A 40,472-nucleotide genomic window follows, 5' to 3' on the forward strand; every position below is an offset into this window, starting at 1 on the left:
AAGCCACAACGCAATCTATTTGGATGCCTCAACCACAGTTGATTCCAAGTCCTGAAGAAATTGAAACTTTGGCTAATTTTCTTAATAAAGGGGAACGGGTTACCATTTATGCTGGAGCTGGGTGTGAAGGTGCACACGATAGCTTAGTGGAGTTGGCAAAAAAATTACAGGCTCCTGTCGTTAATACCTCCCGCGGTAAAGATTTTATCGAGTATGACAATCCATACTCTGTGGGCATGACAGGTATATTTGGCTCTGAAGCCGGATTAGAGGCTATCAATCAATGTGATACTTTATTACTGTTAGGTGTCGATTTCGCGTGGTCTCAATACTATCCGGATAAAGCCACTATTCTCCAAATCGATCGAGATCCCACACATCTGGGGCGCCGGCACCCCATTACATTTGGTGCTGTGGGCCATATTACAGAATCCATTGAAGCCTTGCTTCCACACGTAACAGATCGTACGCAGGATAATTTCCTACAAAAAATTGCCAAAGTTCGCGAAAAATCACTAAAACGCCGGCATAAAGAGGAGCAACGTTCTTCGGGTCAACCCATTCATCCGCAATACTTAGTTAGCCTTCTTAATCAGCATGCAGATAAAGATGCGTTATTTACCGCAGATGGCGGTTCGGCGATGGTGTGGTTACTACGTCACATTGATAGCCTCGGCACGCGACGTACTCTTACCAGCTTACTCCACGGCACTATGGCTAATGCCATGCCACAATCCATAGGGCTACAGGTTGCTTTTCCAGAGCGTCAGGTTATTGCGCTATGTGGTGATGGCGGCTTAAGCATGTTACTGGGTGACTTGTTTACACTGGTACAAGAAGAGTTACCGATCAAACTCGTCGTGATTAATAATGGCTCGCTCAATTTTGTTGAATTAGAACAGAAAGTTGAGGGTTTATTGGATCATTACACCAAACTAAAAAATGATGATTTCGCTAAAGTTGCCGAAGCTATTGGTATATACAGCCAAAAAGTGATAAATCCGGACGCATTAGAAGAAGCGGTAGTAAACTTCCTTGCGCATCCGGGGCCTGCGCTACTTGATGTACACACTAATCCAAATGAATTAGTGATGCCGCCAGAAGTTACTTTTACTCAAGTCGCCGACACAGCCCTTTACGCAACTAAAGCCATTTTTCATGGGCGCATTGCGGATGTGGCAGGCTTGATTGGCAACAACCTGAGCCAAAAACTTGGTAAGTAGTGCATACTAAAATAGTATCAAACACCCAGTCAGTTGACTGTGCCTAATCCTGATATGTGTTGACACTATTTTTACTTAACGCCTGATGATGAACTTCATTGGGCGTTTTATATGTTAGCCAATTGTGCTCTGCACGTTCTTGGCGGTTAGCCCGGCACTACCAGATTTCCTGTATAACAATGGATATATGATAAACAGGTTGAAAATCCGAATACGCGCCGAATAAACAATATACCATTTGTTCTGAAATTATTATTCGGCTCCATTCAGGATGACAATAGAAATTTACTTTAGATGAAAGTTCGTTTTTTTATTTGACGAAAAGCTATTACTTTTGAGGAGATGCAACTATTTCTGTAAGAAAAATACATCTGCACAACAATAAGGATAAAGTTTAAACAACCTATTAAAAATGAAAGGAATAAAGAGTAAGCAGCAAACGCTCTATGATTGATAAGCTGATGGAAACTTAAGCATCCACCAGCAATAAAAGTGGTTATCTATCTTATTGAGTCTGTAATTCAAATAGCATCTCTATTTGATAACACCCAAATCACAGATCTTGCCTTTTATAAGGTTCGATATCCCCTTCTTTCCGCGTTTTAAGCAGTTTTAATATCCATGTATAGTGTTCAGGGTTAGGTTTAACCAATTCTTCAACTTCCTGATTCATACGGCGGGCAATATAAGCATCATCCTGCCCTTCAATATCATCCATTGGTGGGCGGATAAAAATATCCAATTGATGAGTTTGGCAGTTATAGACCGGAAATAATGGCACAACCGCAGCGCGGCAGACTTTCATTAAACGCCCGACCGCAGGCAAAGTTGCTTTGTAAGTAGCAAAGAAATCAACAAATTCACTTTGTTTTTCACCGTGGTCTTCATCAGGCAGATAATATCCCCAATAACCGTCACGTATTGAGGCAATAAAAGGCTTTATGCCTGCATCACGGGAATGCAAACGCCCACCAAAAAATTGGCGTGTTTTATTCCATAAATAATCAGCTACGGGATTGCTTTGATGATGAAACATGCCGGATATTTTATAACCACGGGCAGCCAGAAGCATGGCCGGTATGTCTATTGCCCATCCATGAGGCACCATTAAAATGACATTTTTTCCCTGTGCGTGTAAGTCGGTTAAAATTTCCTCTCCGTGCCATTGAGTGCGTTTCAATGTTGACTCTGCGCCTTTTAAGCAGAGTTCTGCCAGCATGACAAATGATTGAGGGGCACAGGCAAACATTTTATCAATTAACGCTTCGCGCTGCTGTTCGGTTAACTCAGGAAAACAATAAACTAAATTGATTTTTGCTCTGCGGCGAGCACTTTTTGCTTTTTTGCCCGCCCAAGCACCCACCTTAGCCAATAAAGGATCACGCCATTTTACCGGGACATAGGCTAAACCGGCTAACACTCCCACGCCAGCCCAAATCCCCCAATAGCGAGGATGCAAATAAGAACGATGAAATTCTGGGACATATCCTGCTTTACTATCTGCGTTTTTATCTTTATTCATGAGTTAACTCTGATAATTCCAACACTCGCTTTCAAGACGCAAGTTTTCAACAAAAAATAACACAAAAGCGGATGATATCAATCATCCGCTTTTGTGTCTGTCAATAATCTAACTCAAGAACATTCAATCCAACATTAACTGAGGTTTGATATCCCTAACCATCGCAACATATTCTGTGCGTTCTTTGCCACTCAGCCCACCAGAGCGTGGCAATTTTGCCGTGAGTGGGTTAACAGCTTGTTGGTTGATCCAGATTTCAAAGTGCAAATGAGGGCCGGTTGAGCGTCCGGTGTTGCCTGACAAAGCAATACGCTCTCCTCTTTTCACCTTCTGGCCAGGTTTCACCAGTAATTTTCTCAAATGCATGTAACGAGTGGTATATTGACGACCATGCCGGATAGCGATGAAATTACCTGCCGCACCATCAAACTTAGATACGATCACTTCTCCATCGCCCACAGCCAGAACCGGTGTGCCTACAGGCATTGCAAAATCGACACCCCGATGTGCGGTTACCCGTCCTGTAACAGGGTTTACACGGCGAGGATTAAAATGAGATGAGACCCTGAATTGTTTCGTCGTAGGATAACGCAAGAAACCGCGTTCCAGACCAGAACCGCTGCTATCGTAAAAACGGCCATCGTCAGCACGGAAAGCATAATAGTCAGTACCGCCACTTTGTAAACGAACTCCCAAAAGCTGGCTCTGTTCACTTTTGCCGTCAAGCATTTCACGTGACATCAGTACGGAGAAACGATCGCCTTTGCGTAATTTACGAAAGTCAATCTGCCATTGCAGGGCTTTTGTCACTTCTCTGGCTTCACTGCTGCTCAGCCCTGCGGTAAGGGCGCTGCCATTGAAGCTACCGTTAATCACGCCTGTGATAACGTTATTTTTCCATTCCCCTTTTTGAAACTCTTTTGATTCCTTAAATGTATCCCCTTCCCGGGTATACGTGCGAGTTTCCCGGCGTGACACACTCCATGTCAGCGTTTTTAAATTACCATTTTCATCAACCGACCAGGACAATGATTGACCAATGCCTAAATTACGCAGTGCCCTGTTTTGATTTGCCAATAAAGAAACGTCAGAAGAATCGATTCCAAATTGAGTTAAAATACTACTTAAGGTATCCCCACTGGAAACAACATATTGATGAGGAACATTTGCTGCTGCATCAGAGTTGCTTTCTTCATCCCCAATACCTTCATCAGGAAATTGCTCATTAGTATCATCCGCTACATCATCTGTTGCATCAGGAATACCATTGGGGGTACTAAGAATAATGCTGTTTGTCCGTTCTTCTCGCTCATGGTAGGAGACTGGCCGCCATACAGCGACGGCCAAAGTAACCAAAGTTAAAGATCCAAGCATGATCTTATGTGGTTTTGGTAGGTTGTTGTATACCAAAGCGATAGTTTTAGCTATCTGCTGCACTAATAAAATTCCTTATCTTACTAATTCAGGCAACTCGCGTATTGTTTTGATAACTGAGTTATAAATTTCATATAGCTATCTTTGTTCAATACAATGCCGCTCCCTAAAGGATCAAGTGTCCCGATTTTTACATCAGTACCTTTAGCTACGGCGTGAATGACGGCCGGCCTGAATTGAGGTTCAGCAAAAATGCACTTTGCTTTCCGCTCAACCAATTGTGTTCGTATATGATGTAATTTTTGTGCTCCGGGCTGTATTTCAGGATTTACCGTGAAAACCCCTAATGGAGACAATTGATAATGTTTTTCAAAATAGCCATATGCATCGTGAAAAACAAAATATCCCTGTTTTCTTACAGGATTTAAAATACTAACAATATTCTTATCAGTTTGTATGAGCTGTCCATTGAATTTACGTAGGTTTACTTCTAATTGTTGTTTTTGCTGAGGGTATTGCTCAACAAGCTTATCGTATATTGCTTGAGCTGCTTTCTCTGCAATTTTGGGAGAAAGCCAAATATGCATATTATATTCACCATGGTGGTGATGTTCGTGATCAGTTTCATGTTTATGCTGATTCGATTCACTTGAATCATGATCATCTTCGCTATTTTTCAATAACAATGGCTTGATTGTTGGTAATTCAGCCAATGCCAATTGTTTATTTTTTTCAATTTTAGCTATCGGTTTCGCTAAAAATGTTTCCATATCCGGGCCAACCCAAACAACCAAATCTGCTTGATTGAGTTTCTGTACGTCCAGAGGACGTAAAGCATAATCGTGTGGAGAGGCGCCATCCGGTAACAGAACTTGCGTATCTGTTACACCATCAGCAATAGCAGCAGCAATAAAACCCAATGGACGAATAGTAGTGACGACGTCTGCCTGCGCATACCCACTAACGCCAGCAGCCAGTGCTGTTATTAGTGTAACTTTATGAAAAAATTTATGCGCGGATTTCTGTTGTTTGTGTAACATAATACCAATATCCCATGCAGTAACTTGAAGATTGTTATATTATAACATTTCAATGGTTCTGCAAGACACTTTTAACATGTCAACTATGATTAGCCTAAAAAATATTACGGTTGAGTTTAGTAGCCGCAAAGTATTAAACAATATTTCATTCAACCTCAAACAAGGAAACATCCTTACTCTGATTGGTCCAAACGGCGCCGGAAAATCAACGCTGGTTCGCGTTGTATTAGGTTTAATTCAACCGACGTCAGGCACCATCGAACACAGCCAGCAATTAAGAATAGGTTATGTCCCACAGAAATTGAACCTTGATCCAACACTGCCCCTAACAGTCAAACGTTTCATGATGCTAAGGCCCAACGTTAAATCAACAGATATCATGCCTGTATTGGAGCGAGTCAAGGCAGCCCATTTATTGAAACAACCGATGCAAAAGCTATCAGGAGGAGAAACCCAGCGGGTTTTACTTGCCAGAGCCTTGCTTAATAACCCCCAACTTCTGGTGCTTGATGAGCCAACACAAGGCGTCGACGTCAACGGGCAACTGGCACTTTATGACTTAATCAATCAGATTAGAACTGAGCTTAATTGTGCTGTGCTTATGGTATCCCATGACCTGCACTTAGTAATGGCGAAAACAGACGAAGTTTTATGCCTTAATCAACACATTTGCTGCTCTGGTACACCAGAAGTGGTGTCAATGCATCCAGAATTCATCGCAATGTTTGGCCGCCACGGAGCCGAACAACTGGCAGTTTATCGCCATCATCACAATCATCATCATGATCTGAGAGGAAAAGTTATTTTGAAAAACGGTGGGGAATCACGTCGATGATTGAATTATTACTTCCCGGTTGGCTGGCCGGTATTTTATTGGCAATTGCCGCAGGGCCGCTCGGTTCTTTTGTCGTTTGGCGCAGAATGTCCTATTTCGGAGATACTCTGGCGCATGCTTCGTTACTTGGTGTCGCTTTTGGTTTTTTACTTAATGTAAACCCATTTTATGCCGTGATTGCGGTAACAATGATATTGGCCATTATCTTAGTTTGGTTAGAAAAACGACCACAATTAGCTGTCGATACACTGTTGGGTATTCTGGCCCATAGTGCCCTGTCTTTGGGGTTAGTTGTGGTAAGTTTTATGACTAACGTACGGGTCGATATGATGGCCTATTTATTCGGTGACTTATTATCTGTCACGTATGAAGATCTTTTACTGATTGCCGCAGGAGTTGCAATTGTTGCAGGGTTGCTGACATGGCAATGGCGTGCGTTATTATCAATGACTATCAGCCAAGATCTGGCTTTTGTCGATGGGATTAAAATTCAACGCCTGCGCGTTCTGCTGATGCTGGTAACTGCTTTGACCATCGGGCTGGCAATGAAATTCGTCGGTGCGTTAATCATCACTTCCCTGCTGATTATCCCTGCTGCAACTGCCCGCCGCTTCTCGCGCACACCTGAACAAATGGCGGCTTTTGCCATTATTATCGGGATGCTTGCTGTGACGGGCGGGTTAACATTATCGGCATTTTATAACACTCCAGCCGGGCCTTCTGTTGTGCTGTGTGCCGCTATGTTATTTGCACTGAGTTTGACCCGTAAAGCAACAAACTGATCTTTATTTTATCTTCTTTAACTAGTAATACATTTAACAGCATTCAAGTCAGGGGTTATAACAAATCAGTTATAACCCTTTCTTATTCGAGTGATTGGCCTTAATTAAAGATGTTGCCAAATTTGATTTTTGGTTTATCTGTCAACAAGCAAATTTACTCATTTTCTTTACTCAATCCAAAATGCCGATAAGCATGATTGGTTGCAATTCGGCCTCGTGGTGTCCGCTGAATAAATCCTTGCTGGATCAAGAATGGTTCCAATACATCTTCTATTGTTTCCCGCTCTTCACCAATCGCTGCCGCCAAGTTATCCAGCCCAACCGGCCCACCCATAAATTTATCTATAATGGCAAGCAACAATTTGCGGTCAAGATAATCAAACCCTGCTGAATCCACGTTCAGCATATTGAGAGCCTGGGCGGCAATATCACCGTTAACAGAACCATCGCTTTTTACCTCCGCGAAATCACGCACACGGCGCAATAAGCGGTTTGTAATACGGGGAGTTCCGCGTGAGCGCATCGCAATTTGCCTTGCACCATCGTCTGAGATATTTAATCCCATATAGTGGGCGCTGCGGGAAACGATGCTTTGCAAATCGTCGACGTTATAAAATTCGAGACGCTGTACGATGCCGAATCGGTCGCGCAATGGCGAGGTTAACGAACCCGCCCGTGTCGTCGCGCCTACTAAGGTAAAGGGAGGAAGATCAATTTTGATTGAACGGGCGGCTGGCCCTTCCCCAATCATAATGTCCAGTTGATAATCTTCCATCGCGGGATAGAGGATTTCTTCCACTACCGGCGATAAACGGTGGATTTCATCGATGAACAGCACATCGTGCGGTTCCAAGTTGGTCAGCATGGCCGCGAGATCACCCGCTTTTTCCAGCACCGGCCCCGATGTTGTCCGCAGGTTAACGCCCATTTCATTCGCAACAATATTTGCCAATGTGGTTTTACCCAATCCGGGCGGGCCGAAAATCAATAAATGATCCAGTGCATCGCCACGTTGCCGTGCTGCCTGAATAAAAATTTCCATCTGTTCACAAACGTGGGGTTGCCCGACATATTCAGACAGAAATTTGGGCCGGATAGCGCGATCAATGGCTTCATCATCTTGCAAAACTTCGGCGGAAACCAGACGGTCAGCTTCAATCATCACTTAACTCCTGCAATTATAAAGCTGCACGCAGCGCTTCACGAATCAGCGTTTCACAATCTGCACCCGGTTTCGCCACTTTGCCCACCATTCTGCTGGCTTCTTGCGGTTTATACCCCAGAGATACCAGTGCAGCCGCAGCTTCCGCTTCAATATCCGCTGTGGAATTCGTTTGTTTGGTCTTTTCAGGCAAGTTGATGTCACTGCTTTGATTAAATAGATCGCCATTCAGCCCTTTGAAGCGATCTTTCATTTCTACCACCAACCTTTCAGCCGTTTTTTTACCGACTCCCGGTAATTTGACCAGTGATGCAATCGCTTCTTGCTCAATGGCCGTCACAAATTGCTGGGCAGACATGCCTGAAAGGATAGCCAGAGCCAATTTTGGCCCCACGCCATTAACTTTAATCAGTTCCCGGAAAAGAGCCCGTTCTTGCTTATCATTAAATCCATATAATAACTGGGCATCTTCACGCACGATAAATTGTGTAAATAGAATAGCTTCTTGACCAATTTCAGGCAGTTCATAAAAACAGGTCATTGGCATATGAACCTCATAACCGACACCATTAGTTTCCAATAAAACCAATGGCGGCTGTTTTTCCAACACGGTTCCTCTCAAACGCCCTATCACTGTTTACCCCCCTGAAAATAAAAATAAATCGTTCCGCTAGCTTATAGCACAAAAAAAGCTGGACGTATATCCAGCATTCAATTATTTCAAACGCCCTCGCGTTAAATTTAATCGTACATCCCCAACCCGCAGCAAATTTTGATTGAGATGACAATGCGTGATGGCGATAGCCAGAGCATCAGCGGCATCAGCCTGTGGGCTAGCCGACAATTTCAACATCGAACGTACCATGTGCTGGATCTGGCTTTTTTCAGCCGCACCTGTGCCAACCACGGTTTGTTTCACCTGACGGGCTGCATATTCAAAGACTGGAATAGCTTGGTTCGCCGCAGCAACAATTGCAACGCCACGAGCTTGCCCCAATTTCAAGGCTGAATCTGGATTTTTTGCCATGAAAACCTGCTCTATCGCAAAGGCATCTGGCTGGAATTGCGTGATGATTTCAGTCACCCCCGCATAGATTCGCTGTAAACGGCTGGGTAAATCATCTACTTTTGTTCGAATGCAGCCGCTGCCAATATAGATAAGTTGCCGTCCTTGCTGGCGAATAACGCCATATCCCGTCACTCTGGAACCGGGATCAATGCCCAGAATAATCGCCATATCGAACTATTCACCTAGTATTTACCTAGTATTCAACTAGATATGTGCCATATGATATGGGATAAAACGTTAGAGAAAGCGCTCTTACCGCAGTTTTTCAAGTTACGGCTTTGAAACCCCAATGAGGAATAAAACCCTATGGATATACAGTAGAAGCACTTTCTCTACGCTGTGAACCCTAACTTAATTACAGCAACGCTGCAACTTCATCAGAAATTTCACCATTATGGTAAACTTCTTGAACATCGTCAGAATCTTCAAGCATGTCGATCAGACGAAGTAATTTAGGTGCAGTATCTGCATCCAATTCCGCCTTGGTCGATGGGATCATGGAAACTTCAGCAGAATCCGCCTTGAAGCCCGCAGCATCCAGCGCGTCTTTAACTTCCCCGAAAGACTCTGGAGTAGTATAGACATCAATCGCGCCATCTTCATAAGTTTCAACATCATCAGCACCTGCTTCCAGTGCCGCTTCCATGACTGAATCTTCATCCAAGCCCGGTGCGTAGGAAATCACGCCTTTTTTGGTGAACAGATAAGAAACTGAGCCATCCGTACCCAAGTTACCGCCCGTTTTGGTAAACGCATGACGAACTTCAGACACAGTACGGTTGCGGTTGTCACTCAAACATTCAACCATCACTGCTGTACCACCTGGGCCATATCCTTCATAGATGATGGTTTCCATGTTATCGGCATCATCATTACCAACACCACGGGCAATTGCGCGATTCAATGTATCGCGAGTCATGTTGTTGGACAAAGCCTTATCGACTGCTGCACGCAAACGAGGGTTAGAAGCCGGATCGCCGCCGCCCAAACGCGCTGCTGTTACCAATTCACGGATAATTTTGGTGAAAATTTTACCGCGTTTTGCATCCTGCGCAGCTTTGCGGTGTTTCGTATTGGCCCATTTACTATGACCTGCCATGAAAATATCTCCGATAAAACATTTAATAAACTAAATGACAAATTCTTCAATTGCTTGCCGATTACTCCATGACTTAGTCAATTTAGCCGCTTCATCAGCCGCCATCCATTGATAAGCCAAGTGTTCTGTCAGCAAGATTTCGCGCTCTTCGGGCAACGCCAGCGAGAACCAATGCTCTTTATTGCGCGTTACTCCCGGAGCGTATCGATGTCGTAAATGCGAGAAAATCTCGTAATAAAGACTGCGTTGGCAATCCAATAACTGGAGGTTTTCACTGACGATATCAATGCCAACTTCTTCCTGTACCTCACGCAACGCAGCTTCACACGGTTTTTCATCCTGCTCTAAGCTACCTGTTACCGATTGCCAGAATTCAGGGTCATCCCGTCGCTGTAGCATAAGCACCCTTTTGCTGTTAGCAGCATAAATCATAACCAACACAGATTCAGGGCGCTTATAAGACATTATTCGCTCTCTTTTTTAGTCACAGAGATTGCCAGTTCTTCCAGTGAGGCTGGATTTGCAGGGCTTGGTGCATCAGTCATCAAGCATGCGGCCGCCGTTGTTTTCGGGAACGCGATGACGTCACGAATATTATCGGTTTCTGTCAACAACATAACGAGGCGATCCAGACCAAAAGCCAGACCTGCATGAGGTGGTGTACCGTATTTCAGCGCATTGAGCAAGAAACCGAATTTCTCTTGCTGTTCTTGTTCATTAATACCCAGAATGCGGAATACAACCTGTTGCATTTCATTGCGATGAATACGGACAGAGCCGCCACCAACTTCGTAGCCATTAATCACCATGTCGTAAGCATTTGCGATTGCTGATTCTGGTTCGTTTTCCAATTCAGCCGCTGACATATCCTTCGGCGATGTGAATGGGTGGTGCATTGCCGTCAGGCCACCTTCCCCGTTGTCTTCAAACATTGGGAAATCAATCACCCAGAGAGGCTTCCAGCTACCCAGATCTGTCATGTTCAGATCACGACCCAATTTCAGGCGCAAAGCGCCCATCGCATCAGTAACGACATTTTTCTTATCTGCACCAAAGAACAGAATATCGCCATCCTGTGCATTGGTACGGGAGAGCAAACCTTCAACCACTTCAGCAGACAGGAATTTAGCAATCGGGCTTTGCACTCCTTCCAGACCTGCCGCACGGTTGTTGACTTTCATCCATGCCAGACCTTTTGCGCCATAAATGCCAACAAATTTACCGTATTCGTCAATTTGTTTACGGCTCAATTCTGCGCCACCTGGTACACAAATGACAGCAACGCGGCCTTTTGGATTGTTTGCTGGTTCAGCGAAAACGGCAAATTCAACGTCTTTGACCAGATCAGCCACATCCACCAGTTCCAGCGGGTTACGCAAATCAGGTTTATCTGAGCCAAAACGGCGCATGGCTTCTTCGAATGTCATGATTGGGAAATTACCCAAATCAACCCCGCGCACATCCAACCATAATTCGCGGATCATTTTTTCCATGATTTCACGAACTTGCTCAGCACTCATGAACGATGTTTCAACATCGATTTGCGTAAATTCAGGCTGACGATCTGCACGCAAGTCTTCATCGCGGAAGCATTTTACAATCTGATAATAACGGTCAAAACCGGACATCATCAGCAATTGTTTAAAAAGCTGCGGAGACTGGGGCAACGCATAAAACTCACCTTTATGAACACGGCTTGGCACCAAATAGTCACGTGCGCCTTCTGGCGTTGCCTTGGTCAGCATTGGTGTTTCCACATCAAGGAAACCAGCCGCATCCATGAAACTGCGCACAAAACTGGTGATTTTTGCACGGGTTTTCAAGCGCTGGGACATTTCAGGACGACGCAAATCAAGATAGCGATATTTCAGGCGCTGCTCTTCGCTGTTATTTTGCTTGCTGTCCAGCGGCAACGGCTCAGAACGGTTAAATACAGTCAGGCTATCTGCAAAGACTTCAACCTCACCCGTTGCCATATCTTTATTGATTTGGCTGTCAGGGCGTGCTCGCACAACCCCAGTAATTTGAATACAAAATTCATTACGCAGTTCAGAAGCCTGAGTAAAGATCTCTTTCTGATCTGGGTCGAAGAATACCTGAACGATACCTTCGCGATCTCGCATATCAATGAAGATCAGACCACCCAAATCACGACGACGGTTTACCCATCCACAAAGAGTTACTTTTTGGCCTTCATGGACTCGGCTTAACTGCCCACAATAGTTAGTACGCATACAATATCCTTTTACTCAGCTCTCATGCTTTCTGCTGCGGAAATTTTGGCATTGTTCTTTTTTAGGAAGAATTGTCAAAAAAAGATGACCATTATACTGGAAATTCTCACTGGAGATAAGGCTATTACACTGTTCTTAGCAAGACAAATTTTTTGCTATCTAATAATAGTCATAGAAATTATCATTAAATCCTATGATTTTTAGCGACAGTTTTCTTTTTGGGGTTTATCATCATCCAGCCGTTTTTGGATTGGGCAATGGAGTTAAAAATGGTTAGCTCACTTTATATCGTACTGGGCGCACTATTATTGATTAAGCTATCTCTAGATGTAGTCAAGTTGAGAACGCAATATCGGGTATCCTATGGCGATGGAGGGTTTTACGAATTACAAACAGCCATCCGGGTTCATGGCAATGCCGTTGAGTATATTCCGATTTCAATGCTGTTATTGGTTATGATGGAGATGAATGGAGCAGCCGTATGGATGCTGCATATTTGTGGATTAGTATTGCTTTCTGGCCGGGTATTGCACTACTTCGGCCTGCGCCATCGTGAGATACGCTGGCGGCGCATGGGCATGGCAGCAACGTACATTTCAATGCTGATAATGATCGTTACTAACATTTATTACTTGCCATGGGAGCAAATCTTTTCTCTTTATAGCTAGGTTGCTCACCACACCTACACCCGATATTTCAAGGAATTGTTAGCTATCGGCTGACAATATGACTACTTGAAAAGTGGCATGTGTAATCATGCTCATCAATACCAATCACATGTAAGACTGTGATATCGCAACACCGCAAAGTTTTATCATTGCCCGAGGCGGTATTTTTACCGCCAGAGGGTTTCTATTGATTATCTGTTTCTGCCCTTTCCTGCATTCTGTTAGAATAGTGATTTCTTATTGTTTCAAAAATCAATTCTGTTATGTCAAATCAAGATCCTTATAATCAGCGGGACAGTCTGTTTTCTGCTCCAATTGCCAGCTTGGGTGACTGGAGCTTTGACGATCGTGTTGCCGAAGTCTTTCCTGATATGGTGAAACGCTCTATCCCCGGTTATTCCAATATTATTTCTATGATAGGTATGCTGGCAGAGCGTTTTGTAACACCAAACAGTCAAATTTATGATCTCGGTTGCTCTCTCGGTGCTGCTACGTTATCGATCCGCCGTGCCATTAGCAGCAATAGTGAAGATAATAACAAAGGCAATCGAGCCGATGGCTGCCGCATTATTGCTGTTGATAATTCATCCGCAATGGTTGAGCGCTGCCGCCGTCATATTGATTCATTCAAGGCCAATATTCCCGTCGAAGTTATTGAGCAAAATATTCTTGATACTGACATCAAAAACGCCTCCATTGTCGTACTGAATTTTACCTTACAATTTTTACATCCTGATGATCGCCAAAAGATGTTGGATAAAATCTATGCAGGATTAAAACCCGGTGGTGTTTTGGTTCTGTCTGAGAAATTCAATTTTGAAGATGAAAAAATCGGCGAATTACTGTTTAACATGCATTACGATTTCAAGCGGGCCAATGGCTACAGTGAACTGGAAATCAGCCAGAAGCGCAGCATGCTGGAAAATGTCATGCGGACAGATTCCGTTGAAACCCACAAGTCACGCCTTAAAAAAGCCGGATTCCAGCATGTCGAAGTGTGGTTCCAATGCTTCAATTTTGGGTCATTGTTGGCAGTAAAAGGAGCTGAACAATGATCGATTTCGGTAATTTTTATCAAGTGATTGCCAAAAACCATTTGAGCCACTGGCTGGAATGTCTGCCTGCACAATTGAATCATTGGCAGAGAGAGTCACTGCACGGGCAATTTAGTTCATGGCTGAAAGTGCTGGAAAAATTGCCTGATTTCCAGCCAACTCACGTTGATCTGAAAAATGGTGTCATTGCCACCCACGAACCAGACCTATCCCGCGGTGAGAAAGAGTGCATCCGCAATATACTGAAGATATTTATGCCGTGGCGCAAAGGCCCTTTTTCACTTTATGGCGTTGAAGTTGATACTGAATGGCGTTCTGACTGGAAATGGGATCGGCTTATCCCCCATATTTCTCCTTTAGAGGGCAAAACTGTACTTGATGTCGGTTGTGGCAGCGGTTATCACATGTGGCGCATGGTGGGGGAAGGTGCACAATTGGTTGTGGGCATCGATCCAACGCAGCTTTTCCTTTGCCAATTTGAAGCGGTCAGAAAATTACTGGGCAATGACCAGCGAGCCCACCTCCTGCCCTTGGGCATTGAACAATTACCCGATCTGAATGCCTTTGATACCGTGTTCTCCATGGGCGTTCTTTACCATCGCCGTTCTCCTCTCGATCATCTGTGGCAACTGAAAAATCAATTGGTATCCGGAGGGGAGTTGATTTTAGAGAGTTTGGTGATTGAAGGTGATGAGCATCAATGCCTCATTCCCGGTGAACGTTACGCGCAAATGCGAAATGTTTACTTTATTCCATCAGCCGAAATGCTGAAAGTCTGGCTGGAAAAATGTGGTTTTGTCGATGTCAGAATTGTTGATCAGGCAGTGACTACATTGGATGAACAACGCCGGACAGAATGGATGAAAACCGAATCGCTGGCTGATTTCCTTGACCCGGACGATCACAATAAAACAATTGAGGGTTATCCTGCGCCTTTGCGGGCTATTCTCATCGCACGCAAGCCATAAATATTGATGTGTGAACTGCCGCCCATGATGGTAGTTCACACATCCAATAGTCAGGTTCTATTTCTTACGCTCAACCAAGCTAATGATTCCCTTCATTGACTCGACCAGTTGCCCGTCGACACAATAGTAAGAATATTCGTCCACTTCCCGGTCATCCGAACTCATCGTCACACCTGCTTTTCTATATTTCATGGAAGATGGTTTCAGTTTTCCTGCTGAACTATGGAGTTCCGTCATACCGCACTCCAGAAACTTGCCGATGTTACTCGCTCTGATACCCGCCCCCGGCATAATAATCGGCCCTTGGCTGGCTTCAATTAATTCTTTTAGCAAAGGCAGCCCCAGTTCAGCACTTTGTTGCTGGCCGGAGGTCAAGATGCGTTTCACTCCCAACTCTGTCAGTTGTTGCAGAGCAACATGCGGGTTAAAACACATATCAAAAGCCCGGTGAAATGTCACTTCCATACTTCCGGACAATGACATCAATTGCCTCATGCGTAGGCGATCGATATGGCCTTCATCATTAAGAACCCCAAAAACCACACCGGGAAATCCCATATCGCGGATATGGGCCAAGTCGTTTTTCATCACCTCAAAATCAGCGTTGTTATAGCAGAAATCCCCTCCCCTTGGCCGCACAATTGGATGTACGGGTATCGATAACTGCTGCAGTGCTTGCTGCAATGTCCCGAAGCTCGGTGTCCCACCACCTTCTGACGGGCTTGCACTTAATTCAATGCGATCAGCCCCTGCTTTTTGGGCAGTCAAAGCACAACTTACGCTGTAACAGCAAATTTCCAGCTTTATCATTCAAAGCCCCTTAATATCACTCCGTAGTAGACAGTCCAAACAAATGGGCTTTCCAAACCATGAGCTCCCCTTGATTCAGAGGCTGCGTCTTGTCCCATTTCTTATTTTATTTCACTCCCGTTAATAACTCTGTTTCTCATACTAGCTTATCACTCTATAGTATTAGACATGATTTTCGTTTATCACAATATCGGAAGGTTCACACAATGAAACATTAAGTGAACATTTGATACAATAAATATTTAATTTTGTGATAATCACATAAATATAATATCAGGCAAATCAGCAGAACCTTATCAAACAACGCATTAAATTCCATGAAATCAATTAATTGAAAAAATATCGCGATCTCTGTCACATTAATATTTTATCGTTTGCTTTCTCACTTAACGTTGAGATTTAAAATTGGTTATAAAAAAATCCGGTGCAAATAAAATACACCGGATGATCATATCAATACTAAATAATTAAACTTTACTTACTTTATCTCATTTTTCTGTATCACTGCTGGCAACCAACAACTTATTCATTGCCTCGACCAAATCCATTCTATTTTTATTATCCTCCATCATGCTTATATGGTTACCGGAGACAGCTATTAGCCGAAGCGACATTTCGGGGATCACATCTGCCCAACCTAATGACGGTTCTATACTCTCAGATTCGGATTTTTCTCCCGCCTCTAAGTCAATAACCGGCACCGGTTCTACCGCATAAAACTGGTACAGAATTATCGGTAATGCCGACGGCTTATAATCCATAACCATTTGTGCATAACGCTCAATTTGCTCCCAACGTTTTGCAACCACGTCAGCACGCAGATTTGCCGGATATAACGCCAACTCTTGTGCTGCTTCAATAAATTGCACCATGCTTAATTCATCAATTCGTTGGTGCAATATTGCAAGTGCCTTTGCATTTTCTTTTCCGGCCTGCCAAGCAAGACCATAAAAGAAGTGATATTTGACTGACTTATGTGTTTTCTTCACAAGCGAAGGGGAATTTGTGTCAATCAGCCCGAGAAAATCAACCGCTTCTCCCGCATTCAACAACTTCTGCGCAATCACATACGCCAGTATTCCACCAGAGGAATAGCCACTAATCCGGTATGGGCCTGCCGGCAAAACATCTTTCATCATAATGATCATTCTATCGGCCAGTTTTTCTATCGTTGACATAGGCTCTTCGTTGATGGAAGGCCAGGGCAGCGCATAAATGGGATAACCAGCCTGAAGATAGCGCGCCATCAAGAAAACATAAGAATGGTCGCCCATACCTGTGGGAACAAAAAACAGCGGCAAACCGACTCCCTCTGTTCGTATTGGTACAGCGCAACTTTGTGGCTCGGACAGTGAGTCAGAGGTGATTTTCATCGCCAATTCAGCCAATACCGGAAACTGAAACAACGCATTCAACGTGAGGATAATGCCCTGATTGGCAGCCAAATTGATCATTTGCGAGGCAAGCAACGAATGTCCGCCCAAATCAAAGAAGTTGTCATGGCGGCTGATTTGTTCAATGGACAATAATTCAGACCAAATTGCTGCCAACATTATTTCAACCTTTCCTCGGGGGGCCACATAAGCCTGACGTGCAAATGCTTCACCGTCTGGCATCGGCAATGCCCTACGATCTAATTTGCCGTTAGAGGTCAATGGAAAAGCCTTCAAATGCACGAAAGCCGCCGGCACCATATAGTCTGGCAAAAGCGCACTAAGATGGGTACGCAAGCGATTTGCCAAGTCCATACTGTCTTCTGCGACGACATAAGCCACCAGCCTTTTGTTTCCTCCTTCTTCTTGTACCAACACCACGGCATCACTGACAGCCGGATATTCTCTCAATCGAGCCTCGATTTCCCCCAATTCAATGCGAAAACCTCGGATTTTCACCTGATGGTCATTGCGCCCCATAAACTCCAGATTGCCATCGGGCAGATAACGGGCCAAATCCCCGGTGCGATACATCCGTGCATCCGGCTTATTGCTGAATGGATCGATAAGAAAACGTTCCGCCGTCAATTCGGGGCGATTCAGATAGCCACGCGCGACGCCAACGCCACCAATATACAGTTCGCCCACTGCTCCCAACGGAACCGGCTGCCCTTCCGTATCCAACAGATAAATCCGAACATTGTCGATGGGTCGCCCGATAGGCAGTTTGTCGATTGCTGCATAATCTGCCGGGCAGTGCCAAACCGTGGCACAGATTGTTGCTTCGGTCGGGCCATAAACATTGGACAATGAGAACCGGTCACTTAGGGACTGAAAGAGTGCCGGATCGGGGGTTTCTCCCCCCAATATCAAGGTCAGTTTGAGTGTGGAGGCGGATAATTCATCAGAAATGCCCCGCAATAAGGACGGCGTCAGGGAAGCATGCGTCACGGCATTCGTTTCCAGATATTGCCAAAGGCCACGCGGATCCTGGCGTACCGTCTCGTTTGGAATAACCAGACAGGCACCACAACCCAATGCCATCATGATTTCCCAGGCACTGACATCAAATCCCAATGAAGCAAACTGCAATACCCTGCTGGTACTGCCAAGATTAAACCGCTTGATGAGGAAAAGTGTCAGATTGACCCAGCCTTGATGTTCAACCATTACCCCTTTCGGTATTCCGGTTGAACCGGAAGTATAAATGACGTAGGCCAAATGCCGTGATGTCAAGCCGATTATCCGTGGGTTGTTGTCCGGCTGCGCAGGCACAATATTCGGATCAAGTACCGTCCGCCCTGCCAGAGCTGTTTTTCCCAGTGCGCTAAGCCCAACATTATCGGCCAACACCAGCACCGGATCGGCATCCGCCAAATTTTGTGCCAGACGCTCACCTGAGTAAGCCGGATCCAGCGGGACATAAGCTCCACCGGCTTTTAATACTGCCAACAATCCCACGACCATCGCCGGTGACTTTGACACACAAATCACCACCCGCTGCTCCGGCCCGACACCCAATGCAATCAATTGATGAGCCAGCCGATTGGCACGGGCATTCAATTCTGCATAACTGAGATGCTGCTCCTCATAAACTAAGGCAATGGCTTCCGGTTTATTCTCTGCTTGCTGCTCAACTAACTGATGAATACATAATGATTCAGGATAGGGAACTGCCGTCGCGTTCCAGTTTTCCAGCAATAACCGGCGCTCTGATGGAGGCAGGATATCGATATCCCTGAGTCGCTGCTGGGGCATTGCTGCCATCATCTGCAACACGTTATGCAAATAACCGATATGTCTTTCTATTGTTTGTTGATCGAACAAAGCGCTGGCATAACGCAATTCGCCGACTATCTTGTCTTCCCTTTCATACAAATTGAGTTCGAGATCAAATTTAACAACCTTTAAGTCTCTCTCAATCGGTGACACCGTCACTCCCGGCAGTTCCCAATCCATACTTTCATTATTCTGCCAGGCAAATATCACCTGAAATAACGGCGTATGCGCCAATTGACGGGGTGGCTGCACAATGTCTACCACCTGTTCAAACGGCAAATCCTGATGTGTCTGTGCTGCCAAGGTGGTTTTCCGAACCTGCACCAGCAATTCTGCGACGGTCAGTTCACTTGAGATATCCAGACGCAAGGCCAGTGTATTCACAAAAAACCCAATTAACGATTCTACTTCCTGACGACTACGGCCAGCGCTGGGAGTCCCGATGACAATATCTGTCTGGCCGGACAGGCGGGATAACACTACCGCCCAAGCGGACAACAGCGTCATAAATATTGTCGTGCCGTGCTGACGACTCAGGCGTTTCAATGCTGTGGTTAAATCCTTATCCAGATTGATCGGTAAACTCCGCCCGATAAATGATTGTTCCACCGGGCGGGGGCGATCGGTCGGCAAATCCAACAACACCGGCACGCCAGCCAACACCGTACGCCAATAATCAGACTGTGCCTTAATACGCTCAGAGGAAAACCATTGGCGCTGCCAAACGGCATAATCCGGATACTGAATAGCCAACGGAGGTAAGGGATTGTGCAGCCCAGCGAGATAAGCAGCATAGAGTATGTTTAATTCCCGTATCAATATAGGGAATGACCATCCGTCAGAGACAATATGGTGTTGTGTCAGTAAAAACTGATAGTCGTCATCCGCAAGCCGAATCAGCATTGCCCGAATCAGCGGGCCACGGTTGAGTTCAAAAGGCGCAGAACTGGCTTCAAAATACAATTGTTCCAGTGTAGCTCCCGCATTCGCCTGTTTACGCAAGTCATGCAAGGACAGTGGTATCCCAAAATCTGCCGCCAACAACCTTACCTGTGGCTGGCCGTCAACAGAAACAAAGACGGAACGCAAAGCTTCATGTCGGGAAAATAACGTGTTCAATGCCTGTTGCCACGCGGTTCGATCCAGAGTGCCGCGCAAACGCAGTGCAATTGAAATATGGTACGTTTCACTGACACCATCAAGTTGAGCCAAAAACCACAAGCGCTGTTGGGCAAATGACAATGGCAATATACCTTCACGGGAAACGGGTTGGATGGCAGGCAATAGACGATTGTTTTGTGTTTCACGCTGAATATCGATCGCCTTCGCTAATTCGGCCAATAGTGGGGTATTAAACAACACAGACAATGGCAATTCAGCGCCAAGTCCCATTATCCGGTTTATCAGCCGTACCGCCAGCAACGAATGTCCTCCCAGAGCGAAGAAATTATCGTGCCGGCTAATGTGTTCAACACCTAACACATCACGCCAAATAGCCGCCAACGCAGTTTCAGTTTCGCCCTGAGGTTCAGCATAAATCTGGCGGGCAAAGGCTTTATTGTCTGGCGCAGGCAGGGCGTTGCGGTCCAATTTTCCATTCGGGGTCAATGGGAAAGACGGCAGGCACACGAAAGCTGCCGGTATCATGTAATCTGGTAAAATCGCACTTAAATGTGCACGCAGACTATTCGCCAATGCCTCTTCCAGCTCTGCTACACCTTCCGGTTCTACCACAATATACGCGACCAGTTGTTTTTCTATCCCCTCTCCCAGCACCAGCACCACAGACTCACGCACTGACGGGAATTCGCTCAGACGAGCCTCGATTTCCCCCGGCTCTATCCTGAATCCACGAATTTTCACCTGTTGATCATTGCGGCCCAGAAACACCAGATTGCCGTCAGGCAAATAACGCGCCATATCTCCGGTACGATACATGCAGGCATCCGGCTTGTTATTGAACGGATCGATAAAGAAACGTTCAGCGGTTAATTCCGGGCGGTTCAAATATCCCCGGGCAACCCCGTCTCCGCCTATATAGATCTCCCCTACCATGCCCAATGGCACAGGTTGAGCATTATCATCCAGCAAATAAATCCGTGTATTTGCCGTCGGGCGCCCAATAGAGACCACTTTCCCCTGATAGTCTGGCGGACAACGCCAACTTGTTGCACACACCGTCGCTTCGGTTGGGCCATAATCATTGAACAGTGTAACTCGTCCGCATAGTTCCTTCAGTAACGCCGCGCTGGGGGCTTCACCTGCCAGTATCAAGGTCGGTTTTGCTGTCAGTGGAGGGAAATCGGAAATGCCCTGTAGCAGGGATGGTGTCAAGAAAGCATGAGTGACTGATTTTTCTTCCAGATACTGCCAAAGACAACGCGGATCCTGACGAACCGCATCGTCGGGGATAATCAAACACGCACCACCACTTAACGCTGTCATGATTTCCGATACACTGGCATCAAACCCTAATGATGCAAACTGCAATACCCTGCTGGTTTCATCAACATTAAACCGATTGATTTGGGCGAAAGCCAAATTCACGACGCTTTGATGTGCCACCATCACTCCTTTAGGAACGCCGGTTGAACCCGAGGTATAAATGACATACGCCAGATGTTTCGCTGTTAATCCCGTTATTTCTGGGTTACTGTCCGGCTGTGTCGGCAAACAATTTGGGTCAAATACCGTTCTTCCTGCCAGTGCCTGTTCACCCAACGCCATGCGGCCAACATTATCTGCCAGCACAAAAACCGGATCGGCATCCATCATACTCAGCCCCAAGCGCTCGCCAGAATAAATCGGGTCCAACGGCACATACACCCCACCAGTTTTCAAAACCGCCAGCAAACCCACTATCATGGCGGGTGATCGTGATACACAAAGCACAACCCGCTGCTCTGGAACAATCCCTGACACAATAAGCTGATGTGCCAACCGGTTCGCGTGGGCATTCAATTGCGCATAACTGAAATGTTGATTCTCATACACCAAGGCCACGGCTTCTGGCGTTTTCGTCACCTGCTGTTCGAATAACTGATGGATGCACATCTCTGTCGGATAAACGGCGTCAGTTTCGTTCCACGTTGTCAGCAACAGCCTGCGCTCTGTTTCCGGCAGGATATTCAGTTCCTTGACGGGCATATCTGGTGCACGCTCTAACGCTTCAACCAGACTTTCCAATGCCTGTCGCATATAACCCCAGATCCGTTCCGGAGCAAACGGCTGGACTATCTGAGCCGTCAGTCCCAAGGCGTCGCCAAAATCCTCGACGGATAACGCCAACGGATAATTCGTCCGTTCCTGTGCTCCCAGAAATTCAATTCCTTTTATCAATTCATTCGATGTGATCGGCAAAGCATTATGCCGATAATTCAACAAGGCACTAAAGAGTGGAATGTTGTTGTCAATGCCACTGCACTTTTGGGCCAACGCCAGCGAAGCATGTTCATGCACCAATAATTCCGCCAATCGAGTATGGGCAGTCTGCGCGCTGTTCCGTACTGACGTATCATTCATATCCAACCGCAACGGCAACGTATTGATAAACAGACCCATGCCATTATCGGCACCTTCTCCTGCTGCCATGCGCCCGAACAGCACAGTGCCGAATACCACTTTCTCCTGTCCGCTGATACGCGACAACACTTGTGCCCAGGCCAGATGGCACAACGCAGCCAGACTGACGCCCAGGCTTTTGGCCTGATTGCGCAGACGCGCATTCAGCGCAGTCGGCAGCATCCGGTGAAAATCAGCAACCTGTGAACCATCACGATATACCTCCGCCAAACCGAACGGCAAAGTAGGCTCTTCCACATCTGCCAGCATGTTGGAAAAGAAACGGATATGCTCTGCTTCACTGATACCCAAACGTGCTTGCGCCACCGAATTACGAAATGGCGTTGGCGCTGGCAAGCTGGCTTCCTGTCCATTCAGACAGGCCAGAACTTCACGGTGCATGATCTCCATCGTTGTGTGATCACCAATCAGATGATGCAACAATTGCAGGACAATCCAGCGACCATCCGCTTCTTGTGCCACAACAAAACGCAATAACGGGGCTTGATTGAGATCGAGACGGTAATGGCGGGGATTAAAACGCCGGGATAATTGCTCATGGACAGACCCGTCAGCCGGATTTAGCTTCAACTCCAGCACCGATAAGGCAGCCTGCCGCCAAACAACCTGCACCGGCGCAGAGAGCGCCTGCCAGAGAAAGGCAGTACGCAAAATATCGTGCCGGTTGATCACTTGCTGCACAGCCACTAAATAACGATCTAATAACGCCCGCTCGGCAAACGCCATTTGTGCCACCAACAGATACGGGTCGCCTTCATGCGCCAATAAATGGTGAAACAAAATCCCGTCCTGCAACGGGGACAGCGGGTAAATATCCTGAATATTCGCCATACCATCCGGCATTTGCCCGACAATGTGGTCAATTTCCGCCTGAGTCAAATCAACCAGCGGAAGCATCGCGGGCGTCAATGCCGTTAGCTCAGGGGTAATGACATTTGTCGGTATCGCTACCGTTTGATACTGACTCAATGTTTTCGCCAGATTTGACAGCACCGGCGACTGAAACAGATCACGCACTGCCAGTGTCAATCCCCGTTGGCGCAAGCGTTCAATCATCCGCACCGCCAGCAGGGAATGGCCGCCCAAGACAAAGAAATTATCGTATCGGCTGATCTGTGCCATGCCCAGCAATTCCCCCCAAATCGCCGCCAATACCGTTTCGGTTTCGCCTTGAGGTGCCGCATAAATCTGACGGGCAAAAGCCTCACAATCTGGCATCGGCAGTGCATGGCGATCCAATTTTCCATTCGGAGTCAATGGGAAACGCTCCAGACGCACAAAGGCTGCCGGTATCATGTAATCCGGCAAAGTCGTACTTAAATGTGTACGCAGGGTATTTACCAGTTCTTCATAAGTTGTCTCGATGACATTGGTTTCTGCGACAATACGCGTTTCTGTTACAATACTGGCTTCCGCGATGATATAAGCCACCAGCCGTTTTTCCTGTCCATCCCCCAACACCCGCACGGTGGCTTCACGCACCGCAGGATGTTCTGCCAATCGAACCTCAATTTCCCCCAGCTCAATGCGAAAGCCGCGGATTTTCACTTGCTGGTCATTACGGCCCAAAAATTCCAGATTACCGTCAGGTAAATAACGGGCTAAATCGCCACTGCGATACATCCTTGCATCCGGTTTATCACTGAAAGGATCGATCAGGAAGCGTTCAGCCGTTAATTCAGGGCGATTGAAATAGCCACACGCAACCCCGTCTCCCCCAATATACAATTCCCCGACTGCCCCCAACGGCACGGGTTGCCGCTCGGCATTCAGCAAATAAACCCGTGTGTTGGCAATGGGACGTCCAATCGGAACGTTCGTCACTTCCTGTCCGAGGCTCTGAATTGCATACGTAGTGGTAAAAGTCGTCCCTTCTGTGGGGCCATAACCATTCAAGAGCTGTTGGGGAGGACTCGCCTTTAATACGTCACGGATAACATGGGGATCAAGGGCATCGCCACCCACAATCAGGCATTTGATCTGCGGTAGCACCGGAGACAGTGCCATAGCTAACTGGTTGAACAAGCCAACAGTCAGCCACATTACCGTGATACCGTAGGTTTCTAACGCATGGACTAATTCGGCCGGAGTCAACAATGTATGATGATCGATGACGACCATTGTTCCCCCGTTGAGCAACGGGGACCAAATTTCAAACGTACTGGCATCAAACGCCGGGTTTGCCATAAAGGCAACCCGATCATCCTGCCCAATGTCTGCATAGCCATTATTGATAACCAACCGAACCACGGCACGATGTGGAACCAGAACACCTTTCGGGGTTCCGGTTGAGCCTGAGGTATACATGATATAAGCACAATCGGCACTGGAGCGCGGCACATCAGGATTAATGCAACTGTGCCCGCTGTCCATCTGTTGCTCATTTGTAAGGCAAAGCAACGCTACAGGTGCATCCGTCGGGATATCCGTAATCAACAAGCAGGCGGCTGAATCCCTGATTAATTCCTGTTTCCGCTCATCCGGCAAATCGGGATCAATCGGGACATAAACGGCACCGGCTTTCAGCACAGCCAATTGCGCCACGACCAGCGCTACAGAACGTTCAAATTGCAGTGCAACATGCTGACCCGCACAGATCCCCTGCTTGATAAGCTGATGAGCCAGCCGATTGGCACGGGTATTCAATTCGGTATAACTGAGAATACCCTCTTGATGCACCAATGCTGCTGCATGAGGGGTTTTCTCTGCCTGCCGCTCAAATAGCTGATGAATGCACATTTCCGCCGGATAGACAGCGTCTGTCTCGTTCCACGTTGCCAACAGCAGCCTGCGCTCTGTTTCCGGCAAAATGTCCAGTTCCCTAACCGGGACGCCCGGCGCATTCTCCAACGCTGCCACCAAACTCTCCAAAGCCTGTTGCATATAGCCACAGATCCGTTCCGGTTCAAACGGCCGGACTATCTGAGCAGTCAGCCCCAAAGATTCACCGAAATCCTCTATCGACAGCACCAACGGATAGTTCGTCCGTTCTTGCGCCCCCAAAAACTCAATTCCCTCCATCAACGTTTTCGACGTGGTTGATACGCTATTATGCCGATAATTCAACAGGGCACTAAACAGTGGAATATTATTGTCAATGCCGCTGCACTTCTGGGCCAACGCCAGCGACGCATGTTCATGCACCAATAATTCAGCCAGCTTGGTATGGGCAATCTGCACACTGTTCCGTACTGAGACATCATTCATATCCAGCCGCAGCGGCAACGTATTGATAAACAGCCCCATGCCATTATCGACACTTTTTCCTGCTGCCATGCGCCCGAACAGCACAGTGCCGAATATCACTTTTTCCTGTCCACTAATGCACGACAGTACTTGCGCCCAAGCCAGATGACACAATGCAGCCAGACTGACGCCCAGATTTTTGGCCTGATTGCGCAGACGCACATTCAGCGCAGGCGGCAGCATTCGGTGAAACTCAGTGACTTGTGAACCATCGCGATACACTTCCGTCAAACCGAACGGCAAAGTGGGTTCTTCCACGTCTGCCAGCATTTCGGTAAAAAATCGCGTGTGCTCTGCTTCACTGACACCCAAACGTGCTTGCGCCACCGAATTGCGGAATGGCTCCGGTGTCGGCAGGCTAGTTTCCTGTCCATCCAGACAGGCCAGAACTTCACGGTGCATGATCTCCATCGTTGTGTGATCACCAACCAGATGATGCAACAATTGCAGGACAATCCAGCGACCATCCGCTTCTTGTGCCACGACAAAACGCAATAACGGGGCTTGATTGAGATCGAGGCGGTAATGGCGGGGATTAAAGCGTCGGGCCAATTGCTGCTCGACCGGCCCGTCAGCCGGGTTTAGGTTCAACTCCAGCACCGATAAGGCAGCCTGACGCCAAACCACCTGCACCGGTACAGAAAGTTCCTGCCAGAGAAAGGCGGTACGCAAAATATCGTGCCGGTTAACCACTTGCTGCACAGCCGCTAAATAACGATCTAATAACGCCCGCTCGGCAAACGCCATTTGTGTCACCAACAGATAAGGATCGCCTTCATGGGCCAATAAATGGTGAAACAAAATCCCGTCCTGCAACGGGGACAGCGGGTAAATATCCTGAATATTCGCCACACCACCCGGCACTTGCCCGACAATGTGGTCAATCTCCGCCTGAGTCAAATCAACCAACGGCAGCATCGCAGGCGTAATCATTGTGGTATCCGGGGTAATGATATTGGCGGGTATCAAGACCGACTGGTGCTGTCCCAGTGTTTGGGCCAAAGCTGACAGCACCGGCGACTGAAATAAATCACGGATCCCCAGTGTCATTCCCCGTTGATGCAAGCGTTCAATCATCCGCACCGCCAGCAGGGAATGGCCGCCCAAGGCAAAGAAGTTATCGTACCGGCTGATATGTTCAATACCCAATACTTCACGCCAAACGGCAGCCAACATGATTTCGGTTTCCCCTTGTGGCAACTCATAATTCTGACGGGCAAACGCTTCAATGTCTGGCTCAGGCAATGAGCGGTGATCGAGTTTGCCATTTGGCGTGAGTGGGAAAGCCTCTATACACACAAAAGCTGACGGGATCATATAATCCGGCAAAATAGCGCTTAAATGGGCACGCAGATTATTCGCCAATTCCTTATCCGCATCTGTGACAACATAAGCCACCAGCCGTTTATCCGATTCTTCCTCCTGAACCAACACCATAGCCTCACGCACGGCCGGATATTCTCTCAATCGAGCCTCAATCTCCCCCAATTCAATGCGAAAACCTCGGATTTTCACCTGATGGTCATTACGCCCCATAAACTCCAGATTGCCGTCAGGTAAATAACGGGCTAAATCCCCGGTGCGGTACATCCGTGCATCCGGCTCATTGCTGAATGGGTCGATAAGAAAACGTTCCGCCGTCAATTCGGGGCGATTCAGATAGCCACGCGCGACACCAACGCCACCAATATACAGTTCGCCCACCGCTCCCAACGGTATCGGCTGCCCTTCCGTATCCAACAGATAAATCCGGGTATTGTCGATAGGTCGCCCAATAGGCAGTTTGTCGGTTGCTGAATAATCTGCCGGGCAGTGCCAAACCGTAGCACAGATTGTTGCTTCGGTCGGGCCATAAGCATTGGACAGTGAGAGCCGGTCACTTAGGGCCTGAAAGAGTGCCGGATCGGGGGTTTCTCCCCCCAATATCAAAGTCAGTTTGAGCGTGGGCGCGGACAATTCAGTAACACCCCGTAATAAGGACGGCGTCAGACAAGCATGCGTCACGGCATTCGTTTCCAGATATTGCCAAAGACCACGCGGGTCCTGACGTACCGTCTCATTTGGAATAACCAGACAAGCACCACAACCCAATGCCATCATGATTTCCCAAGCACTGGCATCAAACCCCAATGAAGCAAACTGCAATACCCTGCTGGTACTGTCAAGATTAAACCGGTTTATTTGGAATAGCGTCAGATTAACCCAGCCTTGATGTTCAACCATCACTCCTTTCGGTGTTCCGGTTGAACCCGAGGTATAAATGACGTAAGCCAAATGCCGTGATGTCAAACCGGTTATCCGTGGGCTGTTGTCCGGCTGCGCAGGCACAATATTCGGGTCAAGTACCGTCCGCCCTGCCAGAGCTGTTTTTCCCAGTACGCTAAGCCCAACATTATCGGCCAACACCAGTACCGGATCGGCATCTGCCAAATTTTGTGCCAGACGCTCACCTGAATAGGCCGGATCCAGCGGGACATAAGCTCCACCGGCTTTTAATACTGCCAACAATCCCACGACCATCGCCGGTGACCTTGACACACAAATCACCACCCGCTGCTCTGGCCCGACGCCCAATGCAATCAACTGATGGGCCAGCCGATTGGCACAGGCATTCAATTCTGCATAACTGAGGTGCTGCTCCTCATAGACCAAGGCAATGGCTTCCGGTTTATTCTCTGCTTGCTGCTCAACTAATTGATGAATACACAATGATTCAGGATAGGGAACTGCCGTCGCGTTCCAGTTTTCCAACAATAATTGGCGCTCTGAAGGAGGCAGGATATCAATGTTTCTCAGCAGTTGCCGGGGAGCCGCTGCCATTTTCTGCAATGCCTGAGACAAGTAACTGAGATGGCGTTCAATTGTCCCGCGATCAAACAAGGCCGAGGCATAATTCAACATGCCGACAATCCGGTCACCTTCCTCAGACAGCGTCAGTTCAAGATCAAACTTGGCAACATCTGGTGTTTGCTCAATCGGTGATACGTCGAGTCCCGGCAATTTCCACTCCGAACGCTCATTGTTTTGCCAGGCAAACATCACTTGAAACAGCGGGGAGTGCGTCAACTGACGAGGCAGCTGCACAATTTCCACTACCTGCTCAAAGGGCAAATCTTGATGCGCCTGTGCCGCCAACGCGGTTTTGCGAACTTGTGCCAACAATTCTGCAACGGTCAATTCACTTGAGATATCCAGACGCAATGCCAGCGTATTCACAAAGAAGCCGATTAAGGGTTCAATTTCCTGACGGTTACGGCCTGCACTTGGGGTGCCGATGACAATATCTGTCTGACCGGAAAGACGGGATAATACCAGTGACCATGCAGAGAGCACGGTCATAAATAATGTGACCCCGTTTTGTGCGCTCAGCTGTTTCAGGGCTGCGGTGAGTTCCGCATCCAGCGTAAGCGGTATGGTTTGTCCGCTAAAGGATTGTTCCACCGGACGGGGGCGATCGGTCGGCAAATCCAGTAAAACAGGTGCGTCCGCCATCACCGCACGCCAATAATCCGATTGCATCCGGATGTGTTCAGAGGAAAGCCATTGATGTTGCCAGACGGCATAATCCGGATATTGAAGCGCCAGTGGAGGTAAAGGATCGGGATCTCCGGACCGATACGCCGTATAGAGGGCACTCAATTCCCGCGCAAGTACATTTAACGACCAGCCATCAGCAACAATATGGTGCTGAGTCAGCAAAAAATGATAGTCATCATCCGACAACCGGATAAGCATTGCCCGAATCAACGGGCCACGGCTGAGTTCAAAGGGTTCAGATGCCGCCTTTGTGCATAACTGATCAAATACCATTTTGACATCCGGCTCCCCGCGCAAATCATGCTGGGCCAATGGCAATGTTGCATCAGTTGGCAGCAGTTGGATTTGCGGCTGGCCGTCAACAGAAATAAATACGGAACGCAAGGCTTCATGGCGGGCAAACAAGGTATTCAACGCTTGCTGAAAGGCCGTAATATCAAGCTGACCACGCAAGCGTAAGGCAATGGGGATATGGTAAGTTTCGCTCATCCCCTCAAACTGAGTCAGCAGCCACAGGCGTTGTTGGGCAAATGACAATGGCAATAGCCCTTCACGGGAAACTGCGGTTATCACCGGTAATACGTTGTTTTGTGCATCAAGCCCATTTTGAATTTCTTCTGCCAGAGCAGCCAAAGACGGTGTATTAAACAGTGCCGACAATGGCAATTCCGCTCCCAAGCCTGTTATCTGGCTTGCTATCCGGTTCATTAGCCTTACCGCCAGCAGGGAATGGCCCCCCAAGGCAAAGAAATTATCGTGTCGGCTGATTTGCCCAATGCCCAGTAATTCACACCAAATTGCCGCCAATGCAGTTTCCGTTTCTCCTTGTGGAGGTTCGTAACGCTGGCGGACGAACGCTTTACTATCCGGCTCAGGCAATGAACGATGATCCAGCTTGCCGTTCGGCGTTAGCGGGAATGATGCCAGACGTACAAACGCTGCCGGGATCATATAATCCGGCAGGACACGGCTCAAATGTGCATGCAAACTCTTCGTCAATTCTGCGTCCATTGCTTCTTCTGCTACAACATACGCTACCAGCCTTTTGTCCTGCCCTTCTCCTTGTGCCAGCACCACGGCGTCACGCACCAACGCATGTTCCCTCAAGCGGGCTTCAATCTCTCCCGGCTCAATGCGGAAACCACGAATTTTCACCTGCTGATCGTTACGCCCCAGAAACTCCAGACTGCCGTCCGGCCGGTAACGGCCTAAATCCCCGGTGCGGTACATCCTCGCCGCAGGCTTATCACTAAACGGATCAACAAGGAAGCGTTCCGCCGTCAGTTCAGGGCGATTCAAATACCCTCGTGCCACACCTGCCCCGCCCACATACAATTCACCAACCGCCCCCAACGGCACGGGCCGGGCATCATCATCCAGTAAATACAACGTTAAATCCGCAATACGCTGCCCGATAGGGCTGGTTGCCTGCTCCACATCTTGTTGGTTCATTACCCGATAAGTCACATGTACTGTCGTCTCGGTGATGCCATACATGTTTACCAATTGGGGAGATATTTCACCGCGCAAGCGATACCACGGCAGCAATATACCGGGATCAAGAGTTTCACCGCCAAAAATGACGTAACGCAGCTGATCCGGCAATGGATTGCTGGCATAACTGGCAATAAAGGCTTTAAACGCACTCGGTGTCTGATTCAACACGGTGATCCCATGCCGGCATACCCATTGATGGAACGCCTGTGGTGAACGGGCTGTTTCGTGTGGAACCAACACCAGTTTGGCACCGTAGCGTAACGCGCCCCATAATTCCCATACCGAGAAATCAAAAGAGAGGGAATGAAACAAACACCAGACATCTTGCCGGGTAAAGTGATACCAAGCTTGTGTCGCATCGAATAACCGTAGGATGTTGCGATGCTCAACCATAACGCCCTTCGGAGTACCGGTTGAACCCGAGGTATAAATAACGTAAGCCAAATGCCCTGCTGTTAATCCGGCCACTTGCGGGTTACTGCCCGGCTGATCAGGCGAAATATTCGGGTCAAGTACTGTCCGCCCTGCCAGTGCGTGTTCACCCAATGCTTTCTGCCCAATGGGATCAGCCAGTACAATAGTGGGGTCAGCATCTGCCAGAATATGGGCCAGCCGGTCACTGCTATAAACGGGGTCCAGAGGCACGTAGGCACCGCCTGATTTCAATATTGCCAATACCCCCACCACCATAGCGGATGATCGGGAGACACAAAGCGCTACCCGTTGCTCCGGTTCAATGCCCAGCGTAATCAACTGATGCGCCAGTCTGTTGGCACGGATATTTAATTCTGCATAACTGAGGCTCTGTTCATGGCATACCAACGCTATCGCATCAGGGGTTTCTTTCGCGTGCTGTTCAAACAATTGGTGGATACATTCTGCCTCAGAATGCAACGTTTCTGTCGTGTTCCAAGTGGTCAACAACAAACTGCGCTCGCGCTCCGGCAGAATATCTAATTCCCGAACTGGCCTATTTGGTGTGAATTCCAGTGCGGCTGCCAAACTTTCCAGTGCCTGCTGCATGTAGCCGCATATTTGCTCCGGATCAAACGGATGGACGACCTGAGCCGTCAATCCCAATGCATCACCAAAATCCTCCACGGACAAAACAAAGGGATAGTTGGTTCGCTCCTTCAATTCCAGTAATTCAACGCCGTTTATCAACGCATTCAGCGCTGCTGACGCATCATTATGCCGATAATTCAACAAGGCACTGAAAAGAGGAAGCGTGCTGTCAACCCCGCTGCATCGCTGGGCCAAAACCAATGATGCATGTTCATGGGTTAAAAGTTCAGCCAACTGAGTATGGGCTGACTTCACGCTGTCCTGCACCGACGAACCATCCATATCCAATTGTAAAGGCAAGGTATTGATAAACATGCCCATGCCATTGCCGGTTCCTTCTCCTGCAACCATGCGACCGAGCAGTACCGTACCGAATACGACTTTTTTCTGCCCACTGGTACGCGCCAGAACCTGTGCCCATGCCAAATGACACAATGCCGCCAGACTAACGCCCAGATACTGGGCCTGAGCGCGCAGGCGGGCATTCAATGCCGGTGCCAGCATTCGGTGGGATTCGGTGACCTGTGAACCATCACGATGTACCTCCGCCAAACCGAACGGCAATGTAGGTTCTTCCACATCTGCCAGCATATCGGTAAAAAATCGCGAGTGCTCTGCTTCACTACCCCCCAAACGTGCTTGCGCTACCAAATTGCGAAACGGCATCGGTGCCGGCAGGCTGGCTTCCTGTCCATCCAGATAGGACTTAACGTCACGGTGCATCATCTCCAACGTTGTATGGTCGCCAATCAAATGGTGCAGCAATGCCAAGACAATCCAACGGCCATCTGCTTCCTGTGCCATGACAATACGCAATAACGGCGCCTGATTGAGAACAAGGCGATAATGACGGGAATCGAAACGTTGCACTAACTGCTCACTGACAGATCCATCTGCCGGAGCCAAATTCAATTCCAGTACGGATAAGGGAGCATGACGACAGACAACCTGCACCGGTACAGAAAGCCCCTGCCAGAAAAAAGCGGTGCGTAAAATGTCATGCCGGTTAATCACCTGTTGCAGGGCCGCTAAATAACGATCCAGCAAAGCCCGATTCTCAAAGGCCATTTGGAGGGTCAATAAATACGGATCACCTTCGTTTGCCAGTAAATGATGGAACAAAATACCGTCCTGCAACGGGGATAAAGCGTAGATATCCTGAATATTCGCCAACCCTCCCGGCACCTGTGCCACAAGACAATCAATGTCAGTCTGGGTCAGATCAATCAGCGGCAACATTGCCGGAGTCAGCGTTGTCGCATCAGGTGTTATCACATTAGCCGGTATGACTTCCCTCTCTTGCTGTTCCAGTGTTTGTGCCAGTTCTGACAACACCGGTAACAAAAACAGATTGCGTATTGCCAGTGTTATCCCTCTTTGATACAAGCACTCGATGACCTTCACCGCCAATAAAGAATGCCCGCCCAAGGCAAAAAAATTGTCATGCCGGCTGATTTGTTCTATGCCCAGCAATTCACTCCAAATTGCCGCCAATACCGTTTCTTTTTCACCTTGTGGAGCCTCATAGAGCTGGCGGGCAAACGCTTCACTATCCGGTGCTGGCAACGCACCGCGATCCAATTTACCGTTAGGGGTTAAAGGGAAAGCATCCAAACGCACAAAGGCCGTCGGCATCATGTAATGCGGTAAAATGGCACTCAAATAGGTGCGTAAGTTATTCGCTAGATTTTTATCAGCATCTGCCACCACATAAGCCACCAGCCGTTTATCCGACTCTTCCCCCAGAGCCAACACTGCCGCCTCACGCACGGCCGGATATTCCCTCAGCCGGGCTTCAGTTTCCCCCAGCTCAATGCGAAAACCTCGAATTTTCACCTGATGGTCATTACGCCCCATAAACTCCAGATTGCCGTCAGGTAAATAACGGGCCAAATCCCCGGTGCGGTACATCCGTGCACCCGGCTTATTGCTGAATGGATCGATAAGAAAACGTTCCGCCGTCAATTCGGGGCGATTCAGATAGCCACGCGCGACGCCAACGCCGCCAATATACAAATCACCCACCGCTCCCAACGGAACCGGTTGCCCTTCTGTATCCAACAAATAAACCCGTGCATTGTCGATGGGACGCCCGATAGGCAGTTTGTCGGCTGCTGAATAATCTGCCGGACAGTGCCAAACTGTGGCGCAGACCGTGCCTTCGGTTGGGCCATAAGCATTGAACAGTAAGACCTGGCCACTTAAGGCCTGAAATAGTGCCGGGCTGGGCGTTTCACCGGCCAGTATCAAAGTCAGTTTTATCGTGAGGGCGGGGAGATCTAAAATACCCCGTAATAGGGAGGGTGTCAGGCAAGCATGGGTTACCGCTTTCGTTTCCAAATATTGCCAAAGGCAACGCGGATCTTGGCGCACCCTATCGTTTGGAATAACCAAGCAGGCACCACTGCCCAATGCCATCATAATTTCCCAGACGCTGGCATCAAACCCCAATGACGCGAACTGCAAGACCCTACTGGCGTTATCAAGATTAAACCGGTTGATTTGGAATAGCGCCAGATTCACCCAACTTTGATGTTCAACCATCACTCCTTTCGGTGTTCCTGTTGAACCGGAAGTGTAAATCACGTAGGCCAGATGGCGGGAGGTCAAATCAGTGACTTGCGGGTTGCTGTCCGGCTGATCAGGCAAGACAGTGGGATCCAGTATCGTCAACCCTGTCAGCGCCTGTTCACCCAATGCAGCCCGACCGACACTATCCGCCAGCAACATTTCTGGGGCAACGTCGGTCAGGATATGTGACAGCCGTTCACCGGAATAGGCCGGATCTAAGGGTACATAGGCCCCACCTGCTTTCAGCACCGCCAACACCGCCATCACCCGCAAGGGCGAGTTTGCCATGCAGATTGCCACCCGCTGGTCTGGTTCGATCCCCGAAGCAATCAGTTGATGTGCCAGCCGGTTGGCACAAGTATTCAATTCGGCATAACTGAGGATATGTTCTTCGTGCACCAAAGCAATGGCATCAGGATTTTTTTCGACTTGCAATTCAAATAACTGATGAATGCACAATTGGTCTGGATACGCTCTTTCCGTGGCATTCCAGGTTTCCAGCAGCAATGTGCGTTCAACCGCAGGCAACAAATTCAGTTTTCCAACGGGGATCTCATCCCCTTTTCTTTTTGATGACAGCAATTCTTGTAACTGTTCACTCATCCGCAAGATGACATCTGCATTCAGGCGGTTTTCGTCATAGATCCAACGGAATTCGCCCTGTGCATTAATCTGGAACGTCAACAATTCACCAATGGCATTTTCAATGTCATCTTGTGTTATCGAGACTGCGATTGGCCACGGACAGCAGGTTTGCAACGCAGGAATAGCCCGAAGTGAAGGCGACCGGGAGCAAAGATCACGACTGAACGTACGATGTTGTGCCAATCGGGTAAGTTCGTCATTAACCAGATTAGCAACTGCATGCCACGGTTTATCAGGCGCGACTTCAATCTCCATCGGCACTACGGGTGACAACGCTGACAAATCATCGTTGACTTCCGTACACCAACCGATTTGAAATACAGATTGTTGTGTCAGACGGGCAAGATAGATAACAAATGCCTGTAGCAACGTTTGCGATGATGTATCAGTCTCATTTTGGATAACAGAAGTTTGCCAAAGGCTGGTCATCCAACAAGGGGTTGACGATCTTTCGGACGATGCAAACGGCAATCGGACAGGCTGAAAAGCGGCAAGACGCCGCTGCCAAAATGATTCACTGGGGGCGAGTGCCTGAAGAGTATTTTTGACCTGCTGTCTCTGTTGTGAAGAAAGCACAGGCAACGTTTTACCTGATTTAAGTTCCGCTATGTCAGCTAACTCTCTGGCTGACAATCGCTGCCCTTCAAGGGTAGCAAACCCACCGATACAGACATCCTCACTACCGGTTGTTACCCGCCAGATATCGTCTTCTACGCGTATCAGTGTCCCGGGGTTGCCTTCTGATCGTTGTGTTAGCGGTTGAAGCCAAGAAATTGTTACTGCCCTGTGCTCCAGTAATAATTTCGGACGCCCCAAAGGGTTATCATAATTTTCACCAAAGTCTAATGCCCGCACCAACGCTGACAACATCTCCGCAGATTGTTCCCAACATAAATACCCACCAGCATCAGGGCGATGCGATGAGGCATAAAAACGCCGTTGCGACAGATCTTGCGGGCGCGTCACTAATGTGTCTTGGCTCAGTTTATTTAACAGTTCAGCAAACCCTTTCTGGGCTGTTTGATAACATTTCAGATTCAACGAGAAAGCACTGTCATTGTCTTCAATCGATACAGGTAATTGCACCGCAATATCGCCGGTATCCACACTACTTTCTATGCGATGCCAAGAAATGGCGTAATGTTTCGCCTGATCCAACAATGCCCAAGATGTGGCATGATGACCCGCATAACGCGGCAAAGGGCTGTCATGATAATTAAACGCCCCATTGCGGATCAGTGTAATCAACGAAACAGGCAGAATAAGAGGATTGACGATTGAAAAAAGCCAATCAACAGGATGTAATATGATGTGTTTTTGCAATGCTTCAACAGAATCCACACAAACTATCCCTTGCTGGCTAGCCCATGTTTGCATGACAGTATCAGTGGCTAATACCGCCTGTATACTATGTCCGGATGCCTGAATTAATTCAGCGCAATAGACAGCAAGTCTTGTTCCTCCCACCACAACACAGGTTCGTAATATAATGGTAGTGTCATTTTTATTATTCATTATCTCTTCAGATGAGATTTGAGCAGACACTTCCTCGTTAAGAATATTTCCCTTTTTAGCAATACCACCTTTCATCAATAACCTCTAGAATCTATTAGTTGTTTGAAAAATTTAACTTCAGCCTTGAGAGTTTTCACAAATAACTTTTAACTGACACAATAGTCATGTAATTAATAGATCTGATGTTGATTTAAAAATATCTAAGCAATACTTTTTAATAAAATCTGCATTTATAAATAAATAAAAATTAAAAATAAATTAATGCCTCACCAATAACATTTGCGATAATTGAACTGATTAATCATCTACTTTGTCATTAAGCAGTTACTTCTCTTTAGGTTGTTAACCTTACTCTTTTTAACCTAAAAATAACTAATAAAAGCATATGGTTGGATAAATCCTCATTATATTGTTATTTTTTATCACTAAATTTTTATAACAGTAAGGATTTAAACATATGTCGTTTCTTTTTCCCATTTGATACGCAGGGTAAATGATATTTACATCATTATGAAAAGACATTTAATTATCTTCATCAATATAAATAAAATTACATACGAATTGTATAACGCATGATGGATAAAAATTAATCCGAATATAATAAAAAACATATCTGAAATAATATTTGACACAATAAAATACATTCTTATTGATTCATTATTTTTAGGCAATAGATATCTATTGGGTTGTAAACCCCAATCAGAACAGTGCTATATTGATAAATAGCCAATCTTTTATTGGTATGTATTTTTCAGAATATTAGAGAAGATCTTCATCACTTTAGAATAATATAAAGGATATATGGCTGTTGTATTTAGAAAATATGACTTAATGTTTTCATACTCAAGAAAACAGCACATTTTATTTGAGAGATGGTATCGCCATTAAATATGCAACTCGATCATCGTCCCAAACATAGAGGTAGTTATACGATTGGAACGACTGGCTCATTGAACGATGCCAACAACATTACAACTTTAAAGATAGCGGGTATCAATAATGAAATGGCTGTGAAAATTAACTCAATTCGTTCAATTCACTTCTCACGATCTCTTTAAGAGAAAATGGATGATATTTGACCGTGATTTCACCGTTTGTCACTGCCAATGTTGGATTTGGCAGTCTCTCCTTTTCCCCTCCGGGGCAACTTTCTTTTATGCGAAAACCTTCCGGTAACGGATGAGGCAATAATTTGCGGGCTTCACACATGATATGTTCTGGCGGAACAGGCAAAATGAGTTCCACATGTTCCCAACCCTGACGAAGATAATGTTTATCCGTTGGATAAGGCAGTTCCACACAGTCAATTTGCCATCCCAGCAAAGCGATCGGCTGTTCCAGTTCAAACAGGCAGATTGGCCGCCCATTAATCATACTTTCAGACATCAGTTGACCACACTGTAGAAACCCCCGATGCCAGCGTTCTGCTACTGAGATTTCATTACAGCGCAGGGAGATATGATCCGCTGTGTATGGCGCAAAATCCAAGCCAAGTTCTTCACCAAATTGTTTTAATTTTTGCTCAAATACAGCTAAATCAGCTGATAACCCCTGTAATTCAGGAATTGTTGAAAAATGAATCATTTTATCCTCATTAAAAATTGTTTTCTCCCTCCCATATAACGCCACTGAAATAACGCCGAATGATGAAGGATTGTCTGAAAGACAATCTGAAAACAAAAAGTCATCCTGCAAGCAGCGGTAGATGGTAGCATGCAGGATGCTGAATATGATATAAAACCCGTTATTTTCTAATAATCCACACGCTTGGAAGCATTTGCATCATTCAAATGCAGACACTTTTGTGCGTAACTTAAGGTAACACGGTGAATATTCAGGCCATTCTTTCAGAAAAAATCAGCCATGCGCTGATTGCAGCTGGCGCTCCAGCCGACAGCGAAGCTCACGTCCGTCAATCTGCAAAAGCTCAGTTTGGTGACTACCAAGCGAATGGTGTCATGGCGGCAGCGAAAAAAGTGGGCATGCCTCCCCGACAATTGGCAGAAAAAGTCGTCAGTTTGTTAGATCTGCAAGGAATAGCCAGCAAAATCGAAATCGCTGGGCCAGGGTTTATCAATATTTTCCTGGATAAAGACTGGGTTGCCACCAATATCGAAACTGCACTGAAAGCTGAAAGACTGGGTGTTGCTCCGGTAGAGCCTCAAACCATCGTCATTGACTACTCTGCCCCCAATGTTGCGAAGCAGATGCACATTGGCCATATCCGCTCCACCATCATTGGCGATGCCGCAGTACGTACGCTGGAATTTTTGGGACATAACGTTATCCGTGCCAACCATCTTGGTGACTGGGGAACCCAATTCGGCATGCTGATCGCCTATCTGGAAAAAGTCCAGAATGAAAATGCCAGCGATATGGCGCTCGCCGATTTGGAAGAATTCTATCGTGAAGCGAAAAAAACTTACGATGAAGATGAAGAGTTTGCTGTCCGTGCCCGTAATTACGTCGTCAGGCTGCAAGGCGGAGATGAGTACTGCCGTGCGATGTGGCGCAAGCTGGTTGACATTACTATGTCACAAAATCAGGAAACCTATCATCGGTTGAATGTCACCCTGACAGAAAAAGATGTAATGGGTGAAAGTCTGTATAACGACATGCTGCCCGGTGTTGTTGCAGATCTGAAACAGAAAGGCCTTGCTGTTGAGAGCGATGGCGCGACTGTGGTTTACCTTGATGAATACAAAAATAAAGAAGGTGAGCCAATGGGTGTTATCATCCAGAAAAAGGATGGTGGCTACCTTTATACAACAACAGATATTGCCTGTGCCAAATACCGCCATGAAGTTCTGCATGCCGATCGCGTTCTTTATTATATTGACTCACGTCAGCATCAACATTTAATGCAGGCTTGGACGATTGTCCGCAAAGCTGGTTACATTCCTGAAGAAATGTCTCTCGAACACCATATGTTCGGCATGATGCTGGGCAAAGATGGTAAGCCATTCAAAACCCGTGCTGGCGGAACGGTAAGATTGTCTGATTTGCTGGATGAAGCGATTGAACGTGCGGATGCCCTGATCCGTGAAAAAAATCCAGATATGCCGGAAGACGAACTGAAAAAAGTGGTTGAAGCTGTAGGTATCGGTGCAGTGAAATATGCCGACCTTTCCAAAAGCCGTACTACCGACTACGTTTTTGACTGGGATAATATGCTCGCGTTTGAAGGCAATACCGCGCCTTATATGCAGTATGCCTATACCCGCGTAAACTCGATTTTCAAACGTGCAGGCATTGATGAAAGCAATCTGACACAGCCTGTCATGCTTAATGAAGAACGTGAACAAGCTCTGGCAACTCGTTTGCTGCAATTTGAAGAAACCATCACAACTGTTGCCCGTGAAGGTACACCTCATGTCATGTGTGCTTATCTGTATGATTTGGCAGGTTTGTTCTCCGGTTTCTACGAACATTGCCCGATACTCAGCGCTGACAGTGAAGAACTGCGTCAGAGCCGCCTGAAATTGGCATTGTTGACTGCAAAAACGCTGAAACAAGGTCTTGATACTTTAGGTATTCAAACTGTAGAACGGATGTAATTATCTTGTTCCAGAAACTGGTATGAAATATTTTTCATACCAGTTTTTAATTATTCGCAAATTCACCCTAACTCATCTGCTCACTATTTTAGTGTTTTCCTATTTCACTTATTTTGAAATGTTATTTTGAAAATTAAGCCCTACTTTCACTGACAACACATTTCCTGATTTTTAACACAACAAATCTATACGCTTCGTCTTTCA

General features: G+C 47.0%; 19 protein-coding genes (1 of these 19 only partly in view). 7 read left to right on the top strand and 12 right to left on the bottom strand.

Going from position 1 to position 40,472, the window contains the following annotated elements:
• Positions 1–1,223, top strand: the 3' portion of a protein-coding gene (locus tag FE392_RS12090) for a thiamine pyrophosphate-dependent enzyme (protein ID WP_319930478.1). 505 nt of this gene lie to the left of the window's left edge; 1,223 of the gene's 1,728 nt are visible here — the last part of the coding sequence; its start codon lies beyond the left edge, outside the window; the stop codon is at positions 1,221–1,223.
• A 553-nt stretch (positions 1,224–1,776) separates the two neighbouring features.
• Here the strand turns inward: FE392_RS12090 and lpxM are convergent.
• The 3 genes from lpxM to znuA all read right to left on the bottom strand — a co-directional run bounded on the left by lpxM (position 1,777) and on the right by znuA (position 5,159).
• A complete protein-coding gene (gene lpxM / locus FE392_RS12095; RefSeq protein WP_319930479.1) occupies positions 1,777–2,745 on the bottom strand; it encodes a lauroyl-Kdo(2)-lipid IV(A) myristoyltransferase in 969 nt (322 codons plus the stop codon).
• Between the two features lie 123 nt (positions 2,746–2,868).
• The gene (mepM, locus tag FE392_RS12100; protein ID WP_319930480.1) at positions 2,869–4,182 is read right to left on the bottom strand and encodes a murein DD-endopeptidase MepM; all 1,314 of its coding nucleotides are present in this window, start codon (positions 4,180–4,182) and stop codon (positions 2,869–2,871) included.
• Positions 4,183–4,202: 20 nt separating this feature from the next.
• Complete coding sequence (gene znuA / locus FE392_RS12105) at positions 4,203–5,159, bottom strand: zinc ABC transporter substrate-binding protein ZnuA (RefSeq protein ID WP_319930481.1); 957 nt, start codon at positions 5,157–5,159, stop codon at positions 4,203–4,205.
• 76 nt (positions 5,160–5,235) lie between these two features.
• Here znuA and znuC point away from each other — a divergent pair, with 76 nt between their 5' ends.
• On the top strand, positions 5,236–5,994 hold the full coding sequence (znuC, locus tag FE392_RS12110; protein ID WP_319930482.1) for a zinc ABC transporter ATP-binding protein ZnuC: 759 nt from the start codon (positions 5,236–5,238) through the stop codon (positions 5,992–5,994).
• Positions 5,991–6,776: a zinc ABC transporter permease subunit ZnuB gene (gene znuB, locus FE392_RS12115; protein WP_319930483.1), complete on the top strand. Its 786-nt coding sequence runs from the start codon at positions 5,991–5,993 to the stop codon at positions 6,774–6,776. Before znuC ends, znuB begins: the two co-directional genes overlap by 4 nt.
• A gap of 154 nt (positions 6,777–6,930) precedes the next feature.
• Here the strand turns inward: znuB and ruvB are convergent, their stop codons facing one another.
• From ruvB to aspS, 6 genes are all read right to left on the bottom strand, one after another.
• On the bottom strand, positions 6,931–7,938 hold the full coding sequence (gene ruvB / locus FE392_RS12120; protein WP_319930484.1) for a Holliday junction branch migration DNA helicase RuvB: 1,008 nt from the start codon (positions 7,936–7,938) through the stop codon (positions 6,931–6,933).
• A 16-nt stretch (positions 7,939–7,954) separates the two neighbouring features.
• The gene (gene ruvA, locus FE392_RS12125; RefSeq protein ID WP_319930485.1) at positions 7,955–8,572 is read right to left on the bottom strand and encodes a Holliday junction branch migration protein RuvA; all 618 of its coding nucleotides are present in this window, start codon (positions 8,570–8,572) and stop codon (positions 7,955–7,957) included.
• A gap of 81 nt (positions 8,573–8,653) precedes the next feature.
• Positions 8,654–9,175, bottom strand: coding sequence for a crossover junction endodeoxyribonuclease RuvC (gene ruvC, locus FE392_RS12130; protein WP_319930486.1), 522 nt, complete (start codon positions 9,173–9,175; stop codon positions 8,654–8,656).
• Between the two features lie 187 nt (positions 9,176–9,362).
• Positions 9,363–10,106, bottom strand: a complete 744-nt coding sequence (locus FE392_RS12135; RefSeq protein WP_319930487.1) for a YebC/PmpR family DNA-binding transcriptional regulator — start codon at positions 10,104–10,106, stop codon at positions 9,363–9,365.
• A 30-nt stretch (positions 10,107–10,136) separates the two neighbouring features.
• Entirely contained in the window at positions 10,137–10,571 is a 435-nt protein-coding gene (gene nudB, locus FE392_RS12140; RefSeq protein ID WP_319930488.1) for a dihydroneopterin triphosphate diphosphatase, read from the bottom strand.
• Positions 10,571–12,340, bottom strand: coding sequence for an aspartate--tRNA ligase (gene aspS / locus FE392_RS12145; protein ID WP_319930489.1), 1,770 nt, complete (start codon positions 12,338–12,340; stop codon positions 10,571–10,573). Before aspS ends, nudB begins: the two co-directional genes overlap by 1 nt.
• A 269-nt stretch (positions 12,341–12,609) precedes the next feature.
• Here aspS and FE392_RS12150 point away from each other — a divergent pair, with 269 nt between their 5' ends.
• From FE392_RS12150 to cmoB, 3 genes are all read left to right on the top strand, one after another.
• Entirely contained in the window at positions 12,610–13,008 is a 399-nt protein-coding gene (locus FE392_RS12150; protein WP_319930490.1) for an MAPEG family protein, read from the top strand.
• A 263-nt stretch (positions 13,009–13,271) separates the two neighbouring features.
• Positions 13,272–14,063, top strand: coding sequence for a carboxy-S-adenosyl-L-methionine synthase CmoA (cmoA, locus tag FE392_RS12155; RefSeq protein WP_319930491.1), 792 nt, complete (start codon positions 13,272–13,274; stop codon positions 14,061–14,063).
• Entirely contained in the window at positions 14,060–15,031 is a 972-nt protein-coding gene (gene cmoB / locus FE392_RS12160; RefSeq protein ID WP_319930492.1) for a tRNA 5-methoxyuridine(34)/uridine 5-oxyacetic acid(34) synthase CmoB, read from the top strand. The genes cmoA and cmoB overlap by 4 nt, the downstream gene beginning before the upstream one ends.
• 57 nt (positions 15,032–15,088) lie before the next feature.
• Here cmoB and cutC read toward each other — a convergent pair whose 3' ends face one another.
• The 3 genes from cutC to FE392_RS12175 all read right to left on the bottom strand — a co-directional run bounded on the left by cutC (position 15,089) and on the right by FE392_RS12175 (position 38,295).
• Complete coding sequence (gene cutC, locus FE392_RS12165) at positions 15,089–15,841, bottom strand: copper homeostasis protein CutC (RefSeq protein WP_319930493.1); 753 nt, start codon at positions 15,839–15,841, stop codon at positions 15,089–15,091.
• Between the two features lie 488 nt (positions 15,842–16,329).
• Positions 16,330–36,711, bottom strand: coding sequence for a non-ribosomal peptide synthase/polyketide synthase (locus FE392_RS12170; RefSeq protein ID WP_319930494.1), 20,382 nt, complete (start codon positions 36,709–36,711; stop codon positions 16,330–16,332).
• Positions 36,712–37,728: 1,017 nt separating this feature from the next.
• The gene (locus tag FE392_RS12175) at positions 37,729–38,295 is read right to left on the bottom strand and encodes a VOC family protein (RefSeq protein WP_319930495.1); all 567 of its coding nucleotides are present in this window, start codon (positions 38,293–38,295) and stop codon (positions 37,729–37,731) included.
• A gap of 242 nt (positions 38,296–38,537) precedes the next feature.
• Between FE392_RS12175 and argS the strand changes: the two genes are divergently transcribed.
• Complete coding sequence (argS, locus tag FE392_RS12180) at positions 38,538–40,268, top strand: arginine--tRNA ligase (protein ID WP_319930496.1); 1,731 nt, start codon at positions 38,538–38,540, stop codon at positions 40,266–40,268.
• Positions 40,269–40,472 lie beyond the last annotated feature (204 nt).

Source organism: Xenorhabdus santafensis (assembly GCF_033949405.1).
GTDB lineage: Bacteria > Pseudomonadota > Gammaproteobacteria > Enterobacterales > Enterobacteriaceae > Xenorhabdus > Xenorhabdus santafensis.

Bases quoted from the DNA above. Each gene is read 5' to 3' on its own strand.
- FE392_RS12135 (WP_319930487.1), bottom strand. From the start codon at position 10,106: ATGGCAGGTCATAGTAAATGGGCCAATACGAAACACCGCAAAGCTGCG.
- FE392_RS12150 (WP_319930490.1), top strand. From the start codon at position 12,610: ATGGTTAGCTCACTTTATATCGTACTGGGCGCACTATTATTGATTAAG.
- FE392_RS12170 (WP_319930494.1), bottom strand. From the start codon at position 36,711: ATGAATAATAAAAATGACACTACCATTATATTACGAACCTGTGTTGTG.
- ruvC (WP_319930486.1), bottom strand. From the start codon at position 9,175: ATGGCGATTATTCTGGGCATTGATCCCGGTTCCAGAGTGACGGGATAT.
- znuA (WP_319930481.1), bottom strand. From the start codon at position 5,159: ATGTTACACAAACAACAGAAATCCGCGCATAAATTTTTTCATAAAGTT.
- cmoB (WP_319930492.1), top strand. From the start codon at position 14,060: ATGATCGATTTCGGTAATTTTTATCAAGTGATTGCCAAAAACCATTTG.
- lpxM (WP_319930479.1), bottom strand. From the start codon at position 2,745: ATGAATAAAGATAAAAACGCAGATAGTAAAGCAGGATATGTCCCAGAA.
- znuC (WP_319930482.1), top strand. From the start codon at position 5,236: ATGTCAACTATGATTAGCCTAAAAAATATTACGGTTGAGTTTAGTAGC.
- ruvB (WP_319930484.1), bottom strand. From the start codon at position 7,938: ATGATTGAAGCTGACCGTCTGGTTTCCGCCGAAGTTTTGCAAGATGAT.
- FE392_RS12175 (WP_319930495.1), bottom strand. From the start codon at position 38,295: ATGATTCATTTTTCAACAATTCCTGAATTACAGGGGTTATCAGCTGAT.
- nudB (WP_319930488.1), bottom strand. From the start codon at position 10,571: ATGTCTTATAAGCGCCCTGAATCTGTGTTGGTTATGATTTATGCTGCT.
- cmoA (WP_319930491.1), top strand. From the start codon at position 13,272: ATGTCAAATCAAGATCCTTATAATCAGCGGGACAGTCTGTTTTCTGCT.
- znuB (WP_319930483.1), top strand. From the start codon at position 5,991: ATGATTGAATTATTACTTCCCGGTTGGCTGGCCGGTATTTTATTGGCA.
- aspS (WP_319930489.1), bottom strand. From the start codon at position 12,340: ATGCGTACTAACTATTGTGGGCAGTTAAGCCGAGTCCATGAAGGCCAA.
- cutC (WP_319930493.1), bottom strand. From the start codon at position 15,841: ATGATAAAGCTGGAAATTTGCTGTTACAGCGTAAGTTGTGCTTTGACT.